This is a genomic window from Pseudomonas sp. SDO52101_S400 (genome assembly GCF_054071635.1).
Window position 1 is genome coordinate 1 of sequence record NZ_JBSVWF010000041.1, and the last position, 57,546, is coordinate 57,546.

Sequence of the window (57,546 nt, forward strand, 5' to 3'; positions counted from 1 at the left end):
CACAGGATTTGTGAATGACACAGATCCAATGTGGGAGCGGGCTTGCCCGCGAAGCTTTCAGGAGGCCCACTTCGGTTTACGCTTTTGCACGAACGCCATCGTGCCTTCGATACCTTCGGCACCGGTCACGGCTTCGCTGAACCACCGCGCCGCTTCATCCAGCAATTCACTCGACGGCTGGCCGGCGCTGGCCAGCAAGAGTTTCTTGGTGGCGGCGTTCGCTTCGGGGGCGCAGCACAGGACATGTTGCAGCACTTCATCCAACCGTTCGGCAAGTGCCTGGGGATCCTGCTCGACAAAATGCACCAGCCCCAGGCGCCGTGCCTGATGGCCGTCGAAACGCGCGGCAGTCAGCGCCAGGCGACGGGCTTCGGTAAGGCCGATGCGTTGCACCACAAACGGTGCGATCTGCGCCGGCAGCAGACCGAGGCTGGTTTCCGGCAGACCGAATTGCGTCTGATGATCGGCCAGCGCGATATCGCTCACGCACGCCAGTCCGAAACCGCCCCCGAGCACCGCGCCTTGCAGAACGGTGATCAGCACTTGTGGCGCGTGCTGCGCTTCTTCCAGCAACGATCCGAAAGTGCGGTTCAACTCGCGATAGGCATCGCTGCCCTGAGCGCGGGCGTTGGCCATGTCCTTGATGTCGCCACCGGCACAGAAATGCCCGCCAGCCCCGCTGAGCACCAGTGCGCGAACGCTGCGGTCATCGCGCACGGCGGCGAACACTGAACGCAGTTCGGCGACCATTTGCAGGCTCATGGCGTTGCGGCTTTCAGGGCGATTGAGGGTGATGTGCAGCACGCCGTTATGCGGCTCCAGCAACAGCGTCTGGCAATCGGGCAGGGTGCTCATTTCTTTTTCCCCGGCAGGATGCCCATCAGTTTGCAGATGATCCCCAGCATGATTTCGTCGGCGCCGCCGCCAATCGATACCAGCCGTACGTCGCGATAGGCGCGGGCCACCGGGTTGTCCCACATGAAGCCCATGCCGCCCCAGTATTGCAGGCAACTGTCGCTGACTTCGCGACCGAGGCGCCCGGCCTTGAGCTTGGCCATGGAAGCCAGTCGGGTCACGTCCTGGCCTTTCACGTATTGCTCGGTGGCCTGATAGACCAGCGCCCGCAGGCATTCGATTTCGGTCTGCAGTTCGGCGAGGCGGAAATGGATCACCTGATTGTCGATCAGCGCATTGCCGAAGGTCTTGCGTTCCTTGCAGTACTCGATGGTGCTGTCGACGCAGTATTCCAGGCCCTTGATCATGTTGGCCGCACCGAACAGGCGTTCCTCCTGGAACTGCAGCATCTGCATCATGAACCCGGCACCTTCATGGCCGATGCGATTGCGTTGGGGCACCCGTACGTTGTCAAAAAACACCTGGGCGGTTTCCGAGCTGCGCATGCCGAGCTTGTCCAGATGCGAACTGAGGCTGATGCCCGGGGTGTTCATCGGCACCATGATCAGCGACTTGTTGACGTGCGGCTTGTCGTCCGAGGTATTGGCCAGCAGGCAGATGAAATCGGCGCTCGGCGAGTTGGTGATCCACATCTTGCTGCCGTTGATCACATAGTCGTCGCCGTCCTTGCGCGCGGTGGTCTTGAGCCCGGCGACGTCGGAGCCGGCACCGACTTCCGACACGCCGATGCAGCCAACCTGCTCGCCGGTGATCGCCGGGCGCAGGAATTCGTCGCGCAGCTCATCGGAACCGAAGCGGGCGAGGGCCGGGGTACACATGTCGGTCTGCACGCCGATCGACATCGGAATGCCGCCGCAATGGATGGTGCCGAACTCTTCGGCCGCGACGATCGAATAGCTGTAGTCCAGGCCCATGCCGCCGAATTTTTCCGGCTTGGAAATCCCCAGCAAGCCGAGGTCGCCGGCCTTGCGGAAAATCTCGTGGATCGGAAAACGCCCGGCCTTTTCCCATTCATCGACGTGCGGGTTGATCTCGTGTTCGACGAATTGGCGGACGGTGCGGCGCAGTGCTTCGTGTTCCGGGGTGAAGATCATTTTTATTGTTCTCCTTGAGTCCGTGGCAATCAGAACCGGCTGACGCCGAAGCTGTTGGGGGCCAGCGTGCGGATGTCGGCTTCGTGGCAGATGTCCAGCAGGTAACCGAGCAGGGTACGGGTGTCGCGCGGATCGATCAGTCCGTCGTCCCACAGGTTGGCGCTGCCGTAGAGGGCGGTGGACTGGCTGTCGAGTTTCTGCGCGGTGACCTGCTCCAGCATGTCGAGCATTTTCGGATCGGGCACCAGGCCGTCCTTCAATTGCTTGGCTTCGGTGACGATGCGCAACACCTTGCCGGCCTGGGCGCCGCCCATCACGGCGGTGCGGCTGTTGGGCCAGGCGAAGATGAAACGCGGATCGAGCCCGCGCCCGCACATCGCGTAGTTGCCCGCGCCATAGGAGCCGCCGACCACGATCGTCAGTTTCGGCACCCGCGCATTGGCCACGGCCTGGATCAATTTGGAGCCGTGCTTGATCACGCCGTGCTGTTCCGATTCGGTGCCGACCATGAACCCGGTGGTGTTGTGGAAAAACAGCAGGGGTGTCTGGCTCTGGTCGCACAGCTGAATGAACTGCGCCGCCTTGCTTGCGCCATTGGGTGTGATCGGGCCGTTGTTGCCGATGAAGCCGCAGGCGCGACCCTGAATTTTCAGGTGGCCGCAGATGGTCTGCTGATCGAACTCGCCCTTGAACTCCATGAAGCGCGATTCATCGGCGATCCGCGCAATGATTTCGCGCACGTCGTAGGGCTTTTTCGGGTCATCCGGGATCAGGCCCAGCAGTTCGTCGATGGGGTACAGCGGTTCCTTGTATTGCGGTTCGGGTAGCCATGGAAGCTGCTCGTTCCAGTTCAGCAGGCTGACGATTTCCCGCACCTGACGTACGCCGTCGGCATCGTTCTCGGCCAGGTATTCGGCGGTGCCGGCCACTTGCGCGTGCATCTCGGCACCGCCCAGTTCTTCGTCGGTGGCGACTTCACCGGTCGCTGCTTTAAGCAATGGGGGACCTGCGAGAAACAGCTTGGCCTTGCCGCGCACCACCACCACGTAATCCGACAGCCCCGGCTGATAGGCGCCACCAGCGGTGGCCGAGCCGTGGACCACGGTGATCTGCGGCAAACCCATGGCCGACATCCGCGCCTGATTGGCAAAGCTGCGTGCGCCTTCGACGAAAATTTCCGCCGCGTAATTGAGGTTGGCGCCGCCGCTTTCGGCAAGGGTGATCACCGGCAGTTTGTTTTCCTGGGCGATCTGTTGCAGGCGCAGGGATTTTTTCAGGCCTGACGGAGAAATCGTCCCGCCCTTGATCGCGCTGTTGTTCGCCACGATCAAGGCACGCACGCCGGACACGTAGCCAATGCCCGCGATCAAACCGCCACCGGCCGAACTGCCGTCCTTGTCGTCGTGCAGTTTGTAGCCGGCCAGGCTGGCCAGTTCGAGAAATGGCGCGCCAGGATCGAGCAGCAGGTTCAGGCGCTCGCGAGGTAGCAATTGCCCGCGTTTGTCGAACTTCGGTTTGGCTTCGGCGGCCTTGTTCAGCAGGTTCTGTTCGAGCTGCTGGACTTGCTCGATGGCAGCGAGCATCGCTGCGCGGTTGCGGGCGAAGGCTTCGCTGTGCGGGTCAAGCTGAGACTGGATCTGCGGCATGGCTTACTCCTTGTCCTTCAAGACATCCGGCATATAGGCCCGGTGAAAACCGTTGAAGGATTCGCTGTGGGTCGCCTTGTGCAACGGCCATGCGCGACTGCCCAGGCTGGCCGCGCCATCGATGCGCAACGTGCTGCCGCTGATGAACGCGGCAGCCGGGCTGAGCAGAAACACGATCGCGGCGCTGACCTCAGATTCGGTGCCGATGCGTTTGAGCGGCACGTGTTCGCGCAAGGTCGGGATAACAGCCTTGAACGCACCTTCATAGGTGTCCATGCCGCTGGAGGCGATCCAGCCCGGCGCCACCGCATTCACCCGGACGCCGGCATAACCCCATTCGAACGCCGCCGTTTTGGTGAAGTTGTCCATGCCCGAACGCGCGGCGCCTGAGTGGCCCATGCCGGGCATGCCGCCCCACATGTCGGCGAGCATGTTGACGATGCTGCCGCCGTGTTTGCTCATCGATTGATTGAACACTTCCCGGGCCATCAAAAAACCGCCGACCAGATTGGTGCGCAGCACGGTTTCGAAGCCTTTCTGATTGATCGAGGCCAAGGGCGACGGGTACTGGCCGCCGGCGTTGTTGACCAGCCCATGGATCGGCCCGTGTTCACGGATCAATTCGCTGACCAGCGCCTTCACCGCTTCTTCGTCACGGATGTCGCAAGCCTTCCAGTGCGCCCGGCCACCGTCCTCGGCGATTTCTGCGGCGACGGCTTGCAGCTTTTCCGGCTTGCGCCCGACCAGCACCACGCTGGCCCCGAGCGCTGCCAGTTCATGGGCGGTGCAACGCCCGATGCCGCTGCCGCCACCGGTGACGATGACGGTCTGACCGCTGAACAGATCAGCCCTGAAAATCGATTCGAACGCCATGGTGCCAATCCTCTAGTCGAACTGCTCGGCGATGCTCTGCGGCACCGGGATCTGGATTTCCAGCAATTGCTGGGCGAAGGCCTTGCCTTGCGGGTCGATGCGCAGGCTCGCCACGCCGCCGCCACCGAGGGCGTTTTCCAGCAGGAAATTCAGGCTGTGGGTACCCGGCAGATACCAGCGTTCGACCCGGCCGTGAATCGGGTCGAGGACATGGCTCATCCAGTCCACGACCACCGCCGGGGTCAGCGCCTCGGCGATCCATGGCAGGTATTCCGGCCGGCGTGGCATGACGCCAATGTTGCTGTGATTGCCCTTGTCGCCGGAGCGCGCCACGGCCAGTTTCACCAGCGCTACGCTGGCGTCGGCGCGGCCATGGGGTTTAGGCGTTTCGTAGGGCAGGGGCAGATCCTGGCTGTCGAGGATGGCCGAGGCGGGCAGGGCAAACGGGTGGCGCTCGCCGGCGATGTCGATCTGCAAGCTGCAGGCGCTTTTGTCGATCAGGAACGAGAACAGCCGGATCAGCGGATACACCGTCGGCCGCCCGCCGACGATGCCGGTCAGCCCTGGCGCCATGCCGGTGGCAGCCTGGGCGATTTCCCGGGAGAACAGGATCAAGGCCTGTTTGTTCGGGTGGCGCACGGCGAGTTTGATCACTACTTCGCGGCTGTCCCGGCGCTGGCCGTGAGGGCCGTAGGTGGCTTCGCTGCCGAGCAGTTCGATGTGGGTTTCGGTGTAAGGGCCCCAGCCGCGTTGCTCGAGCATTTCAGAAGTCTTGTTGATGATCGCCTGGCTGACGCGTCGGGCTTTTTCCACCGCATCGATGCCGGCGATCAGGCAACTGGCGGTGCAGCGGAAACCGTCCGGGTACGTCGCGCTGACCTTGTATTTGTCGCTGGGCGGCAGGCCTTTGGCGCCATGGACGCGGACTGAATTTTTGCCTTGTTGCTGGAGTTTGACCTGGCTGAAATCGCAGACCACATCGGGCAACAGATAGGCCTGCGGATCGCCGATTTCGTAGAGCATCTGCTCGCCGACGGTCAGCGGTGTGACCAGTCCCCCTGAGCCTTCGGGTTTGCTGACAATGAACTGGCCGTCGGCGCTGACTTCGACGATCGGAAAGCCGATGTGCTCGTAATCCGGCACGTCGCGCCAATCGGTGAAGTTGCCGCCAGTGCACTGCGCGCCACATTCGATGATGTGACCGGCCAAGGCTGCTTGAGCGAGTTTGTCGTAGTCATGCCAGGACCAGCCGAATTCATGCACCAGCGCGGCGCTGACCACCGCGCTGTCCACCACACGGCCGGTGATTACGATGTCGGCGCCCAGGCGCAGGGCTTCGACGATGCCCGGGGCGCCGAGGTAGGCGTTGGTCGACACACACATCGGCGGCAGCGGGGCGCCGCTGAACATTTCCGTGATGCCTTGAGAGGTGAGGTGCTTGAATTGCGGTTGCAGGTCATCGCCCAGCAGCACGGCGATTTTCAGCGCCACGCCGGCCTTGTCGCAGGCCGCTTGCAGTGCGGCGGCGCAGGCCCGGGGATTGACCCCGCCGGCATTGCTGATAACGCGGATCTTCTGTTCGGCCAGTTGCGGCAGCAGGGGCGCCAGCACTTCGATGAAATCGCCGGCAAATCCGGCCTGCGGGTCCTTCATACGGGCGCCGGCCATGATCGACATGGTGATCTCGGCCAGGTAGTCGAACACCAGATAATCCAGGTTTGCGCCGGCCACAAGTTGCGCGGCGGCGGTCGAGGTATCTCCCCAGAATGCGCTGGCGCATCCGATGCGGACGGTGGTGGGCATATTTATCTCCGACTCAGCAACCTGTGACAGAAGTGCATCGAGGCTACCAAGCAAGCGCTTGGTTTGTAAACAGGCTAGATTATCTTCTGCCCAAGCGCTTGCTTGGTCGCGGCCGGCGGCTTAAATTGCCCGCGCAACCCTGCGGTTTCAGGGCGGCAGAAGACTGAACGACTGTAGGAGAGAACGGGTGGACGAGCAAAAAGCCCTGAAGGTCATGCGCGAACTGGTCGACGAAGGCCGGTTGACCGACCCGGACAGCGCTCGCGGCAAACTGCTGCAAGTGGCGGCCCACCTGTTTCGCAACAAAGGCTACGAACGCACCACCGTGCGCGACCTGGCCGGCGCCGTGGGGATTCAGTCGGGGAGCATTTTTCATCACTTCAAGAGCAAGGACGAAATCCTGCGCGCGGTGATGGAGGAAACCATCCGCTACAACACGGCGCTGATGCGTGCGGCCCTGGCCGAGGCGGCCAATGTGCGCGAGCGTGTGCTGGCGTTGATCCGCTGTGAATTGCAGTCGATCATGGGCGGCAGCGGCGAAGCGATGGCGGTGCTGGTGTATGAATGGCGCTCGCTGTCCGAAGAGGGGCAGGCGAAAGTGCTGGCGCTGCGTGATATCTACGAAGACATCTGGCTGCAAGTGCTGGGCGAAGCCAAAGAGGCGGGGTTCATCCGTGGCGATGTGTTCATTACCCGACGTTTTCTCACGGGCGCATTATCCTGGACCACCACCTGGTTCCGTGCCGGCGGCAGTCTGAGCCTCGATCAACTGGCCGAAGAAGCGCTGATTCTGGTGCTTGAAGAGCGCTGATCACTTTCTATCGGCCCGGGAAACTGGCTAACTGGGCGAAACCGCCTAGCTTGAATGCATGGAACAGTACTTTTTCGGGGAGTGGGGTGTTTTGAAGTCTTCGTCAAATCGGACGGCCGCCGGGCTGATGTTCGCAGCGCTGGCTGCATCCTGGGTTATACCCGCGCAGGCGGTGCAAGTGGTTCGAGTGGGTGCGGCGCATTTCCCGCCCTACACCATTCGCCCGGAAAACGGAGCCGACACGGGGCTGCTGCCGGAGCTGGTCGCTGCATTGAACAGCGCTCAGAGCGACTACCGCTTCGAGCTTGTCCCCACCTCGATTCCACGACGGTTCGGCGATTTCAAGGAAGGCCGCACGGACATGGCGATCTTCGAGAACCCGGACTGGGGCTGGAAAGACATTCCCCACACCACGGTCGACATGGGGCTGGAGGACGCGGAGATTTTCGTCGCGCAAAAAGAACCCGGCCGCCAGCAGAATTACTTCGCCGATCTCAAGGGCAAACGGCTGGCTCTCTACAGCGGCTATCACTACGAGTTCGCCAACTTCAATGCCGACCCCAAATACCTTGCGGACACCTACAACGCCACGCTGACCTATTCCCACGACAGCAACCTGTTGATGGTGCTGCGCGGGCGGGCCGACATTGCGCTGGTCACGCGCTCCTATCTGTTCGATTACCTGCTGCGCAACGAAAAGGTGCGCGATGAATTGCTGGTCTCCCAGCGCATCGATCAGATCTACCACCATTACGCGATTCTCAGCCCGAAGGCGCCGATCACCGGCGAAGCGTTCGGCAAGCTGCTGAAGGGGCTGCGCGACAATGGGCAGATGCTGAAGATTTTCGATCCGTACAAGATTGCCGTGGTGCCGGTGCCTCACCCATGACGGACGGTTTTTCACGGACGGCCTAAATTTCCCGCCCCGGCTCACGTCCCATCGTTGAACTGTCGACGATTATCGTGAGCCCGACCCATGTCCAATCTGAATGACCTGACTGCCCTGGCCTTGCCTTCGGGCAGTCAACTGATAGCCGATGCCACTGAAAGCCGTCTGAGCCTCAGCCTGGACGGGCAACCGCTGATTCGCCTGCGCCTCGATCGTGAGGGCCAGGGGCCGATCCAGATCGATGAACGCTATGCATTGCCGCCAGGTCAGGCGCTGTGGGCGGCCTGTTATTGGCTGTTTGCCCGGGATCCGGCGCGTCAGCAATTGATCTGGCAACTGGATCAGTCGCCGACCGAAGCCTTGCTCAGCGGCTTGCTGGTGAGCACCGAAGTGGCGGGCGAATATCGCTGCGAACGCACGTTGTTCTGGCAACTGCCGCAACCTTGGCTGGGCACCTCGCTGACCGGCAGTTATCCGCAGCAAATGGTCATCAGCAATGGCAAGCGCCATCCGCTGCGCCCGGTGAAACCGCGCGGTGAGGTTTATCGGCGCTTTGATGCACGCCTAGGCGCTTGGATTTCTTTGCGAACGGTGGAGATCGAGCAGGATCTCGCACGTTTCAACCGTTGGCAGAACAGTCCGCGAGTCGCCAGTTTCTGGCAGGAGGAGGGCAGCCTCGAACAGCATCGCGAGTACCTGAGCAAGCTCGACGCTGACCCGCACACCTTGACGTTGATTGGCTGTTTCGACGACCAGCCGTTTGCTTATTTCGAAGCCTACTGGGCCAAGGAAGATCGCATCGCGCCGTTCTACGATGCCGATAACTACGATCGCGGGATTCATATGCTGGTCGGGGAAGAGGATCATCGCGGCCCGCACAAGGTGGCGAGCTGGCTGTCGGCGCTGGTGCACTACCTGTTTCTGGATGATCCGCGCACTCAGCGCGTCGTTGCGGAGCCGCGTGCCGACAACGCGAAGATGATCGGCCACATGCACAACCAGTGCTTCCACTGCGAAAAGGAATTCGACTTCCCGCACAAGCGCGCGGCGTTGATGATTCTGGGGCGCGAGCGGTTTTTTGATCGCTGCAAACTGGTGTGATGCCTCGTTGAAACAAAAAAAGATCGCAGCCCTTCAACGAAGGCGGCGAGCTTTTTTTGGGCGGCGTGCTGTCAGCGACGGTTTGCGGTCATGACATCTGCCCGGCTGCCCGACACTTTGCGGCAATGCACCAGCGCATCACGAATCATGAAGTTGACCAGGGTCGGCGAAACGCCGAGTTCCTTGGCGATGTCCTTTTGCGGCACGCCATGCAGACGGTACATCTCGAAGGCATAGCGTGTGCGGACCGGCAGCTCGGTCAGTGCATCGGCGATGTGTTCCAGGGTCGAGAAGTTGATGTGTGAGGTTTCCGGCGAGGCGCCCTGAATGACCACGTTCAACCCTTCCTCCTCGGGGCCGGCGTACTTCTGCTCCAGCGCCTGTTTGCGGTAGTGATCGATGGCCAGATTGCGCACGATCTGGAACAGATAACTCAGCTGGGCCTTGATCGACGACGTGATCGGCGGCGCCGATTGCAGTCGGAAGAACGCATCCTGCACCACATCTTCGGCGCGTGAACGGCAGCCGGTAATGCGGGCTGCAATCTTGACCAGAATCAGTCGATTGTCGACGAATGCCTGAAGTAGCGGTGAATCGCACCTGCTTGTGGATACTTGTTCCGTCATGGAAATCACCTTGCTGCCAATAGGTTAGTGGGACGCCTGGGGGACGGGGCCGTCCTACACATCGAGCGACAAATTATGTTGAATGATAATGATTGTCAATTGAGAAAGAGAACTAATGATCCATAACGGTGCGATCTGAGAACTGCGACACGCCGCCGCACTCATCCAAGCGCCCAGCCCCATTGGCGATCCAGCCTGCCGACTAATTATTTCAAGACGTCATCCGTTCTCATTGGTGAATGGTTCCGGGTACGCAGCCCCGGACCTACCGCATTCCAATGCCTTGCACGGTCGGCGAAGACCGTGTCCCGCATGCCTTGCACAGGCATGCCGCAGCCAACCCGATTCCACCAGCAAGCCGAATTCAGGCAGGAAACCTCATGACCGACGCGTTCGAACTCCCCAGCACCCTGGTCCAAGCCCTCCAGCGCCGCGCGGCCCTGACGCCGGATCGGCTGGCCTTGCGCTTTCTCGCTGAAACCGAGGAGCAGGCTGTGGTGCTCAGTTACCGCGAACTCGATCAGCGTGCACGCACCATCGCCGCGGTGTTGCAGACCGAGGCCGGATTCGGTGATCGCGCGGTGCTGCTGTTTCCGAGCGGCCCGGATTACGTCGCGGCGTTTTTCGGTTGCCTGTACGCAGGCGTGATCGCGGTGCCGGCTTATCCGCCGGAATCGACCAAGCGTCACCATCAGGAACGCCTGCTGTCGATCATTGCCGACGCCGAGCCACGGCTGCTGCTGACCAGCGCCGACCTGCGCGACGCCCTGCAGCAAATCGAAGGCGCGCCGCCGCTGTTGTGCGTCGATACCCTCGACAGTGCGCTGGCCGACCGTTGGCTCGAACCGACCCTGCCGCAAGACCACATCGCCTTCCTGCAATACACCTCTGGCTCCACCGCGCTGCCCAAAGGCGTGCAGGTCAGCCACGGTAATCTGGTGGCCAACGAACTGTTGATCCGCCACGGCTTCGGCATCGACGTGAACCCCGACGACGTGATCGTCAGCTGGCTGCCGCTGTACCACGACATGGGCCTGATCGGTGGTCTGCTGCAACCGATCTTCAGCGGCGTGCCGTGCATCCTGATGTCACCGGCGTACTTCCTTGGCCGGCCGTTGCGCTGGCTCGAAGCGATCAGCCAATACGGCGGCACCATCAGCGGCGGGCCGGACTTTGCCTATCGACTGTGCAGCGAGCGGGTCAGCGAATCGGCGCTCGAGCGTCTCGATCTGAGCCGCTGGCGTGTGGCCTATTCCGGCTCCGAGCCGATCCGTCTCGATACCCTCGAGCGCTTCGCCGAGAAGTTCACCGCGTGCGGTTTCAGCGAAAGCAGTTTCATGGCGTCCTACGGTCTGGCGGAAGCGACCCTGTTCGTAGCAGGCACGCCGCGCGGTAAAGGGATTCCTGCATTGCGTGTGGACGATCAAGCCCTGGCGCAAAATCGCGCCGAACCGGGCGAGGGCAGCCCGATCATGAGTTGCGGTATCAGCCAGCCCGATCATGCGGTGTTGATCGTTGAGCCGAGCACGCTTGAAGAACTGGCCGACAACGCCGTCGGTGAAGTCTGGGCGACTGGTCCGAGCATCGCCCACGGCTATTGGCGCAACCCCGAGGCCAGTGCCAAGACCTTCGTTCAGCACGCCGGCCAGACCTGGTTGCGCACCGGAGACCTGGGCTTCGTTCGCGACGGCGAGTTGTTCATTACTGGTCGCCTGAAAGACATGCTGATCGTGCGCGGCCACAACCTCTATCCGCAGGACATCGAAAAGACGGTCGAGAACGAAGTGGAGGTGGTGCGCAAGGGCCGTGTCGCGGCGTTCGCGGTCAATCAGAATGGCGAGGAGGGCATCGGTATCGCAGCGGAAATCAGCCGCAGCGTGCAGAAAATCCTCCCACCCGAAGCACTGATCAAAGCCATCCGTCAGGCCGTGGCCGAGGCGTATCAGGAAGCGCCGAGCGTGGTGGTGTTGCTCAATCCGGGTGCGCTGCCGAAGACCTCCAGCGGCAAGTTGCAGCGTTCGGCCTGCCGCAATCGTCTGGCCGACGGCAGCCTCGACAGCTACGCGGTGTTCCCGTCGGCCACTGCTCAAACCGCTCAGGATTCGACCGCGTCCGCGTCTGAGCTGGAAGGTCTGATCGGCCAAATCTGGGCCGAGCAACTCAACGTCAAACAGGTCAACGCCGACGACCATTTCTTCCTGCTCGGCGGCAACTCGATCGCCGCCGCCCAAGTGATTGCCAAGGTTCGCGAAGAGCTAAGCCTGGAGCTGAACCTGCGCCTGCTGTTCGAAGCGCCGACCCTGTCCGCATTCGCCGCCGCCGTGGCGCAACAGCAACAGGACGGCGGCAGCGCCCAAGGCGAAATCACCGCGTTGCCGCGTCATGAAGCATTGCCGCAATCCCTGGCGCAAAACCGTTTGTGGATCACCTGGCAACTCGACCCCCAGAGCAGCGCCTACAACATTCCCGGCGCCCTGCGCCTGCGTGGCGAACTGGACGAAGACGCATTGCGCGCCAGTTTCCAGCAACTGATCGAGCGCCACGAATCCCTGCGTACTCGATTCTTCGAACGCGACGGCGTGGCGTTGCAACAGGTCGAAACGGCGGGCGAGTTCAACCTGCAACTGGTCGACATCAGCGATCTGCCGGCCGCCGAGCGTGAGGCTCGTGCGCAACAGATTCGCGAGGACGAAGCCCGTACCCAGTTCGATCTGGAGAAAGGCCCGCTGCTGTGGGTGACGCTGGTTCGCCTCGACGATGAAGATCACCAATTGCTGGTGACGATGCACCACATCATCGCCGACGGCTGGTCGCTGAACGTGCTGATCGACGAGTTCTCGCGCCTGTACGCCGCCGCTTCCCAAGGCCAGCGCGCCGAACTTGCGCCGCTGCCCACCCAATACGCCGACTACGGCAGTTGGCAGCGCCAATGGCTGGCGCAGGGCGAGGGCGAGCGGCAACTGGCGTACTGGAAAGCGCAGTTGGGTGATGAGCATCCGACCCTGGAACTGGCGACCGACCATCCACGTTCCGCCAAACAAATTCACAGCGCCGCACGCCACAGCGTTCGTCTGGGAATCAGCCTCAGCGACGCCATCCGCCAGACTGCCCAAGCCTATCAATCCACGCCATTCATGCTGCTGCTCTCGGCCTTCCAAAGCCTGTTGCATCGTTACAGCGGTCAACGCGACATTCGCATCGGTGTGCCGAACGCCAACCGTCCGCGCCTGGAAACCCAGGGCCTGATCGGCTTCTTCATCAACACCCAGGTGCTGCGTGCCGACGTCGATTCGCGCCTGCCGTTCACCGAACTGCTGGCGCAAACCCGTCAGGCTGCACTCGGTGCTCAGGCGAACCAGGACCTGCCATTCGAACAACTGCTCGAAGCCTTCCCGCAGGCCCGCGAACAGGGCCTGTTCCAGGTCATGTTCAACCACCAGCAACGCGACCTGAGTGCGCTCAAACGTCTGCCGGGCCTGCTCGCCGAAGAGCTGCCGTGGCACAGCCGCGAGGCCAAGTTCGATCTGCAACTGCACAGCGAAGAAGACCGTAATGGTCGTCTGACGCTGTCCTTCGACTATGCCGATGAACTGTTCGACGCGACAACCATCGAGCGACTGGCCGAGCATTTCAGCAACCTGCTGCGCGCTGTTTGCGAACGTCCGGAACAAGCCATCGGCGATCTGCAACTGCTGACCGCCGACGAAAATACTCAGCAAAACGCATGGAGCGTTGCCCCGTGCTCGCCAGCGCAACAATGGCTGCCGGAACTGCTGAATGAGCAGGCCCGGCAAACCCCGGATCGCACCGCACTGGTGTGGGACGGCGGCAGCCTCGACTTTGCCGAACTGCACGCCCAGGCCAACCGTCTCGCCCATTACCTGCGCGACAAGGGCGTCGGCCCGGACGTCTGCGTGGCCATCGCTGCCGAGCGTTCGCCGCAACTGTTGATCGGCCTGCTGGCAATCATCAAGGCCGGTGGCGCCTATGTGCCGCTGGACCCGGACTACCCGGCCGAGCGCCTGGCCTACATGCTCGGCGACAGCGGCGTCGAACTGCTGCTGACCCAGACTGCATTGCTCGACCGCTTGCCGGCCAGCGAAGGCGTCAGCGTGATCGCCATGGACACCCTGCACCTGGAGAACTGGCCGAGCCAGGCACCGGGCCTGCACCTGCACGGCGACAACCTCGCCTACGTGATTTACACCTCCGGCTCCACTGGCCAGCCCAAAGGCGTGGGCAACACCCACGCGGCATTGGCCGAACGTCTGCAATGGATGCAGGACACCTATCGCCTGAACGACACCGACGTGCTGATGCAAAAGGCGCCGATCAGTTTCGACGTGTCGGTTTGGGAATGCTTCTGGCCGCTGATCACTGGCGCGCGTCTGTTGATCGCCGGCCCCGGTGAACACCGCGATCCGCATCGCATCGCGCAGCTGGTTCAACAGTACGGCGTGACCACGTTGCACTTCGTGCCGCCGCTGCTTTCGCTGTTCATCGACGAACCGTTGAGCGCCGAATGCACCAGCCTGCGCCGCGTGTTCTCCGGCGGTGAAGCGCTGCCGGCGGAACTGCGCAACCGCGTGCTGGCGCAACTGCCGGCGGTGCAACTGCACAACCGTTACGGCCCGACTGAAACCGCGATCAACGTCACCCACTGGCATTGCACCGTGGCCGATGGCGAGCGTTCGCCGATTGGCCGTCCGCTGGGCAACGTGGTCTGTCGCGTGCTCGACAGCGATCTGAATCCAGTGCCGGCCGGTGTGCCGGGTGAACTGTGCATCAGCGGTATCGGCCTGGCCCGGGGTTATCTCGGCCGCCCGGCGTTGACCGCCGAACGTTTCGTGGTTGATCCGCTGGGCGAGCAGGGTGCGCGTCTGTACCGCACCGGTGACCGCGCGCGCTGGGCCCACGATGGCGTGATCGAATACCTCGGCCGCCTCGATCAGCAGGTCAAACTGCGCGGCTTCCGCGTCGAGCCGGAAGAGATCGAAGCGCGTCTGCTGGCTCAGGACGGCGTCGCTCAAGCCGCCGTGCTGGTGCGTGAAACCGTCGCCGGCCCGCAACTGATCGGCTACTTCACCGCCACTGATGCCAGTCAAGATCAGGACGCGCAAATCGCTCGCCTGAAAACCGCACTGGCTGCCGAGCTGCCGGAATACATGGTCCCGGCGCAACTGATGCGCCTCGACGCAATGCCCCTGAGCCCGAGCGGCAAACTCGACCGCCGCGCCTTGCCCGAGCCGCAATGGCAGGTGCGCGAACACATCGAACCAGTCAGCGAACTGGAGCAACAGATCGCCGGGATCTGGCGTGAAGTGCTGGGCCTGAAGCAGGTCGGCCTGCGCGATGACTTCTTCGCCCTCGGCGGTCACTCGCTGCTGGCCACCCAAATCATCTCCCGCACCCGTCAGGCCTGCGACGTCGAATTGCCGTTGCGTGCACTGTTCGAACACAGCGAGTTGGGTGCTTTTGCCGAGCAGATCCGCCAGATTCAGGCCAGCGGCCGCACCAACCAACAGCCGCCGATCGACAAGGTTGATCGCAGCCAACCGGTGCCGCTGTCCTATTCCCAGCAGCGCATGTGGTTCCTCTGGCAGATGGAACCCGACAGCCCGGCATACAACGTCGGCGGCATGGCGCGCCTGCGTGGCGTGCTGGATGTCGGGCGTTTCGAAGCCGCGTTGCAAGCGCTGATCCTGCGTCATGAAACCCTGCGCACCACGTTCCCGAGCGTCGACGGCGTGGCCCGTCAGCAGGTGCATGCCGAGACGGGCGTGGTCATGGACTGGAAGGATTTCTCGCAATTTGCCGCCGATGTGCGCGAGCAGAAAGTCCAGCAACTGGCTGACGACGAAGCACACCTGCCGTTCGATCTGGAGACCGGCCCGCTGTTGCGCGCCTGCCTGGTCAAGACCGCCGAGCACGAGCACTACTTCGTCCTGACCCTGCACCACATCGTCACCGAAGGCTGGGCGATGGACATCTTCGCCCGGGAACTCAGCGCTCTGTACGAAGCGTTCGTCGATGACCGCGATTCGCCGCTGGAACCGCTGCCGGTGCAGTACCTCGACTACAGCGTGTGGCAGCGCAACTGGCTGGAATCCGGCGAGCGTCAGCGTCAGCTCGATTACTGGACCGCACAACTGGGCCGCGAACATCCACTGCTGGAATTGCCGGGCGACCGTCCGCGTCCGCCAGTGCAAAGCCACCAGGGCGAGTTGTTCCGTTTCGACCTCAGCGATGACCTTGCTGCTCGCGTCCGGGCGTTCAATGCGCAGAACGGTCTGACCCTGTTCATGACCATGACCGCCGCACTTGCAACGTTGCTCTATCGCTACAGCGGCCAGACCGATCTGCGCATCGGCGCACCAGTGGCCAACCGTATCCGTCCGGAAAGCGAAGGGCTGATCGGTGCGTTTCTCAATACTCAAGTGTTGCGTTGCCAGCTCGACGGCCAGATGTCGGTCGGCGAATTGTTTGAGCAGGTGCGTCACACCGTGATCGAAGGCCAGTCCCATCAGGACCTGCCGTTCGATCATCTGGTTGAAGCCCTGCAACCACCGCGAAGCGCCGCGTATAACCCGCTGTTCCAGGTGATGTGCAACGTGCAGCGCTGGGAATTCCAGCAGAGCCGCATGCTCGCCGGGATGACCGTCGAGTACCTGGCCAACGATGCACGGGCGACCAAGTTCGACCTCAACCTGGAAGTCACCGACCTCGACCATCGCCTCGGTTGCTGCCTGACGTACAGCACCGACTTGTTCGATGAACCGACCATCGCGCGCATGGCTCGGCATTGGCGCAACCTGCTGGAAGCGTTGATCGCCAATCCGCAACAACGCCTCAGCGAATTGCCGCTGCTCGACGCCCCTGAGCAACAGCAATTACTCGACAGCCTTGGCGTCGAGCCGGGCGAGCGTCGTCTCGACCAGTGCATTCATCACCTGTTCGCCGAACAGGCGCTGGCGCGCAAAGATGCGCCGGCCCTGACCTTCGCCGGGCAGACCCTGAGCTACGCTGAACTCGACGCCCGCGCCAATCGTCTGGCCTGGGCACTGCGTGAACGCGGCGTCGGCCCGCAAGTGCGGGTCGGTCTGGCGCTGGAGCGTTCGCTGGAAATGGTCGTCGGCCTGCTGGCGATCCTCAAGGCCGGCGGTGCCTATGTGCCGCTGGACCCGGAATACCCGCTCGACCGCCTGCATTACATGATCGAAGACAGCGGCGTCGGCCTGCTGCTCAGTGACCGGGCGATGTTCAAGGCCCTTGGTGAATTGCCGCCGAACGTGGCGCGCTGGTGCCTGGACGACGACAGCGCCGCGCTGGCCGATTACCCGGCTACCGAACTGCCATTTATCAGCCTGCCGCAACATCAGGCGTACTTGATTTACACCTCGGGTTCCACCGGCAAGCCGAAAGGCGTGGTGGTGTCCCACGGTGAAATCGCCATGCACTGCCAGGCGGTGATCGAGCGTTTCGGCATGCGTCCGGACGATTGTGAACTGCACTTCTATTCGATCAACTTCGACGCTGCCACCGAGCGTTTGCTGGTGCCGCTGCTCAGCGGTGCTCAGGTGGTGCTGCGTGCGCAAGGGCAGTGGGACGTGGAAGAAATCTGCGGGCTGATCCGCGAACATCGGATCAATATTCTCGGTTTCACCCCGAGCTACGGCAGCCAGTTGGCGCAGTTCCTCGCGACGCAAAACGACATCCTGCCGGTACGCATGATCATCACCGGCGGCGAAGCGTTGACCGGCGAACATCTGCAACGGATCCGTGCAGCGTTCAAGCCGAGCCTGTTCTTCAACGCCTACGGCCCGACCGAAACCGTGGTCATGCCGCTGGCCAGTCTGGCGCCGGAAGTATTGGAGGAGGGCGCCGGCAGTGTGCCGATCGGCAGCGTGATCGGTGATCGTGTGGCGTACATTCTCGACGCCGATCTGGCACTGGTGCCGCAAGGCGCGACCGGTGAATTGTTCGTCGGCGGCGCCGGTCTGGCGGTGGGGTATCACGAGCGTGCGGGCATCACCGCCGAACGTTTCGTCGCTGACCCGTTTGCCGCCGATGGCGGGCGCATGTACCGCACCGGTGACCTGGTGCGCCAGCGCGCCGACGGTCTGGTGGAATACCTGGGTCGGATCGACCATCAGGTGAAGATCCGTGGTTTCCGCATCGAACTGGGCGAGATCGAAAGCCGCCTGCTTGATCACGATTCGATTCGCGAAGCGGTGGTGCTGGCACTGGATGCGCCGAGCGGCAAGCAACTGGTCGGCTATCTCGTAACCGAGGTCGCTTCGCGAAGCGAAGCCGAGCAGGCCGAGCTGCGCGACGCGCTGAAAGCGCACCTGAAGACGCAACTGCCGGACTACATGGTGCCGACGCATTTGATTCTCCTGGAGAGCATGCCGCTGACCGCCAACGGCAAGCTCGACCGCCGCGCCTTGCCGGCGCCGGATCCGGAGCTCAATCGTCAGGATTACGTAGCGCCGAGCAACGAGCTGGAGCAGATCCTGGCGCAGATCTGGTGCGAGGTGCTCAACATCGAGCAGGTTGGTCTGAACGACAACTTCTTCGAACTGGGCGGCGACTCGATCCTGTCGATTCAAGTGGTCAGCCGGGCGCGTCAGCAGGGCATCCACTTCAGCCCGCGCGATCTGTTCCAGCATCAGACCGTGCAGACGCTGGCCGCTGTCGCCAGTCGTACTGAAACCGTCACCGCCGAGCAAGGTCTGGTGTCCGGTGAATCGCGTCTGACGCCGATCCAGCACTGGTTCTTCGACACCGACATTCCCGAGCGTCAGCACTGGAACCAGGCGTTGTTGCTGGAGCCGACGGCGACGCTTGAACCGCATCGTCTGGAACAGGCGTTGCTGGCGGTGATCGAGCAACATGACGCTTTGCGTTTGCGCTTCACCGAGGCCAACGGCGTATGGCAAGCGACCCATCAATCGGTGTCCGATGCCGCCGTGCTGTGGCAGGTTCGCGTGCCGTCGATGGACCAGTGCGCCGCACTGTTCGCCGACGCCCAGCGCAGCCTCGAGCTGGAGCAGGGCCCGCTGGTGCGTGCCTTGTTGATTGACGGACCGGACGGCCAGCAACGGCTGTTCATCGCTATCCATCACCTGGTGGTCGACGGTGTGTCGTGGCGGGTGCTGCTCGACGATCTGCAAACCGTGTATCGCCAGCTCGACGCCGATCAGTCGGTGAAACTGCCGGCGAAAACCAGCGCCTTCAAGGACTGGGCGGCACGCTTGCAGGCCTACGCCGGCAGCGAATCCCTGCGTGAAGAGTTGAGTTGGTGGCAGGCGCAACTGGCCGGCCCGAACGCCGATTTGCCGTGCGAACGTCCTGAGGGCGGTCGCGAGAATCGCCACGCTCAAACCGTCAGCGTGCGTCTGGATGCCGAGCGTACGAAGCAGTTGCTGCAACAGGCACCGAGCGCCTATAGCACGCAGGTCAACGACCTGTTACTGACCGCGCTGGCCCGCGTGCTCTGCCGTTGGAGTGGTCAAGCGTCAGCGCTGATTCAACTGGAAGGCCACGGCCGCGAAACCCTGTTCGACGAGATCGACCTGACCCGCACCGTCGGCTGGTTCACCAGCGCTTATCCGCTGCGTCTGACTCCGCACAACATCGAAGAGGCCGCCGGGCAGGGCGCGTCGATCAAGGCGATCAAGGAGCAACTGCGCGCCGTGCCGCACAAAGGTCTGGGTTATGGCGTGCTGCGTTATCTCGCCGATGATGCCAGCCGTCAGAGCATGGCAGCGTTGCCGAATGCGCCGATCACCTTCAACTACCTTGGCCAGTTCGATCAGAGCTTCGGCAGCGATGCGCTGTTCCGTCCGCTGGATGAATCGGTCGGCGCAGCCCACGATCCGCACGCACCGTTGCCGAACGAGTTGAGCGTCGACAGTCAGGTGTACGGCGGTGAGCTGCTGCTGCGCTGGACTTTCAGCGCCGTACGTTACGACGCGCAGACCATCAATGAATTGGCCGATGCCTATGTCGGCGAGTTGCAGAGCCTGATCGAACACTGCCTGCAAGACGACGCTGGCGGCCTGACACCGTCGGACTTCCCGCTGGCGAAACTGACCCAGGCGCAACTTGACGCACTGCCGGTGCCGGCGGCGCACATCGAAGACGTGTACCCGCTGACCCCGATGCAGGAAGGCATGCTGCTGCACACCTTGCTCGAACCGGGCACCGGTCTGTACTACATGCAGGATCGCTACCGCATCAGCAGCGAACTCGACCCCGAGCGTTTCGCCCAGGCGTGGCAGGCTGTGGTCGCCCGTCATGAAGCGCTGCGTGCGTCGTTCTGCTGGAACGTCGGCGAAGACATGCTGCAAGTGATTCATACGCCGGGTCGCACGCCGATCGAGTATCTGGACTGGAGCGCCATTGCTGACGCTGAGCAAGAGCCGAAACTGCAAGCGCTGCTCAAGGCTGAGCGCGAGGCCGGGTTCGATCTGCTCAATCAGGCGCCGTTCCACTTGCGCCTGATCAAGGTCGGCGCGGCGCGTTACTGGTTCATGATGAGCAACCACCACATCCTGATCGATGCCTGGTGCCGCTCGCTGCTGATGAACGATTTCTTCGAGATCTACACCGCCCTCGGCGAAGGGCGCGAAGCTCAATTGGCGGTGCCGCCGCGTTACCGCGATTACATCGGCTGGCTGCAACGCCAGAGCCTGGCCGAGGCGCGTCAGTGGTGGCAGCAGAACCTGCAAGGGTTCGAGCGCACCACGCCGATCCCGAGCGACCGTCCGTTCCTGCGTGAACACGCCGGCGAAAGTGGCGGCATGATCGTTGGCGACCGCTACACCCGACTGAATGTCGAGGATGGTGCCCGTCTGCGCGAACTGGCACAGGCCCATCAACTGACCATCAACACCTTCGCCCAGGCGGCGTGGGCACTGGTGCTGCGACGCTTGAGCGGTGATCACGACGTGCTGTTCGGCGTGACCGTGGCCGGGCGTCCGGTGGAAATGCCGGAGATGCAACGCACCGTCGGCCTGTTCATCAACAGTATCGCGCTGCGGGTGCAGATCCCGGCGGACGACCAGCGAGCCAGCGTGCGTCAGTGGCTGAGCGGTCTGCTCGACAGCAACATGCAACTGCGCGAGTACGAATACCTGCCGCTGGTGAACATCCAGGAACAGAGCGAACTGCCGAAAGGCCAGCCGCTGTTCGACAGCCTGTTCGTGTTCGAAAACGCCCCGGTGGAAGTCTCGGTACTGGACCGTGCGCAGAGCCTCAACGCGACCTCGGACTCGGGCCGTACCCACACCAACTTCCCGCTGACTGCTGTTTGCTATCCGGGCGATGACCTCGGTCTGCACCTGTCTTACGACCAGCGTTACTTCGACGAGTCGACCATCGAGCGCATGCTCGGCGAGTTCAAGCGTCTGTTGCTGGCGCTGGTCGACGGCTTCCACGGCGACATGGCTGACCTGCCGCTGTTGGGCCATGAGGAACAAGACTTCCTGCTCCACGGCTGCAACCAGAGTGAGCACGACTATCCGCTGGAGCAGAGCTACGTTGAGCTGTTCGAAGCGCAGGTGGCGCAACATCCGCAACGCGTCGCCGCCAGTTGCCTCAATCAACAGCTGAGCTATGCCGAGCTGAACCAGAACACGAACCGTCTCGGCCATGCACTGGTCGCGGCCGGGGTGCAGATGGATCAACCGGTGGCGTTGCTGGGTGAACGTAATCTGGATCTGCTGGGCATGATCATCGGCAGCTTCAAGGCCGGTGCCGGTTACCTGCCGCTGGATCCGGGCCTGCCGAGCCAGCGCCTGCAACGGATCATTGAGCTCAGCCGCACGCCGGTGCTGGTGTGCACCGAGGCTTGCCGTGAACAGGCGACGACCTTGCTGGATGAGTTCAGCTGCGCCAACCGTCCACGCTTGCTGGTGTGGGAAGAGGTTCAGACCGGCGCGGTTTCGTCGGCGAATCCGGGCATCTTCAGTGGGCCGGACAATCTGGCCTATGTGATCTACACCTCGGGTTCCACCGGGTTGCCGAAAGGCGTGATGGTCGAGCAGCGCGGCATGCTCAACAATCAGTTGAGCAAGGTGCCGTACCTGAACCTGAGCGACGCCGATGTGATTGCCCAGACCGCTTCGCAAAGCTTCGACATTTCGGTCTGGCAGTTCCTCGCCGCACCGTTGTTCGGGGCGCGAGTGGACATCGTGCCGAACACCATCGCCCACGATCCGCAAGGTTTGCTGGTGCATGTGCAACAGCAGGGCATCACTGTGCTGGAAAGCGTGCCGTCGCTGATTCAGGGCATGCTTGCCTCGGATCGCTTGAGCCTGGATGGCCTGCGCTGGATGTTGCCGACCGGTGAAGCGATGCCGCCGGAACTGGCGCACCAATGGCTGCTGCGTTATCCGGACATCGGTCTGGTCAACGCCTATGGCCCGGCGGAATGTTCGGACGACGTGGCGTTCTTCCGCGTCGACATGGCCTCGACTCGCGGCAGTTACCTGCCGATCGGTACGCCGACCGACAACAACTTGCTGTACCTGCTCGATGGCGCGCTGGATCTGGTGCCGCTGGGTGCGGTGGGCGAATTGTGCGTGGCCGGCACGGGGGTCGGTCGCGGTTATGTCAGCGATCCACTGCGCACCGCGCCGGTGTTCGTGCCGAATCCGTTTGGTGCGCCGGGTGAGCGTCTGTATCGCACCGGTGACCTGGCGCGCCGTCGCAGTGACGGTGTGCTGGAGTACGTCGGCCGGGTCGATCATCAGGTGAAGATTCGCGGTTACCGGATCGAGCTGGGTGAAATCGAGGCGCGACTGCACGAACAACCGGAAGTCCGCGATGGCGCGGTTGGTGTGCAGGAAGGCGTCAACGGCAAGCATCTGGTCGGCTACCTTGTGGCCGCAGATTCCGCTCTGAATCAGAGCGAGCGCCTGGAGCGGATCAAGCAGCGCCTGCGCGCCGAACTGCCGGAATACATGGTGCCGCTGCACTGGTTGTGGCTCGACCGGTTGCCGCTCAACGCCAACGGCAAACTTGACCGCAAGGCCCTGCCGGTGCTGGAGATCGGCCAGTTGCAGAGCCAGGATTACCTGGCGCCGCGCAGCGATCTGGAGCAGACCCTGGCCGACATCTGGGCCGAGGTGCTGAAGGTCGAGAAGGTCGGGGTACGCGACAACTTCTTCGAACTCGGCGGCCATTCGCTGCTTGCCACGCAGATCGCCTCGCGGGTGCAGAAAACCCTGCAACGGGATGTGCCTCTGCGGGCGATGTTCGAGTGCAGCACGGTGGAGGAACTGGCCGAATACATCGAAGGGCTGGCGGCCAGTGACATTACCGAGGAGAAGGTGGATCGGTTGAATGATCTGATGGCGGCGCTGGAAGGTTTGTAGTCTTCAGCGCTGTGCGTTCAACACAATTCAACCCGTACATTCACGTACATTTCCAGGGTTGACGATCGAGAACCGGCAGCTCAGTCTGCCGGTTCTCTTTTTTTGTCGCGGGGGTGGTCGATGCCTTTCTTCACGGTGGACGGACAAGCGCTTCATTACATTGATCAAGGCACAGGCCCGGCGGTGTTGCTGGCCGGTAGTTACTTGTGGGATCAGGCCATGTGGGCACCGCAGATCGCAGCGCTGTCGCCGCACTATCGAGTGATTGCACTGGATTTGTGGGGCCATGGCGAATCCGGACGTTTGCCTGAAGGCACCACTTCGCTTGACGACATCGCCCGTCAGGCGCTGGCCTTGCTCGATCATCTGGAGATTGACCGGGTAACGCTGGTCGGGCTGTCGGTCGGCGGCATGTGGGGCGTACGCCTCGCCCTGTCGGCACCGCAGCGGCTCAACGGTCTGGTGCTGATGGACACCTACGTCGGCGTCGAGCCGGAACCGACTCGCCAGTATTACTTCTCGCTGTTCAAACAAATCGAAGAAAGCGGCGGGATCTCCGAGCAGTTGCTCGACATCGTGGTGCCGATCTTCTTCCGTCCGGGCATCGACCGGGAGTCGGCGCTCTATCAGGATTTCCGCGCAAAACTCGCGGGTTATTCCGCTGATCGCCTGCGTCAAAGCATCGTGCCGATGGGGCGCATCACCTTTGGTCGCGACGATCTGCTGCCACGTCTGGGCGAACTGAATGCAGCAACGACATTGGTGGTTTGCGGCGATCAGGACAAACCCCGTCCACCGTCGGAAGCCCGGGAAATGACCGAACTGATCGGCTGCCCGTGTGTGCTGGTGCCGGAGGCGGGGCATATCTCCAATCTGGAGAATCCGGAGTTTGTGACGGAGGTGTTGTTCAGTTTTTTGAGTGAGCGCAATCGAAATACGCTGTAATTGCGCACGGAATTTCATTTAAGGGACTGGCGTGAAGCAATTCTTCTGGCGCGATCTTGAAGATCTGCAAGGACAATGGGGTGGGCTGAGCATCGAGATCAGTGGCCCCCCTCAGGGCAAACCACAACTGCATCTGCGGACGGGCAACAATGCTCGCCTGAAACTGATGTTCAACGAGACCCCTTTGCTTTGGGGGACGATGGCGACTTCTTATTACGGTGCCTGGCTGGTGCGCAATCCGTTGCCGATGCAATGGGCGTCGCCACTCGTTCCGGCCATTGACTCGGCGCAGGTCGAACACCACCGCCATTTGCCCGCCGGGGAGCGAATGAAAGCCTGGAGCCGATACTTCATCAACCAATTGATGGAGCATCAGGCGGACTTTCTTTATCCCGGGCACTGGGTGGCACGGCCCATGATGCCTGTGGCCGTGCGAAGTCAACGCGGCGAAGGTGTGAGCAACTGGTATTTCTCGACAGAGCAAGAGATGACCAGTCATTTACCGAGATGGTCAGCTTTTGGTGACGGCATTCTTGACAATCTTCAGCCACGACCGGTGGAGTGGCTCGACTGGGATCTGGGCAATCTGATCGGTCTGCACACGGTCGATCCGTATGCCGGGCGTATGAAGTGGTGGCGCAAGAAGGCGAGAGAGGACAGCCTGCCCCCTGTCTTGCTGTGGTATGTCGGTGCGTTGTGTTCTTACGTGATTATCGACGGTCACTATCGATTGCAGGCCGCGCTGGCTGAAAACGTCAAACCGACGTTTATCGTTTTGAGTTCAACCAAAACCTACCCCCTCACACCAAATCCCGACACTCAACAGCGGGTGTTCAATTCCCTGATGCTGCAAAGCGAAAGGAATCCGGGATTTGATGTACGAACCTTGAACCAGGCGTTGATCAACAACTTCGATGATCGGCCCTGCCATTCGGCAAAAACCCATGCCTGGGCCGGCATCGTATCGGACACGGAGTGGTCGCAAGAGGTGAAGCAGTTTTTGCTCGAGCGCGAAGCTACAGAGGAACTGGATGACATCCTTGAGCGGTGTCAGCCGAGTGAGTGGTGACGGCTCCGGCAGTGTTTGCCGGAGCCGCCAATCGTTATTTCGGCCCGAGAATCTTCGCCAGTTTGTCCGGCGTCGGCGCGCCTTGCTGTTGTTGCAGTTCGCCTTTGTCGTCCATGTAGAAGATCGCCGGGGTGGCCTGTAATTCCAGGTCTTCCATCAACTGCATGTTCGCCGCGAGTTTGGTCTGTACGGCGGCCGGAATGTCCTTCAAGGCCTTGAGTGTGCTGGCCTTGCCGGCCTTCTCGTGTTCTTCAAGGGCCTTGGCCGGGTCTTTGGCGGCCAGCAGCGCGGCGGATTTGGCCGGGCTGTCTTCGCGGATGATGCCGACCATGATGTGGCGCAACTGCACCTTGCCGGCCTTGACCCAAGGGCGGGCCTGTTCCCAGAACATGTTGCAGTACGGGCAGTTCGGATCGCTGAACAGGTACACCGTGCGTGGCGCATCCTTGTTGCCGTCCTGAATCCAGTTGCTCGCTTCGAACTTGGCCCAGATTTCCTTGGCCATTGGCGCGTAGACCAGTTTCTGCAACGGCGCGCTGCTCAGGTCGTTGCCGTCGGCGTCGTACAGGTTGCCCAGCAGCACATGCTTGCCGTCCGGCGTCAGGTACAGCGCCATGCCACGGTTCTGGTATTGCGCGGCGTAACCGCGCAGGCCGTCGGGGGCGTCGAACTGGCCGACGATTTTTGCGCCCTTGGCTTCGATCTTCTTGATCGCGTCAGGCAATTCTTCAGCGGCCTGCGCCGACGGCAAGTGCAGCAGGGCAGCGCCCAGAGACAGCGTCAGCAGGTGGCGGAGGCGGGGCATGGCAGTTTCCTTGCAGAGGTGGCCGGTGCGGCGTTTGTAGTCGGATTCGGTACGTCGAAGTTTTCCAGGGCCCGGGCCAGACTGGCGTTCGACAACTCGCCCAGATGACTGGCCAGCAATTGACCTTCAGGGCTGTAGAACAGCGTAGTCGGCAATGCCATGGAACCCACGGCCTGGCCCAGATGACCGCTACGGTCGAACAGCACGTTGTTCAGGCTCAGGCCCTGGGTTTCGAGGAAGGTCGCGACGCTTTGCATGCTTTCGGCCTGATTGACGAACAGGAACGTCAGGTCCGGGCGTTGCTGCTGTGCGTTTTCCAGCACCGGCATCTCACGGCGGCATGGCGGGCACCAGGTGGCCCACAGGTTGATCACCAGCGGGCCGCCCTGATAGTCGGCGAGTTTCACGGTTTCCCCGGCGGCGTTGCGCAGGGTGATGTCCGGCAGGCGCGTGCCTTGCTCATAGATGTTCAGCGACAGGGTGGCCAGCACCCAGAACGCCACGCCACTGACCACGCCGAAACCCAGCGGTCGGCGCAAACCCGGACGGCGCCAGCCACGATACAGCGCCGCCAGCAACAGTACGATCACCCCCGGCCAGGCCAGAAAGCCGCCGTCGCGCAGGTCGATGATCTGCCACGGATCGTTGCGGTAATGGCCCCAATACACCGCGACAAAAGCCATTCGCGCCGCGAGCATCCCGAGCAGGAACAGACTGAACAGCGCCGACTCGGGGTTATCGCCACCGCGCTTGGCCACCCGCCAGCCGACGAAGGTCGCCAGCGCCAAAGCGCTGATCAGCAGCAGATGGTTGAGCGCAATGGCAAAGGTGCCGAGGGTGAAAGTCAGCATTAACGAGCGTCTCGGGTAGTGGTCCAGTGTTGCAGGAAGGTGTCGGCATCGACCTCGCCGGTGATGCGCTGGCTGCGACGCTCTTCACCGTCGGCGCCGATCCACACAAAACTCGGTGGCCCCGGCACTTTGTAGCGGCCGAGCAGTTCGCGGCTGGCGGCATTGTCATCAGTGACGTCGAGGCGCAACAAGCGCACTTCGCTCAGGGATTGCATCACCCGCGCCTGGCCAAACACCTTTTTCTCCATGACTTTGCACGACGTGCACCAGTCGGCGTAGTAATCGAGCAGTACCCACTGTCCTTGGGCCTTGGCGGTATCGAGTTCGCGTTGCAGGGCCGCTGGATCCTTGATCGTGGTGAAAGCCTCATGACCATTCGGTGCAGCCGTACCGGTGCGCCCGGCGCTGTAGACCTGCAACGGTTGAAACGGATCATCGCTGCCACCCGCTGCCCCCACCACCAGCAAACTGCCCCATAGCCCCAGCAACAGCGAGCTGGCACCGAACAACTGGGCGACCCGGCCGAAGCCTTCGGACTGTTTCCAGGCGCTGTAGGCCGCGATCAGCAGTAGCGCGCCGCACAGCGCGAGCCACAGCGACGAGTCCAGTACCGGACGCAGCATCAACACCGCTGTGCCGAGGAACAGGAAACCGAACACGCCTTTGAGCAGGTTCATCCACGCGCCGGGTTTCGGCAGGAATCGATTGCCGACTGTCACCAGCACCAACAACGGGATGCCGATGCCGATACCGAGGGCAAACAGGATCAAACCACCGTGCAGCGCATTGCCGCTTTGCGCGATGTAGAGCAGGGCACCGGCCAGCGGTGCGGTCATGCACGGGCCGACGAGCAGACCGGACAGCGCGCCGAGTACACCCGCGCCGACCAGGCTGCCGCCACTGCGACTGCGCGAGGCGTGCTCCAGTCGATCACGCAGGGCGACCGGCAATTGCAGTTCAAAGAAGCCGAACATCGGCAGCGCCAGAATCACGAACACCGCCGCGAACGTCCCGAGCAGCCATGGGTTTTGCAGCCACGCCTGAAGGTTTGCCCCCAGCAGGGCCGCGATGACACCCATTGCCGCATACACCAGTGCCATGCAAATCACATAACTGCTGGCCAGCGCGAAACCACGCCGTGCCGTGGCACCGCTGCCAACCACCATGCCGGCCAGAATCGGCAACATCGGCAACGAGCACGGCGCAAAGGCCAGGAGCAGGCCGAGACCGAAGAACACCAGCAGGCTCCAGCCCAGCGAGTGCTGTTGCAGGCCGCTGGCCAGCGCTTGATCCTGTGCCTCATCCGTCGCTGCAGCGGCTGCTTTGCCACCGAGGTCGATCACGCGAGTCTGCGGCGGATAGCACAGGCCGGCATCGGCGCAGCCCTGATAACTGACCTTGATCTGGCCTTTGGCTGCCGCCGGGATTTTCAGTTCGAGGCCTTGGCGATAGACCGTTTGCTCGCCGAAGTACTCGTCGCTATGGGATTCGCCTTCGGGCAGCGCTGGGGCATTTTCCGCCGCCAGCCCATCGAATTTCAGGCGTTTCTGATACAGGTAGTAACCGTCGGTGATCTGCCAGAACAGTTGGGTTTCGCCGGAATCCAGACGTTCGGTCGTCAGCACGAAGGCCTTGTCGACCGGGAGAAACTCCGGTTTTGTCGCAAACGGATCGTTCCCTGCCTGGGCCAGACCCGAAATCAACAGTACAAACAGTAGAAAAATATGACGCATGGTGGAGCCTTGTCCCTGTGCAAGTGATGAACACGATGGGCGGCAGCGATTAACCGATGATTAACCGGGCATCTCCATGCGTAGAACCAGCGCGACGCTACAGCATTGCAGTCGGTTTGGGGAGTCAGAGGCCCCGGGTCAACCCGGCGAATCTGCCACTGACATTGTGCAGGCCTCCCTCGACTCGGCCTTTTTGCATGTTGTAGGTCACGAACTGGTCATTGGTCAGGAAGATGTACCAAAGGTTGTCGCTGAAAGTAGGATCAATTTGAGCCGCAGTAATCAGGCGATGCTTATAAGGTTCAAGTCCGGGCAATACCGCTGTGGAGTTGTGATTTATTTGTTGCGTTACAGTATGGAATGTCAGATGAGTTCCGTCATTCAACAGGAAACGAAACAGATACTTGTGCCCGATTGCTTCCAGCCAGGTGCCGGCGATGATTCTGTCAAAGTAGGGCAGGATCGGCGTCCAGAGAGAGTTGGAAAGTTTGTAAAAGGCGTCAACCTTGTCCTGGTCTTGGTCGTAGGCACAAACCCATGGGTGATCGCCATTGTCAAAGAACAACCAGACAATGTCCTTGTCGCCCGCCAGTGTTTGGGTGAACCCGAATCGCAGGTGCATGGCATGGGCATCAAACCCATCCCAGCGGCCCTTGATCGGTTTCGGATAATCGTCGGATATTTTTTCGTCGCCATTGTTGTAGCGGGAATAGGTGTCGTTATCTTTGAGAAAGAAATAAATACGGTCGGCGCCGGAGCGCCAGTCGATGGCGACAAAGTTTTTTAGTTTGGACACTGGGTGTTCCTTTTTAATAAGGGATGATTGTTGGTGTGGTGGGTTATCTTTGTTTGTGTTGCGTTGAAAGGTTATCGCGGTAAATAACGTCTGTGCATTGTCTTGATGGTTGCTGTTTGTGTCGGGTGTAACTGATTAACTTGATAAGTTTATAAGTTGGTTTTTTAGTTGTCGGCGCAGTAGCTCGTGTTGGAAAAGAAGTTTTCCGTAGCCGCATGATTCGGGATCGTGCTTTTCCTTGGCACAAACAGTGCCCATAATTGCCGCTTAATCCTCTCCTGCTTGACTCGTGTTTTTTCTCATGGAGCTCCCATGCACGTACTGGTTTGCGAAGACGATGAGTTGATCGCCAGCGGCATCGTCGCGGGGCTGACTGCCCAGGGCTTGACGGTCGAACACGTCAACACCGCCTCCAAGGCCCGGGCGATCTTGAAGGTTGCCGAATTCGACGTGATGGTGCTCGACCTCGGCTTGCCGGACGAAGATGGCCTAAAACTGTTGCAGCAACTGCGTCAGCAGGGCCTGGAGATTCCGGTGTTGATCCTCACTGCGCGGGATTCGGTCACCGACCGGGTCGACGGTTTGCAATCCGGCGCCGACGATTACCTGCTCAAGCCGTTCGACCTGCGTGAATTGTTTGCCCGTCTGCAAACCCTGCTGCGCCGGGTGGCCGGGCGCAGCGTCAACCTGATCGAGCACGGCGCGCTGACCTACGACCCGAGCAGCCGCGAAACCACCCTCGCGGGCCGTTCGGTGGATCTGTCTCGTCGCGAACAATCCCTGCTGCAAGCCTTGCTGCATAACCGTGGCCGGGTGCTGTCCACCGAGCAATTGAAGGACAGCGTCTACGGTTTCAACGATGAACTGGAGAGCAACGCGCTCAACGTGCACATCCATCACCTGCGCAGCAAACTCGGCAAGGGCATCGTCGAAACCGTGCGAGGCCTCGGTTATCGCCTGGGCCCGGCCGATGGCGGAGAACCTGACAAGTGATGAGTCTGCGCCTGCGCCTGAGCCTGACCCTCGGCGCCGCGTTCGCGCTGATCTGGGCACTGGCGGCCGCCTGGATGCTCAGCGACCTGCGCAACCAGATGATGTTTTCCCTCGACCAGCGGCTGGTGGCGTCGGCGCGGATGGTCGCCGGGTTGCTGGAGCAATTGCCGGCGATACCGAGCAAAGGTGAAGGCACTCACTTCAGCGCCGAACAACTGAACATTCCCGGCGGCATGGCCTGTCAGGTCAGTTCGTTGCGTGGCGAAATCCTCGCCCGTAGCCACAACAACCCGGAACAGGCACTGGAGGCGCAGAAAATGGGCTTCCATGACCAGATGATCGACGGTGCACCGTGGCGCACCTTCACTCTGGCCCGGGGCGATGTGCGCATCACCACCGCCGACCGGGTGATCGAACGCGAAGCCTTGAACATGTCGATTCTGCTGGCAGCCTCGGTGCCGGTGGGCGTGGCGTTGCTCGGCTGCCTGTGCCTGCTGTGGCTGGGGATCGGTCAGGGGCTGGCGCCGCTCAACCGCTTGCGCGAAGCCTTGATGCGCCGCAACGCCGACTCGCTCGAACCGTTGCAGTTGCAGTCATTCCCCAGTGAACTGAAACCGTTGCTCGAGACCCAGAACCAGCTGTTCCAGCGCATCGGCAAGACCATCGAGCGCGAACGTCGCCTCACCGGTGACGCCGCCCATGAACTGCGCAGCCCGCTGACGGCGATCAAGACCCACCTGCAAGTGGCGCGCATGACCGACGGCAGCGCCCGCGACCAGTCCCTGGCCCGGGCCGAGGAGGGCGCCGACCGTCTGCACCGGACCCTTGAGCAATTGCTGTTGCTGGCCCGGGTCGAGGGCAGTCTGTCGTTCGACGACGGCGTGCAGTGCAACGCCGAGCAAGTGGCGAAACTGGCGATTCAGGATTCTGCCAGCGACGAGCGTCAGCGGATCAGGTTGCATCTGCCCGAAAAACTGTCCAGCGCACCGCTGCAAATGCCGGCGGTTTTGTCGATCGCGGCATTGCGCAACCTGCTCGATAACGCCCTGCGCCATACCCCGACGGAAGGCGCCGTGGAACTAAGCCTGGAAACCAGCGGCAACCGCGTGCGCTTCGTCGTTCGCGATCATGGACCGGGGATTGCACCGGACGATCTGCAACACCTGACCCAACGCTTCTGGCGCAACGGTCAGAGCACCGGCTGCGGGCTTGGGCTGGCGATTGTCCAGGCGATCGTCCAACGCTGTGCCTGCACCCTGCATTTCGACAGCCGCCCGGATGGCTTGCGGGTCGAACTGACCATGCCGCTGCAACCGGCCTGAGCACGGCACATCAAATGTAACCTCTCTCCATTGGTCATCCGCCGGCCACGACGCTATTGTCGCCCAAGCCTTTGACTCAATGGATTGAGGGAAACAGCGCCATGGATGCACCCATCTACATTGGCCCGGCCACCCCGGCCGACGCCGGTATCATCAGCCGCATCATCGAGCGTTCGATTCGCGTCGGTTGCGCGCTCGACCATCGTAATGATCCCCACCTTGTCGATGTCTGGATCCGCCAGCAATCGCCGGAACACATCAGCGCCTGGCTAGCCGATCCACAGCGTTATCTGAACATCGCCTTGATGAAGGGCCGACCGGTGGGCGTCGGCATGGCGCTGGCCGATGGCGATGTCACCCTTTGTCATGTGCAGCCGGAATGGTTTCGCCGGGGCGTCGGCCGGGCGCTGATGACTGACCTTGAAGGCTGGCTGCTGACTCGAGGCAGCGCCCGTTCCGTGCTCACCAGTACCCGCACTGGCGAGGCCTTTTATCGGCGTCTGGGGTATCGCGAATCGGCGCCGCCGCTCATTCGCCACGGCATGCGCAGCCTGCCAATGCACAAGCCGTTGCCGCTGTCGGCATGAGAACTCGATCAAGGGTGTAAATCCTCGACGTGCTGGTGCGTTTCCAGAACAGGAAAACCTGCATGTGCGCCCCGCGACCGGAACGCGCACCTGTGCGGTGTGCAGTTTTGGTCACTATCCATAGCGAATTGAGGGGTCGAGAGATGTCAGTCGCCACCAGCCTTATCGAAGAGTCGTCGGCCCGGATCGCCTCCGCGCCGACGGAAACGCTGTACCAGTTCAATGAATCGCCGCTGCTGGTCCGCCAGACTCAGCAGGAATCCAATGCCCGCAGCTACCCTCGGCGCATTCCCCTGGCGCTCAAACGTGCCAAGGGCCTGTATGTCGAAGACGTTGAAGGTCGTACCTTCATCGATTGCCTGGCCGGTGCCGGCACCCTGGCGCTGGGGCACAACCACCCGGTGGTGATCGAGGCGATCCAGCAGGTGCTGGCCGATGAGCTGCCGTTGCACACCCTCGACCTGACTACGCCGGTGAAGGACCAATTCGTTCAGGATCTGTTCGGTCTGCTGCCGCCAGCATTGGCCAAGGAAGCGAAAATCCAGTTCTGCGGCCCGACCGGTACCGACGCGGTAGAAGCCGCGCTGAAACTGGTGCGCACCGCCACCGGACGCAGCACTGTGCTGTCGTTCTCCGGCGGTTATCACGGCATGAGCCAGGGTGCGTTGAGCCTGATGGGCAGCCTCGGGCCGAAAAAGCCGCTGGGTGCGCTGCTCAGCAACGGCGTGCAGTTCATGCCGTTCCCGTACGACTATCGCTGCCCGTTCGGCCTCGGTGGCGCGGCGGGCGTGAAGGCCAACCTGAGTTACCTGGAAAACCTGCTCAACGACCCGGAGGCCGGCGTGCAATTGCCGGCCGCAGTCATCGTCGAGGCGGTGCAGGGCGAGGGCGGTGTGATCCCTGCGGACATCGAGTGGCTGCGCGGTCTGCGCCGCATCACCGAAAAGGCCGGCGTCGCGCTGATCATCGACGAAATCCAGAGCGGTTTCGCCCGCACCGGCAAGATGTTTGCCTTCGAGCACGCCGGCATCGCCCCGGACGTGGTCGTGCTGTCCAAAGCCATCGGCGGCAGCCTGCCGCTGGCGGTGGTGGTTTACCGCGACTGGCTCGATACCTGGCAGCCGGGTGCTCACGCCGGCACCTTCCGTGGCAACCAAATGGCGATGGCCGCCGGTTCTGCGGTGATGCGTTACCTGGTCAAGCACAAGGTCTGCGAACACGCCGCGGCCATGGGCGAACGCCTGAGCGAGCACCTGCACATCCTGCAGCGTGACTTCCCGCAACTGGGCGACATTCGCGGTCGTGGCCTGATGCTCGGTGTCGAGCTGGTCGACCCGAACGGTGCACCGGATGCATTGGGTCATCCACCGGCCTTCGCACGTCTGGCGCCGCTGGTGCAGCGCGAGTGCCTCAAGCGTGGCCTGATTCTGGAATTGGGCGGACGCCATGGCGCAGTGGTGCGCTTCCTGCCGCCGCTGGTGATCACCGCCGCTGAAATCGACCGCGTCGCCGAGATCTTCGGCCGTGCATTGAGCGCCGCGACCGCTGCCCTGTAAATTTTTCGCCGCGCCGAACGTTCCTTCTACATACCCGGCTGCACCCGCCGTGCAGCCCACCCTTACAACGATGGAGACACAGCATGACGTCAGTATTCGACCGCGAGGACATCCTCTTTCAGGTCGTGGTCAACCACGAAGAGCAGTACTCGATCTGGCCGGATTACAAGGCCATCCCGGAAGGCTGGCGCACCGTGGGCAAGAGCGGCCTGAAAAAGGAATGCCTGGCCTACATCGAAGAAACCTGGACCGACATGCGTCCGCTGAGCCTGCGCCAGAAGATGGAAGCGCAAGCGGCTGCACAGTAAGTCTTCAGCCAAAAAGAAACCCGCTGGACTGGAAACAGTCAGCGGGTTTTTTCATGTCCGGAGGAACGGTGTTACGCGCCGCTCAAACCCTTGAGCAGCGCATCCACATTGCCTTCCAGCTCTGCCACCGGATCCGCCGCATCGGTGCTCAGCACCAGCAGATGACTACCCGATTCGGCAATCGCTGCTTTCACCGCGTCCGACGGCTGCCGATGGTGCAGCACCACCGCCACGTCATTGTCCTTGAGCGTTGCGGTCAACTTCTTCAGGTCTTCCGGCGTCCATTCGGCATCCGGTCGCGGATCCTGTCCGATCAGCTCCAGATTCAGGCTGCCGATCAGATAGCCGAAGTGATCGCTCAGGCTCATCACGCTCAGATTGTCGGCACTGGCCAGACGCGCCTCGCTGTCGGCACTGAGTTTCAGCAGGCGCTGCTTCAGCGCCGCCAGATTGGCTTCGATCTTCGGTTTGTCCTTCGGTGCCAGGCGCACGAGGTCCGCTGCCATCACGTCGGCCATACGGCCCATGTTGTTGCTGGCCAGCCACGGCTGGCTGTTCAGGCCATCGACTTTCAGCCCCGGCTGCACGGCGATGCCGGGCAGGGCGCCGTCCACCGGGCGGGCGGCGTCGACTTCGACGATGCGGATGTTGCTGCGTCGGGCAATCGGGTACAGCGGATCATCGGCCCACAGAGAGCGCACGCCGATCACCGCATCGGCGCCGGTGGCCAGTTTGCTCAGTTCCGGTGCGCCGCGACCGGTGAAGTACGCGGTCTGGCGGCTGCCCGGCAGATTTGCCGGCGCTGCGCGTTCGAGGCTGATGTCGGTGCCCTTGAGCAGCACTTCGCCCAGACCGTAGGTGATGGGCAACGAGGCCAGCACCCGCAGCGGTTTGGTGCTGTCGGCGGCGAATACCGTTGTCGTGGTGACGCTGCACAGAGCGATGGCCAGGGTCAGTTGTCGCAGTGAAAAAGACATTTATCCAAGGTTCCCTTTCAGACTGGGGACGACGCCCCGGGCAATGGCGGCGAAGGCGAAGCCGATACCGGCGACGAGGATGATCGCGGCGCCGGACGGAATCGGCAGGTCGAACACAATGGGCGCGAGAATCCCGCACAGCGTGCTGACTGTGGCAATCAGCACCGAACACCAGAAAAAGCCCTTGAGCGACTGGCTGAGCAAACGTGCCGCCGCTGCCGGAATCACCAGCAGGGCACCGACCAGAATCGCGCCGATGACTTTTACCGCCGCGACGGTGATCAGCGTCACCAGAATCACGAACAGATAATCCAGGGTTTTCACGGCGACGCCGCGCACCGCTGCCAGTTGCGGGTTGAAACTGGCGAGCATGATGCGGTTGTACAGCGGCAATGCCAGGGCCATCACCAGCGAACCGACGATGGCCAGCACCGCCAGGTCATTGCCGTTGACCGTCAGCACCGAGCCGAACAGTACGTTTTCCAGAATGTGCACGTTGATCTTGCCCGCCAGGATCAGCAGCAGGCTGGCACCCAGCGCCAGCGATACCGACAGGAACACGCCGATCAGCGTGTCCGGGGCCAGGCCGGTACGGTTGCGCAAGTAGTTGAGCAGAATGCCGAACAGCAGGCAGTAGCCGAACAGGCTGCCGTACGGCCCGGTGTAGGGCTCGCCGAGCAGAATGCCGATGGCCACGCCGGTCAACGCCGCGTGGCCTACCGCCTCGGAGAAAAACGCGAAGCGCTTGACCACCACCAGCGTGCCGAGGCCGCCGAGCACCGGGCCGATCAACAGACCGGCAAGCAGGGCGTTGACCACAAACCCATAGGCGAGAGCTTCCGGCAGGTAGCCGGAAGAGGCCCAGCCTTGCACCATCAAACGAAAGGCTTCGTAACTCATCAGACAGCGCTCCGTGGATGGGTCGAGAACAGGGTCAGCAGGCGTTCCGGGGTCAGGGCCTGTTGCGGTGTGGCGTCGAACAGCACCCGGCGGTTGAGGCCAGTGACGCGATTGGCCAGGCGCCCGACCGCTTCCAGATCGTGCTCGATCCACAGCACAGTGATGCCCGCCGCACGCCAGTCACCCAGCAAACGCTCGAAAACCTGGATCCCGGCTTCGTCGAGGGCCGACATCGGTTCATCCAGCACCAGCAGTTGCGGAGCGGGGATCAGGCCTTGGGCGAGCAGCACCCGCTGGCGTTCACCGCCGGACAGCGCGCCCATCCGGCGCTTGCGTTTGTCCTGCATGCCAACCCGTTCCAGCGCGTCACCAATGGCGCCGGCGTAGCGTTTGCTCAAACCGAGAAACGCCGGGCGGCGCTGGCACATGGCAGCCATGAAATCATCGACGGTCATTGGCAGGCCCCGATCGAACTCCAGCGCCTGCGGCACGTAACCGATGGTGCCGGGCTCGCCGGGCCATTGCAGGCTGAGCCGGCCCTGGTGCGGCATCTGCCCGAGCAGGGTCTTGATCAGCGAACTCTTGCCGCCGCCGTTGGGGCCGACCAGTGCGTGCACGCTGCCGGGCTGCACCTGGAAAGTCACCTTGTCCAGAATCGTCGTGCGACCGAGGGTCAGGCTGACCTCCGAAAAATCCAGAGTCGGTCCGCTGCTGATGATTGATAGGTTTTCCTGAGCCGTCATGCGCCGGACTCCTGAATCGCCCGAACCACAGTGTTGAGGTTGCCGGTCATTTCCTTTTCGTACTTGTCGGCGGTGTATTCGCCGTAGGAAATGTGCGACAGCGGGTATAGCTTCACACCGGATTCGCGCTGAATGGTTTCGACGTAAGTGGAGGGGAAATCCATCTCGGAGAAGATCACCTTCACATCCAGTTCGCGCAGTTGATCGATGGTTTTCTTCAACTGGCTCGGGCTTGGCTCGATGCCGTGGGCCGGCTCGACCACCGCCGTCACTTCCAGACCGAACTCACGCAGCAGGTAGTCATAAGCGGCGTGCACCGTGGCGACCCGCAGTTCGGCGTTCGGTGCCTGGGTCAGTTTGGCCAGGGCGTCGGCGCGCATCTGCCGCAGGCGTTTGCCGTAGGCGCGGGCGTTCTGGGTGTAGGTCTTAGCATTGTCCGGGTCGAGCTTGCCCAGTTCCCGGGCGATGTTGTTGACCTGAGCAATCGAGGCGCTGATCGACAGGAAGGTGTGCGGGTTCACCACTTTGCCGGCACCGCGCGCGGCGACTCCGGTGGCGGCCAGCAGCGGCACGTTCTCGTTGGCTTCGATGGTCTTGATGTCCGGCGTTTCGCTGGCGGCGATCATGCGGTCGGCGAAGTCGTCATGGCCGACGCCGTTGAGCACGATCACGTCCAGCCCGCTGATGCGTTTGATGTCTTCGGCGCGGGGTTCGTAGGCGTGCGGGTTGAAACCGGCGGGAATCAGCGGCACGACATCGGCCTTGTCGCCGACGATGTTCGCCACATAGCTGTAATAAGGGTGCAGGGTGATGCCGATGCGCAGGCGTTTGGCCGGATCGGCGCTGGCCAGCGGGCTCAGCAGGCAGGCGCACAGGCCGATCAGCAGCAGGCGCAGGAAGGGGCGGCGTTGAGATGAACTAGGCATGGGCAAGCGGTCTTCTCTCGAATGAAGGCGAGGGTTCAATGACGATGTTCGCGGGTCACCCCGGCATCGAATTGCGCGACGATCTGTTTCCATCCGGCGGCGGACAGCGCTGCGTCGGACAGATCTGTCGGCGCTTGCAGATCGGCGGCACGGTTGAGCCAGATGTCCGGTGCGGCGTCGTTCAGGCGCATCAGAAACGAACCGGCCACGGCCGGTGCCTGGCTGTGGCCGAAGTAGGCGGCATTGGCCAGCAATTGCCAGACATGGCCGCCACGGCTCACAGAGCTGGCGTCCTGGGCGAACGGTGCGAAACCTTCATCCGCCAGGTTCTGCGGGGTCGGCAGCGCTTGTTGTTCTTCACGCAACAAATGGATTTCGTCGAGGGTCACTCGAAGGTCGGCATAGATGCCTTGCTCGCTGGCGCCGAGGTCGCGACGGGCATCGAGCTGATGGCTGGAAACCGGCTCGGGTTCGTGGGACACGCCGCGCCAGGCCACCACGGAACCGGCGACCGCGAGGATCAGCAGGCACATCAGCAGCACATTGAGGGTTTCATGGCCGGCACCGGCGGGGCGAACAACTTGAGTGGTCGGTGTGGTCATGGGGCTTCGATATCCGCTTGGTCGATTTCGACGACATGGCCGGGGCCGGCGTCGAACAGCACGTAGAACTCGGCGCCGGGTTTCTTGAAGGTCAGGGTCGAATCGGCGCCGAGCTTGCCCGGCACCAGGATGGTTTCGTCGTAGCCGATCACGTCAAGGGTCACCCCCGGCGCGCCGCTGCCGTCGGAGAAACCGCCGGTGCATTTGATTTGCTCGGCATCAATGGCCTTGCACTCGCACATCGGGTTGTGGGCCAGGGCACTGGCGCTGAAACCGGCGCACAGCGCCAGCAATGCAGCGCTCATGTTCAGGCGGGAGGGGCGGCTCATGGTTTGGCTCCTTGTTTGTTCAGCCAGGCAACGGTGGCGGGTGAGGCCTGGCTCAGCGGAATCGAGGCCTGGTGCATGCTGCCGTCCCAGCCTTCCATGGTGATCCACAGTTCGGCGTCGGCTCTGGTTTTGTCCGGGACGGGCATCTGCGTGCCCATGCTGTAAGGCGTGCCGAAGAAGATCGAACCCGCAGCTCGAAGGCTTCGCGGCTTGCCGATGCGCAGGTAGGTGGCCTTGACCTGTTCGACACAGGCATCGCACAGCGCGGCGCTAAAACCCTTCAGATAGCCGGCTGCGCCGTCGGGAAGCGGCGCTTCGTTGCGAAACTCGGCCAGACGCAGGCTCCACGGGCCAACCTGGACTTCGCCGATCTCGCGTTCACCCAGTCCGCTGTCGCCGCGAAACAACGCCTGGTCGGCGAAATACCTGGGCATGAAACCCAGCGGAATCAACAACAGCAGCACGTTGATGTGGAAGCGCCATTTATGCCAGATCACGCTCAGTCGTGAAGGCTGAGCCATGGGGGTGGACTTGCTCACAGGCTGGCCTCCGACGGTTCACGGTGCAGGGCCGGTTGTGCCTGAACGCGCTGTTTCTTGTTCTCGCGCTTGAGCGCGTTGGCGGTGGCCAGTGCGGTGCGCTTGGTCCAGATCAACAGCCCGCTCAGGACCATCATGCTCAGCACCAGCCCGAAGAAGAACCAGATCAGCTTGATCCACAGCCCACCGAAGTCGCCGGTGTGCAGCGGACGCATGGATTCGGTGACGAACTCCAGGGAGGTCCGGTCGGAAAGCAGGCGCGAGGCGGCCACTTCACCGCTGTAGGGGTTGAGCGTGGCTGACTGGAACATCAGCGGATACCAGCCACGTCCCCGGATATCGAGGTGGCTGTAGGCGTTGCCGGGCAAGTTGATGGTGCTGGCTTCGAACCCGGGAATCCGTTGCCGGGTGATTTCGATGGCGTGGTCCAGGCTGACCCGTGGCGGAGGCGAACCATCGGCGGACAACGGCACGCCTTCACGGGACATGGCCGCGATGACCGGTTCACTGGAGATGGAAATATGGTTGTCGGAAAGAATGGCTTCGATCAGGAACCACACGGCGGTGACCGAGATCACCGCGATGAACCAGATCGACCAGATGCCGCTGAGGCGGTGGAAGTCGCCCCAGAAGATCCGCGCACCGTGACGCAGGCGCAGGGTCGGGCTGAAGAAACCTTTCCAGAAACGCTTGTAGACCACCAGCCCGGTTACCAGTGAAGCCAGCATCGGCAGCGCCAGGAGGGACACCAGATACCAGCCCCAGCTGTAACCGTTGGTGAACGGCACCAGCCACCAGCCGTGCAAGGCACGGGTGAAGGCTCGGAAATTGAAGTCTGGTGCGGTGCCCTGAATCACACCGGTATAAGGGTTGACGTAGACCGTCACCGAGCGCCCGTCAGGCTGACTGACGTTCACCTCCAGCGCGAAGTGCGATTCGTCGGGGCGACTGATGCGTTCGACCAGTAACTGCGGTTCGGCAGTCTTGATCGCGGCGATGACCTGGTCGTAGCCCAGCAGCGGGGCATCGTCAGAGGGTTGGGTGGCGCGCATTTGCGGGTTCACCAGCCAGACGATTTCCTGGCTGACCACCGCCAGGGTGCCGGTGACGCAGACAATCAGGACAAAAAACCAGATCGGCAACGCCAGCCAGCTGTGTACCAGGAACCACAGTTTCGAGCGGGATTTCTTCGACATGATGACGGGTCTTGATTCGGTGAGAGGACTTGGCCACTACGGGCTTCGCAGCGCGGGAGTCCCTGAAGGGCCGGTCGTGGCTTTTGCCTACGCGACTGGCCCGCATCTCTATAAGACGGATGACCGAGGCAAATCCCGATGAAGGATGTGAAAGTAAATGTTTCGCGACCGCAATCTCACCACGACACCGGTCGGCGTCGTGGTGAGTCGCTTGGGGAGGGAAGCTCAGCGCAGGAACGACAGTGCTTCGGCGAGCAACAGCTCGGGGACTTCTTCGGCGAGGTAATGGCCGGCGGGCAGGGGCTTGCCGCGTACGTCGGTGGCCACTTTTTGCCATTCCCTGAGTGGATCGAAACAACGACCGACCGTGCCTTCGGCGCCCCACAGCACCAGCAGCGGCAAGCTCAGATGATGGCCGGCATCGAGGTCGGCACGGTCATGTTCCAGGTCGATATCGGCACTGGCCCGGTAGTCTTCGCAGATCCCACGGGCACTGCCGGGCAGGCTCAGGCATCGCAGGTATTCAGCAAACGCTGCGTCAGTGAACGGCTTGAGACCGGCGCTGCGGCTGCCCATGACACTGCGCAGGTAACCTTCGGGATTGGCTTCGATCAGGGTTTCCGGCAGCGGCGCCGGGCGGATCAGGAAAAACCAGTGCCAGTAGGCCCGGGCGAAGGCTTCGTTGGTCTGGCTGTACATCGCCAGGGTCGGCGCAATGTCCAAGAGCACCATGCGTTGTACGACTGCGGGATGATCGAGGGCCAGACGATGGGCGACCCGCGCTCCACGATCGTGGGCGAGGATCGAGAATTGCGTGAAGCCCAGCGCTTGCATCAGTTCCACGCCGTCGCGGGCCATTTCACGTTTGGAATAGTTGGCGTGTCGCTCATCGGCCGGCGGTCGGCTGCTGTCGCCATAACCGCGCAGGTCAGCGGCAACCACGGTGAAGTGCTCGGCCAGTTGCTCGGCGATCTTGTGCCAGATGACGTGGGTCTGCGGGTGCCCGTGCAACAGCAACAGGCCCGCCCCGCTGCCTTTGATGCGGTAGGTGATGTCCACGCCGTTGACGCGGCGCTGGTCTTTGACGAATCCGGCAAACATCGGGTGTGATCCTTTTTCAGGCGGTTGGCCTGCATCCTGAAATCGCCGGGCGTTCATGACAAGCGTGAAGCGTGGTTTGACGGTTCATGAATCGTGTTCGCCCATCCCCGCGCGTTGCGCGGGAATGGACTCTTGTCGTTGCTAACCCTGCTGAAACAGCTCCTTTGCCCGCTGCTCGATCTGCTCCTGGGTCAGATCTTCCTTGCGCGTGGCCAGAAACCACAGATGCCCGTAGGGATCTTTCAACGTGCCGCTGCGATCCCCGTAGAACTGATCCTTGACCTCGGACACGGCTGTCGCCCCGGCATCCAGTGCGCGCTGGAACGACTTGTCGACATCGGTCACATAAAGATGCAGACCGACGGACACGGCTTTGTCCGGATTGCTCAACGGCCCTTGATCGCACGGCGAGCCGAGCATGATTGCACTGTCTCCGATGCGCAGCTCAGCGTGGCCAATACCGCCGTCAGGCATGCTCAGTCGCATGACCTCGGTGGCACCGAATGCTTTTTTGTAGAAGTCGATGGCTTCGGCAGCTTTGTGAATGCCGAGATACGGGGTAATGCTGTGATACCCCTCGGGAATAGGTTGAACGCTCATGGCGTACTCCTTGTTTTTGTCGCCCTGTTTTTTGGGGGGTTGAAGGTGTGCCTTCGCCGGGGTTGCCGGTCGCTCAACTATAGGCGTGTGTCGCCGGCCCGACCGAGTACCCGACGAGCAGTGTTCAGCCATCGACAGTGAAGCAACAGAATCGAGTTTCTGGTCGCACGTCCCGACAACATCAACGCCCCGGGTTTTCAGCAACTGGCCAAGGTGTTGAATTCTGACGAAGTGCGCCAGTTCATTCTGACTCGTTATAAAGGGCAGATTGCGCCGGGGTTCTGATTCGTCCATCTGAAGGTTTCCACGCAGCGGGAACCTTCAGTCAGGAACATCCAGGAAGTGCGCCCCCGGCCCTTGCTCTCCCATTACGTCCCCCTGATTGCGCAGAGGACACGCTTCCATCGACAGGCATCCGCAACCGATGCAACCGGTCAGACGATCACGAAGCAGCATCAACTGATTGATCCGTTCATCCAGCTCCCGTCGCCATTGTTCCGACAATACTTTCCAGTCCGCTGCCGTCGGTGCACGGTTGTCCGGTAACTGTTTCAGCGCCTCGCCGATTTCCGCCAGCGGAATACCCAGCCGCTGCGCCACCTTGATCAAGGCGACGCGGCGCAGCACTTCCCGTGGATAACGGCGCTGGTTACCGGCATTGCGCTGGCTTTTGATCAGGCCTTTGGATTCATAGAAATGCAGGGCGGTGACGGCGACACCGCTGCGGGCCGCGACTTCGCCGACGGTGAGTTGCTTGTGCAGATTTTCCGCTGTGACCATTTGAAAATTGCCCCTTGACCTCTAGTTAACTCGAGGTTTTACCCTGCAGGCCTTCGAACCACAAGATTCACCTGACAGAGTGGGGATGTCATGCAAGCACCAGCGAAAAACCGCAGCTTCACCCAATTGATCGAATTCGAAATCGAGCCCGGCCAACAACCAGCGCTGGTGTCGGCCCTGACCGTACAAACCGAGCGTCTGGCCCAGCGTTATGCCGGTTTCGTCAGCGCCAGTGTCCAGGCCAGTGACGATGGCCGGCGAGTGCTGGGTTTTCTGCAATGGCAATCCCGCGAGGCGGGGGAAGCAGCGTTCCAGAGTTTCGAAACCGGCGAGCAGGACTTCTGGCAGTTGATCCGGGCGCATCAAGCGCGGACCGTGACCTTTGGTTCATTCCAGGTGCTGAGCAGCATCGCCCGCAGTCACGACGATGGTTTGCACTGCCAACTGGTGGGCTAGATCGACAGCTGGATCAATCGCTCGCCTTGCAGGTTTTCCGTGGGCCGCCGTTTGTTCACCGCCAGCTCGCCGATCTTGATCAGCCGCGTGCGCGTCACGTTGCGGCTCAGGCCGAGCAGCGCGGCGGTGTGCACCTGGTTGTAATGGCAGAAGCGATAGGCCGAGCGCAGCAATGCGTCCTCTACTTTTTCGTGCAGCGCGCCGGCCTGTAGTTCGAAGAGTTTCTGGAAGGCGCGCTCCAACAGCGCTTCCGGTGAGTCGTCGACGCTGCCGTGCTGGTCGTCCGCACGGTCGATGCGCAGGTTCGACAGCCGCAGGTCGTCGCGTTCGATCACGCCGTTGCGGCAGATCAGCAGCGTGTGATGGATGACGTTTTCCAGTTCGCGGATGTTGCCCGGCCAACTGTAGCCACGCAGCTTGTGTTCGGCGCCGGGGCTGATGGTGATGCGCCCGTAACCCAGGCGCTGACTGTAGGCCTCGATGAAGTGCCGGGTCAGCGGCAGGATGTCGCCGGGCCGCTCGCGCAACGGGCTGAGTTCCAGATTGACCACGTTCAGCCGGTAATACAGATCCTCGCGGAAATGCCCGGCGTTGATGGCTTTCTCCAGTTGCACGTTGGTCGCTGCCAACACCCGCACATCGATGGGAATGCTCTTGCGCGAACCCAGTCGCACCACTTCGCGTTCCTGCAACACCCGCAGCAATTTGACCTGGATCGCCATCGGCAGATCGCCGATCTCATCGAGGAACAAAGTGCCGCCATCCGCCTCTTCGAACCATCCGGCCTTGGCGCTGAGGGCGCCGGTGAAGGCGCCTTTTTCGTGGCCGAACAGTTCGGCTTCCACCAGCGATTCGGAAAACGCCCCGCAGTTCACCGCAATGAACGGCCGGTTGCGCCGGTTGCTCAGGTTATGGATGTGCCGCGCTACCAGCTCCTTGCCGGTGCCGGTTTCGCCGATGATCAGCACGCTGGCTTCGCTCGGTGCGACCTGTTGCAGATGCGCGAGCAACGCCTGGGATTTCGGGTCTTCGAAGACCTGGGCGGTGGCGCGGATCGACGTCGCCAGGGCGGGTGAGGGCGGCAGGGTCAGCAGTTGCATGGGTCTCGCTCCACGAAAGGAAATCAGGAATAGAACGTCGGCACCGGCAGGGCCTGGTTCAGCGCCCAGTCGCCCAGCTCGTGGAGTTTGTAATCCAGCGGGTCGTGCAGGGTTTGCGTGCGCAGGTTGCGCCAGTGCCGGTCGAGGCGCAGCGATGCGTGGGTCGAACGGGCGCCGGTGACTTCGAACAATCGGCTGCAAATCTCCAGGCCCTGACGGCTGGCGGCGACCTTGGCCGTGGCGATGGCCGTGGCCAGGTGACCGCGCTCTTCGGCGCTGAGGTTCGGGCCTTTGGCCCAGGCTTCGTCGAGCAGTGCTGCGGCGCGTTCCACCAATAGACGGATACTTTCGAGGGCGACCCAGAATTCACCGTAATGGGCCAGCACATAAGGATCTTCGCGCACCTCACGCACCGAGGATTTGTGCCAGACACGGGTTTCGCCAAGGGTGTATTGCCGCGCCTCTTCAAAGGCACCTTCGGCGATGCCGAGGAACATGTGGGTGAACGTCAGTTGCGCGATCAGCGGGCGCAGGCAGGCGAACGGGGTACTCAGCGGGCCCGGATCCAGCAGCAGTTCCGATTCCTCGACCCGCACCCGTTCAAACGTGGCGCTGCCGCTGTCGGTCTGGCGCTGGCCGATGTTGTTCCAGTCGTTGTGCAAGGTGATGCCGCTGCGGCCGCTGGGGATCGCTGCGATCAGCAGTTTGCCGCCGTTGCTTTCGTCCACCGCCGAGGCGATCAGCATCTGCGAATCGCTGGCGCCGGAGCAGAAACTTTTCTTGCCGGAAAACTCGCGCCAGCCACCCAGATCCTTGACCACGGTGCGGGTGTCCAGCGGATTGAGCGCGTTACCCCAGAACCAGTTCTGCCGAGCGGTCTGTTCGAACCACGGTTGCCATTGTTCGGGACGGGAAAACAGGCGCACGGTGGCGAGCATCAAATGATGAAAGCCGAAGACGTGGGCGATCGAGCTGTCGACCTTGGCGAACTCGCGCACGACTTGCAGGGTTTCGCTCCAGCGCGCGCCGAGGCCGCCGTAACGGGTGGGAATGCTCAGGGCCAGCAGACCGCTGTCGCGCAGGGCGTCGCGTTCGGCTTTCGGCGTGCCGCCGCGTTCGTCGCGTTCGACGGCAGTCAGGGCAAATTCGGCGGCCAGTTGTCGGGCGGTCTGCAAGGGGGAGAGCAGGGTGCTTTGCGGTTTGGCGGTCACTCGGTCTTCCTCAGGCGTTGGCTTTGGCGGGCAGTACATCGTTGGCGATCATTTCGCCAAACGGCCCGGTGAGGTTGGTGACACCGCGTCCGGCCAGGCTTGCATACGGCTCGGGCAGCAGCGGGAAGACCAGCTCGGCAAAGCGGTAGGCCTCTTCGAGATGCGGATAGCCGGAGAAGATGAAACTCTCGATGCCCAGGTCCGTGTACTCCTTGATTCGCGCTGCCACTTGCTGCGGATCGCCGACCAGTGCGGTACCGGCACCGCCGCGCACCAGGCCGACGCCGGCCCACAGGTTGGGGGCGATTTCCAGGTTGTCACGGCGCCCGTCGTGCAGGGCGGCCATGCGCCGCTGGCCTTCGGAGTCAAAGCGCGAAAAGGATTTCTGCGCGGCCTCGATGGTTTCGTCGCTGATGTGTTCGATCAGTTTGTCGGCGGCTTTCCAGGCTTCTTCGGCGGTCTCGCGCACGATCACGTGCAGGCGGATGCCGAACTTCACCTTGCGTCCGTGACGGGCGGCGCGTTCGCGTACATCGGCGAGTTTCTCGGCGACGGCGGCCGGTGGTTCACCCCAGGTCAGGTACACGTCGACCTGCTCGGCGGCCAGATCGTGAGCCGCGTCGGAGGAACCGCCGAAGTACAGCGGCGGATAGGGTTTCTGCACCGGCGGATAGAGCGCCTTGGCATTCTGTACTTTCAGGTGTTTGCCTTCGAAATCCACCGCCTCGCCTTGCAACACCCGGCGCCAGATCTTGAGGAATTCGTCGGTGACTTCGTAGCGTTCGCTGTGGCTGAGGAAGCTGCCGTCGCCACGGTTCTCGTCCGGGTCGCCGCCGGTCACGACGTTGATCAGCAAGCGGCCATTGGACAGTCGATCAAGGGTTGCGGCCATGCGCGCCGAGACGGTCGGCGAGATGATCCCCGGACGGATCGCCACCAGATAACGCAAGCGCTCGGTCAGCGGCACCAGCGCCGAGGCGATCACCCACGAATCTTCGCAGGAACGCCCTGTGGGAATCAGCACGCCGTGATAGCCAAGGCTGTCGGCGGCCTGCGCAACTTGTTTCAGGTAACTGAGGGTGACCGGGCGCGCGCCTTGGGTGGTGCCCAGATAGTGACCGTCGCCGTGGGTCGGCAGGAACCAGAAAACATCCATGAACAGCTCCTCAGGCGATTTTCAGCAAGGGTTTGAGGTGAGCACCGAACAGCGGGGCGGCACGTTCGGCGGCCAGACGGATGCGCGCCTTGAGCGGTTCGCTGGTGATCTGGTAGTCGGCGAAATCGGCTTCGGTGGCGTACACGCCAATCGGCAGGGTCACGGCCTGGAAGAAACTGAACAGCGGGCGCAACTGGTGATCGAGGACCAGCGCATGGCGTTCGCTGCCACCGGTGGCAGCGAGCAGCACAGGCGTGTCGATCAGCGCATTCAGGTCGATCAGGTCGAACAAATGCTTGAGCAAGCCCGGATAGGAGCCGCGATACACCGGCGCGGCGACGATCAGCAGGTCAGCCTGTTCGATGGCTTGCAGTTCGGCTTCGATCTCGGCGGGCAGTTCCTGACGGGACAGTGCGGCGCCGAGTGGGCGGGCGATGTCGCCGAGTTCGATCAAATGGCTCTCGATCGGCAAGTGACCGGACAATTCGGTCAGCAGAGCCTGAGTCAGCACCAGCGTGCGCGATGGACGCCAGGTTCCGCCGGACAAGGCGACGACTTTCAATGGACGCGACATGATCAGTTCCTTTTTCAACAGTTGCTCGGCGAGCAGTGAGTAGTCACTGGAGCAGAGCAAGCGCTGTACCAATTCCTGTAAGGCCCGTATCCCGGGGCTTTGAGCGTTGTCGGTAGCTGCACTCATGTGACTTTCAGGCCGGTTTGTTGAACCGCTGTTGCCTGGGAAACAGTTGCTGGAGCAACAGTGCCGATCGCGATGAAGGATTTATAAGGGCTGATTGTTATTCCGTAAAAGACTGTTAATTGATATTGATAGATTGTTTTTGAATATTCGAAGCCGATCTGTCGGAAACCTGATAGCCACTATTGAGAGCGTTGATTTCTGCCACGACGAGCCCGGGCGTAGCCTTTCTCCATCGACCCACATTGCTCGCCAGGACGCTCCCATGAATCGTTTACTGACTGTTTCCCTGATGCTCGCTGTCTCCGTTCTCGCCGGTTGCGCGAGCCATGTTTCCCCGGAACTTCGCCCCTACACGGCGGAAGAAACTCGCGAACTGGCCCTCGAAAGCCTGAACCGTCGCGGCTTGTCGTTCGAGGAATATCAGGTGAAAAAAGCCGAATTGCTCGGCCAGCCACAGAAGACTTTCGGGTTTGATAACAAGGGTGAAATGAGCGCGGAGCGGGCCGTACAGCTGCACGGTCGTCCTAGCTGATCCGTAACTGTACTGCTCGAAGTTTTACCTAACTGTCCGTGGGTTTGCGCGACGCCGTGGGATAGGGTCAACACCTGAATGACCCTGACGGACTGCCTGCCATGACTCTCTCGCTCGACCTGTTGCTGGGCTTTGCCCTGTTTGCCCTTGTCACCTCGATCACACCGGGTCCGAACAACACCATGTTGCTGGCATCGGGCGTGAATTTCGGCTTTAACCGCACCATTCCCCATATGCTCGGCATTACTTGCGGCTTTTTTGTGCTGGTGGTGGCAGTGGGTTTCGGGCTGGGGGCGGTGTTCCAGACTTATCCACTTCTTTATACGGTTCTGCGTTACGTCGGCGCGGCGTACTTGCTGTACCTGGCATGGAAAATCGCTCACTCCGGCCCGGTCGGCGAAAGTGAGTCAGGCGAGGCGAAACCCATCAGTTATCTCGGCGCGGCTGCCTTCCAGTGGGTCAATCCCAAGGCGTGGATCATGGCGATTGGCGCCATCAGCACCTACACGCCGATGCAGGGTTATTTCACCAACGTGATCGTGATTGCCGCGGTGTTCGCCATCATCAACCTGCCGAGCGTCGGCGTCTGGGCGGCGTGCGGGACCCTGCTGCGCAACGTGCTCAAGGATCGCCGCTGGTTGCGGGTGTTCAACTGGGGCATGGCGGCGCTGCTGGTGATTTCGCTGTATCCGTTGCTCCTTGAAAGCTTTAGCTGACGCAGTGCTACAACCGCCGGCCCGATGCCTGTTAAAGTCGCGTTCAGGAGCGTTCCTACGCACTTTTAAATGAAGTTGTTCTTCTTTAACGGCATCCGATCAGGTATTGATGACGCTCTCGAACCCGGACGCAGCTCACAAGGCTGCGTCGCGCCGTTTGTAGACACGAGCTTCCTGATCCCGGAACACGCTCTGCGAGTCTTTTTATGAACACACGTCCGCTGTATTTCGATTACGCCGCCACCACTCCGGTGGACGAGCGGGTCATCCAGGTGATGATCGAGTGTCTGGGTTTTAACGGTAACTTCGGCAACCCGGCCTCCAGTTCTCACGCCTTCGGCCAGCAGGCCCGGCAAACGGTCGAGAACGCCCGCCGACAGGTGGCCGAACTGGTCGGCGCCCAGGCGCAACAGATTGTCTGGACTTCCGGTGCGACCGAATCCAACAACCTTGCTCTCAAAGGCGTGGCCCAGGCACGTGGCGTGTCCGGCGGCCACATCATCACCAGTCAGATCGAACATAAGGCCATCCTCGACACTGCCCGGCAATTGCAGGACGCCGGTGTCGCCGTGACCTATCTGGTGCCGGACGCCGACGGCCTGATCACCCCGCAAGCGGTCAGCGAAGCGATGTGCGACGACACCTTTCTGGTGTCGCTGATGCTGGTCAACAATGAACTTGGCACCGTCAACGACATCCCGGCCATCGGCGAAGTGGTGCGGGGACGCGGTGCGTTGTTCCATGTCGATGCGGCGCAAGGCGCCGGCAAGGTCGCGATCGATCTGGTGCAATGGCCGGTGGATCTTATGTCGTTTTCGGCGCACAAACTCTATGGCCCCAAAGGCATCGGTGCGCTGTACGTCGGCCCGCGTGCGCAGCAGCGTTTGCAGGCGCAGATTCACGGTGGCGGCCATGAGGGCGGCTTGCGTTCCGGTACGCTGGCGACTCACCAGATTGCCGCCATGGGCTCGGCCTTTGCCCTGGCCGCTGAAGCGTTCGATGACGAGAAAAAGACCATCGTCGCGTTGCGCGAGCGCCTGCTCGAACAACTGTTGAGCCTGCCCGGCGTGCGCCTTAACGGCAGCGCCGCCCAGCGCATCCCGCATACCTTGAGCCTGACGTTCAGCGAAGGTGAGTTCAACCCGGCGGCGCTGAGCCATTCGATCGCGTTTTCTGCGACTTCGGCCTGCAACTCCGCCAGCAACACACCGTCCCACGTTTTGCTGGCACTGGGTCACGACGCCCACCTGGCTGGGCGTACGATTCGCCTGAGCCTCGGCCGTTTCACCACTGCCGAGGACATCGACAAGGCTGTAGATCTGATCAAGACCGCCTGCGCCAGTGCTCCGGCATTCTGGGCGACAGGGCTTTAACGAGCCGGCTTCGAACGGCACCGAACAATAACGATGAAGTGATTGGCAGGAGACACGATGAGTACCCAGACTTTGACCGAAGGAACGGTTCCCCAGCGCCTGGCGCACACCCGCGAACTGATGCGTCGCGAAGGCATCCACGCACTGCTGGTGCCGTCCGCCGACCCACACCTGTCGGAATACCTGCCGGGTTACTGGCAGGGGCGGCAATGGTTGTCGGGTTTCCATGGCTCGGTGGGGACATTGATTGTCACCCCCGATTTCGCCGGGGTCTGGGCTGACAGTCGTTACTGGGAACAAGCGACCAAGGAACTCAAGGGCAGCGGCATCGAGCTGGTCAAGTTGCAACCGGGCCAGCCGAGCCCGCTGGACTGGCTCGCCGAGCAAACGCCGGAAGGTGGTGTGGTCGCGGTCGATGGCGCGGTAATGGCCGTGGCGTCCGCGCGGACCCTGGGCAGCAAGCTCGAAGCACGTGGCGCCAGCCTGCGTACCGACCTCGACCTGTTGAGCGAAGTCTGGAGCGACCGTCCGAGCCTGCCAAATGCGCCGATCTATCAACATTTGCCGCCGCAGGCGACCGTCAGCCGTGGCGAGAAGCTCGCCCAGCTGCGTGAAACCCTGCAGGAACGCGGCGCCGATTGGCACTTCATCGCCACCCTCGACGACATCGCCTGGCTGTTCAACCTGCGTGGCGGCGATGTGTCGTTCAACCCGGTATTCGTTTCTTTTGCCTTGATCGGTCAGCAACAGGCCACGCTGTTTGTGGCGTTGAGCAAGGTCGACGCGCAGCTGCGCGCGGTGCTGGAAAAGGACGGCGTAACCCTGCGTGACTACAGCGAGGTTGCTGATGCCCTGGCTGCGATCCCGAACGGCGCGAGCCTGTTGGTGGACCCGGCGCGGGTAACCAGCGGTCTGCTGGGCAACCTCGACAGTGGCGTGAAACTGGTCGAAGGTTTGAATCCGACTACGTTGGCCAAATCACAAAAAAGCCCGGCGGATGCCGAGCACATCCGCCAGGCGATGGAGCAGGACGGCGCCGCGCTGTGCGAGTTTTTCACCTGGCTGGAGTCGGCCTGGGGTCGTGAGCGCATTACCGAGCTGACCATTGACGAGAAGCTCACGGCGGCCCGTGAGCGTCGCCCGGATTATGTGTCGCTGAGTTTCAACACCATTGCCGCCTACAACGCCAACGGCGCGATGCCGCACTACCACGCCACTCCGGAAGAACACGCGGTGATCGAGGGGGACGGCTTGCTGCTGATCGACTCCGGTGGCCAATACCTGGGCGGTACCACCGATATCACGCGCATGGTGGCCGTCGGTACGCCGAGCGAAGAGCAGAAACGTGACTGCACCCGAGTGTTGAAAGGCGTGATTGCGTTGTCCCGCGCGCATTTCCCGAAAGGCATTCTGTCGCCGCTGCTGGATGCGATTGCCCGTGCGCCGATCTGGGCCGAAAACGTGGATTACGGCCATGGCACCGGTCACGGCGTGGGGTATTTCCTCAATGTGCACGAAGGTCCGCAGGTGATCGCCTATCAGGCTGCGCCAGCACCACAAACCGCCATGCAGCCGGGGATGATCACTTCCATCGAGCCGGGCACTTATCGTCCGGGCCGCTGGGGTGTGCGCATCGAGAACCTGGCGATGAACGTCCTGGCGGGAAGCAGCGAGTTCGGCGAGTTCCTCAAGTTCGAAACCCTGACCCTGTGCCCGATCGACACTCGCTGCCTGGAACCGTCCTTGCTCACGCAGGAAGAGAAGCAGTGGTTCAATGCCTATCACGCCGAGGTGCGCGAGCGTTTGAGCCCGTTGCTTGATGGCGCGGCACTGGAATGGCTGAAAACGCGTACTGCCGCTATTTAAAAGGCTGAAGCTCGGGCGCTGCTGCCAGCGCCTGAGTCATGTACTCGACAAACGCGTTGACCCTGGCGGACTGGCGACGGTTCGCCGGGGACACGGCGTGTATCGGCAGTGATCGGGTCTGATAGTCCTGCAACAGGGCGACCACCCTGCCGGACTTCAAATCCTCGCTGAACAGCCAGATCGGCGACAGCGAAATCCCCAACCCTCCCAAGACCATTTCGCGGATCGCCTCGGAGTTGTTGCTCTGGGCATTGCCTTTGATACGCACCTCGTGACGTTGGCCATCCTTTTCGTAAGTCCACAGGTTCTGCGATTCGAGCAGGTTGAATTGCAGGCAGTTGTGCTGCGCCAAATCCTGTGGCGATTGCGGATGTTCATGGCATTGCAGATAGGCAGGTGCTGCAACGGTGACGCGGTGGGTGGTGCCGATTCGGCGGGCGATCATGCCGCTGTCGTTCAACTCGCCTATGCGCAGGCTGACATCCAGACCTTCGCTGACCAGATCCAGGTTCTGGTCGTTCAGATGCAGGTCAATCTGCACTTGCGGGTAGCGCTCAAGAAAACCGGGCAGGCGCGAGGCAATCTGTAGCCGGCCGAAGCTCACTGATGAGCCGATCCGCAGGGGGCCGGCGACCGTTTCCCTGCCGGACTGGAAACTGTGTTCGGCAGCGTCCACGGCCGCGAGGATATTTCGGCATTCGTTGTAGTACCGCTGGCCTTCATCGGTCAGCGACAACTTGCGCGTGCTGCGGGCAATCAGCCTGCCGCCCAGTTGGGTTTCAAGGGCGCGCAGAACTTTGCTGATGGTGGGTTGGGTGGTCTGCAGCTCCCGGGCCACGGCGGAAAAACTGCCGCGCTCGACCACCCGGACGAAGATTGCCATTGCGTTGAGCTTGTCCACGGAGCGCCTCATCCATGCCGGTTTGGCATGATCACTATAATCATTCGGCTTCTTATCGGCATGAGTCCGTTGAGAGAACATGGTTTCACTTTCTCCCACAGGAACGACCGAAATGACTGACTCAATGCACATGCGCGCGCTGATGGTGGAGACCGCTAACGGTCCGCTACGCTTGGTTTCCCTTGAACGCCCCGTGGCGGGCGCCGGACAGGTATTGGTGCGGATCAAGGCCAGCGGCGTGAATCCGCTGGATCTTAAAATCCGTGCAGGGCAGGCCGCCCATGCCCGACAGCCTTTGCCGGCGGTGTTGGGGCTGGATCTGGCGGGGGTCATCGAAGCGGTAGGTGAGGGCGTGCAGGGCTGGGCGCCGGGTGATGAAATTTATGCGTTGGCAACCGGCATTGGAGGCGCGCAGGGTTCGCTGGCCGAATTTGCGGTGGTTGATGCGCGTCTTTTGGCACATAAGCCGGCCAACCTGAGCATGCGCGAGGCCGCAGGTTTGCCGCTGGTGTTGATTACGGCGTGGGAAGGGTTGGTTGATCGGGCACGGATGAGTGCCGGGCAAAAGGTATTGATTCACGGTGGAGCGGGTGGCGTCGGGCATGTGGCGGTGCAAATTGCCCGCGCGGTTGGTGCCGAAGTTTTTGCGACGGGCTCTGCGGGGCAACGCGGAATAATTGAGGGTTATGGTGCGACGTTCATTGATTACCGTGAAATGTCGGTCGAAGACTATGTCCGCGAGTACACGGCGGGGGAGGGGTTCGACATCGTTTATGACACGGTAGGCGGTGAAACGCTGGATGCGTCGTTCAAGGCTGCGCGGATCTACCACGGCCATGTCTTGAGTTGCCTGGGCTGGGGGCAGCATAGTCTGGCGCCGCTGTCCTTCCGGGGTGCGACCTACTCCGGCGTATTTACCTTGTTGCCGCTGCTGACTGGAAAGGGTGGCGAGCACCATGGCGAGATCCTGCGCCAGGCTGCCTTGTTGATCGAGGCCGGGGAGGTGAAGCCGTTGCTCGATGCACGTCGGTTCACGCTTGAGTCAGCCGGTGAGGCCCATGAACTGCTTTCATCGAAAGCAGCTCAGGGACGTCTGGTGGTCGAGATCTAGCGCAGGGCCTCTTCAACGAAGTCGAGCCGATCCTGACCGAAGAACAACTGGTTGCCGATGAACATGCTCGGCGCACCGAAGACGCCACGCTTCACGGCTGTCTCGGTGTTGTCCTTGAGGGCGGCCTTGACCGTTTCATCATTGGTCAATGCCAGTACGTGCTCAGGATTGAAGCCATGCTCTGTCAGTACCGTGGCAACCGTTGCTGGTTCATCGAGGCTGCGACCTTCCACCCACAGCGCTTTGAACAGGCAGTCGATGAAGGCAAGGAAGCGCTCCGGGTGTCGCAATTGAATGCCGGTCACCGCCCGCATCAACATCAGGGTGTTGATCGGGAAATGCGGATTGAATTTAAGGGGCACGCCGTAGCGTTTGGCGTAGCGGTCGAGATCCTGAAACATGTAGCGGCCCTTGGCCGGGATCATCGCCGGTGAAGCATTGCCGGTGGCTTTGAACACACCGCCCAGCAACATCGGGATATAGATCAGCTGGCTGCCGGTCTTGGCGCAGATTCCTGGCAGTTGGGTATACGCCAGATAGGTGGCGGGGCTGCCAAGGTCGAAGTAGAACTCCACGGTTTTGTTCATGGTCGCTGCACTCATTGTTGTTATTGGAAGGGATTACCAGCGTTCGTTCCAGGGGCGCAGATCCAGCTCGAAGGTCCAGGCATCCCTTGGCTGGGCGTGCAGGTACCAATAGTTCTCGGCGATGTGTTCGGGATTGAGAATACCGTCCTGATCCTTGGTTGCGTACTTGTCGGGGAAGTTGCTGCGGATGAAGTCGGTGTCGATGGCGCCGTCGACCACGATGTGCGCGACGTGAATGTTCATCGGGCCGAGCTCCCGGGCCATGCTTTGCGCCAGTGCACGGATGCCATGCTTGGCTCCGGCGAATGCGGCAAATCCGGAGGCCCCGCGCAGTCCGGCGGTAGCACCGGTGAACAGAATGGTGCCGCGCTGGCGGGTGACCATGCGCTTGGCCACTTCACGGGCATTGAGGAACCCTGAGAAGCAAGCCATTTCCCAGATCTTGAAATACTTGCGTGCGGTTTCTTCAAGAATGCTGCAAGGCACGTTGGCACCAATGTTGAAAACGAAAGCTTCAATCGGCCCGAGACGGGTTTCGATATCTTCGATCAAGGCGATCACGTCTTCTTCCTTGCGCGCATCGCAGGCAAAACCGTGGGCTTCGCCGCCGTCTTCCTGAATGGCTTCCACCAATGGCTGCAATTTGTCGGCGCTGCGTCGCGTGACGCAAGCGATGAAACCTTCCTTGGCGAACCGCCTGGCGATGGCGCCGCCGGTGGCATCCCCTGCACCGACAACCAATACGACCTTCTTGTTATTCATGGTGGCTCCATTTAGTAAACGATCGTTAAGTGAACGAACGTTATGCTAGGATCCGCTCAGCGTCAAGGCAGTCAATTGCGAGGACAAATGCATGCGTTACTCCGCTGGTCACAAGATGGAAACCAAAGAAAAGCTGCTACAGAGCAGTTCGTTGTCTGCGAAAAAAACCGGGTTTTCAACGATGGGCGTCGACGGTTTGATGAAGGCTATCGGCCTGAGTGGCGCGGCGTTCTACAGCCACTTTTCGTCCAAGGATGCTTTGTTTGCGGCTATCGTCGAGCGCGAGTTGTGCCAGAGTCTGGAGCGGTTGGGTGGGCGAGGAGCTCAAGATCGTGAACGGTTGGAGCGATGCCTGACGCTGTATCTGAGCATGGCTCATGTCGAACAACCTGAGTTGGGCTGCGCATTGCCTGCGTTGGGCGCTGAGATTGCACGGTCGGATGTTGCCGTGCGGGAACAGGCCGAGCTGTGGATTTGTCGGCTTCAGGAAAGTTGGGCGCAGATTCTGGAGAGCGACAGCCTGGCCTGGGCCATTTTGTCGCAATGTGTCGGCGCGTTGGTGGTGGCGCGGATGTTGGCGTCCCCGCAGATTCAGCAGCGGGTGTTGGAATCCAGTCACGAAGAGATCGGCCGCCAGCTCGCCGTTCAGCGAGCACAATAGCGGCGGCGTTTTATTTGCAGATGACGATCATGCTTCGGCTGGTGTAGCCGGCGGGGTTGAGACCAAAGGGATAGTCACCCGGCTCTTCCACTGCATCCCCGGATTTGGCGATGACTTTGTAACCCTTCGGCGCACAGGAGTTGGCGGCGCTGGCGTAGCACTTGTCCCAGGAAGAAGAGAGCCCTGAACAGTTGATGTGCAGTCCTTTTTTGCCATGCTTTACCTGAGCCTTGGAGGTCGCCGCGCATCCCGAGATGGCGAGTACGGCGATCAGTATCAAAATTCGTTTCATTACCGTCCTTATGGCGGCCTCGAGTCTGGCGCTCGGGTCTGCCTGCATTCGCTCTCGCTTGACGCGTTCCGATATCCCTATCCGAAAAAGTCCATATCTGGCACTGAGTTGCGAAGCTAAACATGGCCTAAATGAGAGGCAAATGCCAGACCTTCGTTACAACCGCTTTCAATCCGCCGCAATCACGGGCTTGGCATGGTTGCCCATGGTCATCGTTGCACCGACGGACGCCAGAATAATGCACAGGATGGCCATCCATTGTGACAAGGAGAGGTATTCCTGGAGGAACAGAAGGCCTGATAGCGCACCGAATGCAGGTTCGATACTCATCAGCGTACCGAAGGTGCGAGCAGGCATGCGGGTCAGGGCAACCATTTCCAGGGTATAGGGCAGGGCCGTGGATAGAATCGCGACACCAATAGCTATCGGGATCAATGACGGCGTCAGCAATGCGGCACCGGCGTGGACGATCCCGATGGGCGCGACGAACAGGGCTGCGATCATCACTCCCAGTGCAGCGGTGGTTACACCGTTGTCGGCGCCGGCCTTCTGGCCGAAGAGAATGTAAAGCGCCCAGCAAACGCCAGCGCCAAGCGCATAGGCCACACCGGTAAGGTCGAGACCCGCTGTTGTTGCACCTGTTGGTATCAATAGCAGCAATCCGACGGCGGCGAGGGCAATCCAGAGGAAATCGATTGCACGACGGGAGGCGTATATGGCGACTGCCAGCGGTCCAGTGAATTCCAGAGCAACCGCAATGCCGAGCGGCACGGTGCGCAAGGACATATAAAAGAGGAAGTTCATGCCGCCCAACGCCATCCCGTACACGATTACGGTGCGCAGCGATCTGGCGGTCAGCTTTGCCCTCCAGGGTCTCAGCAATAGCAACATGATTACGCTGGCGAATATCAGGCGTAGCGTCGTTGTGCCTTGGGCGCCGATGATGGGGAACATGCTTTTGGCCAGGGAGGCGCCCGACTGAATCGATGCCATGGCGATCAATATCAGGCCAACCGGAAACAGGATGGATACAAGACTGCGGGGTTGGTCGTTCATTGCGCGGCATCGTCCGATAGTAAAGGCTGTAGAGGGCACTAACTGAGTGATGGGCAATATACTGCGCATTCGCTGGTGTTGCGTCTATATATAAGCGGGCTTTTTGAGTCGACTGATAGAAAAATCAAATTAGGGCTTGACGGCAGATTCTGGAGGCCTATAATTCGCCCCACTTCCGGCGCAGTCGAAACGGAAAACTCCTTGAGATTCAACGAGTTACGCAGTTTTCGGCAGTGGCTCGCTTCAGGTCATCGAAGCCTGGAAGGCG

Annotated in this window: 48 protein-coding genes and 1 pseudogene; 19 read left to right on the forward strand and 30 right to left on the reverse strand. The window is 61.6% G+C overall.

Annotated elements, in window-relative coordinates; translation table 11 throughout:
* Positions 1-57: 57 nt before the first annotated feature.
* Genes ACW9HX_RS19865 through ACW9HX_RS19885 form a run of 5 tightly spaced genes read right to left on the reverse strand, consistent with a single transcriptional unit; the run spans position 58 to position 6,331 of the window.
* Positions 58-855, reverse strand: a complete 798-nt coding sequence (locus ACW9HX_RS19865) for an enoyl-CoA hydratase/isomerase family protein (RefSeq protein WP_457381913.1) — start codon at positions 853-855, stop codon at positions 58-60.
* On the reverse strand, positions 852-2,009 hold the full coding sequence (gene atuD / locus ACW9HX_RS19870; RefSeq protein ID WP_085710720.1) for a citronellyl-CoA dehydrogenase: 1,158 nt from the start codon (positions 2,007-2,009) through the stop codon (positions 852-854). The genes ACW9HX_RS19865 and atuD overlap by 4 nt, the downstream gene beginning before the upstream one ends.
* A gap of 29 nt (positions 2,010-2,038) precedes the next feature.
* A complete protein-coding gene (atuC, locus tag ACW9HX_RS19875) occupies positions 2,039-3,655 on the reverse strand; it encodes a geranyl-CoA carboxylase subunit beta (protein ID WP_457381914.1) in 1,617 nt (538 codons plus the stop codon).
* 3 nt (positions 3,656-3,658) lie between these two features.
* Complete coding sequence (locus ACW9HX_RS19880) at positions 3,659-4,528, reverse strand: SDR family oxidoreductase (RefSeq protein ID WP_457381915.1); 870 nt, start codon at positions 4,526-4,528, stop codon at positions 3,659-3,661.
* Between the two features lie 12 nt (positions 4,529-4,540).
* Positions 4,541-6,331: an acyclic terpene utilization AtuA family protein gene (locus tag ACW9HX_RS19885; protein ID WP_457381916.1), complete on the reverse strand. Its 1,791-nt coding sequence runs from the start codon at positions 6,329-6,331 to the stop codon at positions 4,541-4,543.
* A gap of 187 nt (positions 6,332-6,518) precedes the next feature.
* Here ACW9HX_RS19885 and ACW9HX_RS19890 point away from each other — a divergent pair, with 187 nt between their 5' ends.
* The 3 genes from ACW9HX_RS19890 to ACW9HX_RS19900 all read left to right on the forward strand — a co-directional run bounded on the left by ACW9HX_RS19890 (position 6,519) and on the right by ACW9HX_RS19900 (position 9,132).
* Entirely contained in the window at positions 6,519-7,142 is a 624-nt protein-coding gene (locus tag ACW9HX_RS19890; protein ID WP_457381917.1) for a TetR/AcrR family transcriptional regulator, read from the forward strand.
* A gap of 91 nt (positions 7,143-7,233) precedes the next feature.
* Positions 7,234-8,031 carry a substrate-binding periplasmic protein gene (locus ACW9HX_RS19895; RefSeq protein ID WP_457381918.1) on the forward strand — a complete coding sequence of 266 codons (798 nt, stop codon included), beginning with the start codon at positions 7,234-7,236 and terminating at the stop codon, positions 8,029-8,031.
* A gap of 87 nt (positions 8,032-8,118) precedes the next feature.
* Entirely contained in the window at positions 8,119-9,132 is a 1,014-nt protein-coding gene (locus ACW9HX_RS19900; RefSeq protein ID WP_457381919.1) for a GNAT family N-acetyltransferase, read from the forward strand.
* Positions 9,133-9,203: 71 nt separating this feature from the next.
* On the opposite strand, the gene ACW9HX_RS19905 is transcribed toward ACW9HX_RS19900, so the two are convergent.
* Complete coding sequence (locus tag ACW9HX_RS19905) at positions 9,204-9,758, reverse strand: RNA polymerase factor sigma-70 (protein ID WP_169431282.1); 555 nt, start codon at positions 9,756-9,758, stop codon at positions 9,204-9,206.
* Between the two features lie 380 nt (positions 9,759-10,138).
* Between ACW9HX_RS19905 and ACW9HX_RS19910 the strand changes: the two genes are divergently transcribed.
* The 3 genes from ACW9HX_RS19910 (at position 10,139) to ACW9HX_RS19920 (ending at position 25,154) form a co-directional block, all read left to right on the forward strand.
* Positions 10,139-23,140: a non-ribosomal peptide synthetase gene (locus tag ACW9HX_RS19910; protein ID WP_457381920.1), complete on the forward strand. Its 13,002-nt coding sequence runs from the start codon at positions 10,139-10,141 to the stop codon at positions 23,138-23,140.
* A gap of 120 nt (positions 23,141-23,260) precedes the next feature.
* Complete coding sequence (locus tag ACW9HX_RS19915) at positions 23,261-24,085, forward strand: alpha/beta fold hydrolase (RefSeq protein WP_457381921.1); 825 nt, start codon at positions 23,261-23,263, stop codon at positions 24,083-24,085.
* A gap of 31 nt (positions 24,086-24,116) precedes the next feature.
* Positions 24,117-25,154 (forward strand): hypothetical protein, encoded by a 1,038-nt coding sequence (locus tag ACW9HX_RS19920; protein ID WP_457381922.1) that lies wholly within the window; start codon positions 24,117-24,119, stop codon positions 25,152-25,154.
* Between the two features lie 34 nt (positions 25,155-25,188).
* Here the strand turns inward: ACW9HX_RS19920 and dsbG are convergent, their stop codons facing one another.
* The 4 genes from dsbG to ACW9HX_RS19940 all read right to left on the reverse strand — a co-directional run bounded on the left by dsbG (position 25,189) and on the right by ACW9HX_RS19940 (position 29,339).
* The gene (dsbG, locus tag ACW9HX_RS19925) at positions 25,189-25,959 is read right to left on the reverse strand and encodes a thiol:disulfide interchange protein DsbG (RefSeq protein ID WP_457381923.1); all 771 of its coding nucleotides are present in this window, start codon (positions 25,957-25,959) and stop codon (positions 25,189-25,191) included.
* A complete protein-coding gene (locus ACW9HX_RS19930; RefSeq protein ID WP_457381924.1) occupies positions 25,935-26,810 on the reverse strand; it encodes a prolipoprotein diacylglyceryl transferase family protein in 876 nt (291 codons plus the stop codon). The genes dsbG and ACW9HX_RS19930 overlap by 25 nt, the downstream gene beginning before the upstream one ends.
* Positions 26,810-28,543, reverse strand: coding sequence for a protein-disulfide reductase DsbD (gene dsbD / locus ACW9HX_RS19935; RefSeq protein ID WP_457381925.1), 1,734 nt, complete (start codon positions 28,541-28,543; stop codon positions 26,810-26,812). Before dsbD ends, ACW9HX_RS19930 begins: the two co-directional genes overlap by 1 nt.
* A gap of 124 nt (positions 28,544-28,667) precedes the next feature.
* Positions 28,668-29,339, reverse strand: a complete 672-nt coding sequence (locus ACW9HX_RS19940; protein WP_457381926.1) for a hypothetical protein — start codon at positions 29,337-29,339, stop codon at positions 28,668-28,670.
* A 312-nt stretch (positions 29,340-29,651) separates the two neighbouring features.
* Between ACW9HX_RS19940 and ACW9HX_RS19945 the strand changes: the two genes are divergently transcribed.
* The 5 genes from ACW9HX_RS19945 (at position 29,652) to ACW9HX_RS19965 (ending at position 34,105) form a co-directional block, all read left to right on the forward strand.
* Positions 29,652-30,332, forward strand: coding sequence for a response regulator (locus tag ACW9HX_RS19945; RefSeq protein WP_085607085.1), 681 nt, complete (start codon positions 29,652-29,654; stop codon positions 30,330-30,332).
* The gene (locus ACW9HX_RS19950; protein ID WP_457381927.1) at positions 30,332-31,654 is read left to right on the forward strand and encodes an ATP-binding protein; all 1,323 of its coding nucleotides are present in this window, start codon (positions 30,332-30,334) and stop codon (positions 31,652-31,654) included. The genes ACW9HX_RS19945 and ACW9HX_RS19950 overlap by 1 nt, the downstream gene beginning before the upstream one ends.
* 101 nt (positions 31,655-31,755) lie before the next feature.
* Positions 31,756-32,241: a GNAT family N-acetyltransferase gene (locus ACW9HX_RS19955; protein WP_457381928.1), complete on the forward strand. Its 486-nt coding sequence runs from the start codon at positions 31,756-31,758 to the stop codon at positions 32,239-32,241.
* A 143-nt stretch (positions 32,242-32,384) separates the two neighbouring features.
* Entirely contained in the window at positions 32,385-33,797 is a 1,413-nt protein-coding gene (locus tag ACW9HX_RS19960; RefSeq protein ID WP_457381929.1) for a diaminobutyrate--2-oxoglutarate transaminase, read from the forward strand.
* Between the two features lie 83 nt (positions 33,798-33,880).
* Positions 33,881-34,105: an MbtH family protein gene (locus tag ACW9HX_RS19965; protein ID WP_085730638.1), complete on the forward strand. Its 225-nt coding sequence runs from the start codon at positions 33,881-33,883 to the stop codon at positions 34,103-34,105.
* Positions 34,106-34,176: 71 nt separating this feature from the next.
* On the opposite strand, the gene ACW9HX_RS19970 is transcribed toward ACW9HX_RS19965, so the two are convergent.
* The 10 genes from ACW9HX_RS19970 to ACW9HX_RS20015 form a co-directional block, all read right to left on the reverse strand.
* Positions 34,177-35,082, reverse strand: coding sequence for a metal ABC transporter substrate-binding protein (locus ACW9HX_RS19970; RefSeq protein WP_457381930.1), 906 nt, complete (start codon positions 35,080-35,082; stop codon positions 34,177-34,179).
* Positions 35,083-35,982 carry a metal ABC transporter permease gene (locus ACW9HX_RS19975; protein WP_457381931.1) on the reverse strand — a complete coding sequence of 300 codons (900 nt, stop codon included), beginning with the start codon at positions 35,980-35,982 and terminating at the stop codon, positions 35,083-35,085. It abuts the gene before it with no gap.
* Positions 35,982-36,725, reverse strand: a complete 744-nt coding sequence (locus ACW9HX_RS19980) for a metal ABC transporter ATP-binding protein (protein WP_457381932.1) — start codon at positions 36,723-36,725, stop codon at positions 35,982-35,984. The genes ACW9HX_RS19975 and ACW9HX_RS19980 overlap by 1 nt, the downstream gene beginning before the upstream one ends.
* Positions 36,722-37,651, reverse strand: a complete 930-nt coding sequence (locus ACW9HX_RS19985) for a metal ABC transporter substrate-binding protein (RefSeq protein ID WP_457381933.1) — start codon at positions 37,649-37,651, stop codon at positions 36,722-36,724. The genes ACW9HX_RS19980 and ACW9HX_RS19985 overlap by 4 nt, the downstream gene beginning before the upstream one ends.
* A 35-nt stretch (positions 37,652-37,686) precedes the next feature.
* Positions 37,687-38,253 carry a DUF6162 family protein gene (locus ACW9HX_RS19990; protein WP_457381934.1) on the reverse strand — a complete coding sequence of 189 codons (567 nt, stop codon included), beginning with the start codon at positions 38,251-38,253 and terminating at the stop codon, positions 37,687-37,689.
* Entirely contained in the window at positions 38,250-38,582 is a 333-nt protein-coding gene (locus tag ACW9HX_RS19995) for a hypothetical protein (protein ID WP_457381935.1), read from the reverse strand. Before ACW9HX_RS19995 ends, ACW9HX_RS19990 begins: the two co-directional genes overlap by 4 nt.
* Complete coding sequence (locus ACW9HX_RS20000; protein WP_457381954.1) at positions 38,579-39,103, reverse strand: thiamine pyrophosphate-binding protein; 525 nt, start codon at positions 39,101-39,103, stop codon at positions 38,579-38,581. Before ACW9HX_RS20000 ends, ACW9HX_RS19995 begins: the two co-directional genes overlap by 4 nt.
* A gap of 14 nt (positions 39,104-39,117) precedes the next feature.
* Positions 39,118-40,317 (reverse strand): PepSY-associated TM helix domain-containing protein, encoded by a 1,200-nt coding sequence (locus ACW9HX_RS20005; RefSeq protein ID WP_457381936.1) that lies wholly within the window; start codon positions 40,315-40,317, stop codon positions 39,118-39,120.
* 225 nt (positions 40,318-40,542) lie between these two features.
* Positions 40,543-41,418, reverse strand: coding sequence for an alpha/beta fold hydrolase (locus tag ACW9HX_RS20010; RefSeq protein WP_457381937.1), 876 nt, complete (start codon positions 41,416-41,418; stop codon positions 40,543-40,545).
* Positions 41,419-41,559: 141 nt separating this feature from the next.
* Complete coding sequence (locus tag ACW9HX_RS20015) at positions 41,560-42,018, reverse strand: VOC family protein (protein ID WP_457381938.1); 459 nt, start codon at positions 42,016-42,018, stop codon at positions 41,560-41,562.
* A gap of 150 nt (positions 42,019-42,168) precedes the next feature.
* On the opposite strand from ACW9HX_RS20015, the pseudogene ACW9HX_RS20020 reads away from it, so the two are divergent.
* A pseudogene (locus ACW9HX_RS20020) lies at positions 42,169-42,303 on the forward strand (MetQ/NlpA family ABC transporter substrate-binding protein); the annotation flags it as partial.
* Positions 42,304-42,339: 36 nt separating this feature from the next.
* Here ACW9HX_RS20020 and soxR read toward each other — a convergent pair.
* The gene (gene soxR, locus ACW9HX_RS20025) at positions 42,340-42,798 is read right to left on the reverse strand and encodes a redox-sensitive transcriptional activator SoxR (protein WP_457381939.1); all 459 of its coding nucleotides are present in this window, start codon (positions 42,796-42,798) and stop codon (positions 42,340-42,342) included.
* Between the two features lie 90 nt (positions 42,799-42,888).
* Between soxR and ACW9HX_RS20030 the strand changes: the two genes are divergently transcribed.
* Positions 42,889-43,254, forward strand: a complete 366-nt coding sequence (locus ACW9HX_RS20030) for an antibiotic biosynthesis monooxygenase (protein WP_457381940.1) — start codon at positions 42,889-42,891, stop codon at positions 43,252-43,254.
* On the opposite strand, the gene ACW9HX_RS20035 is transcribed toward ACW9HX_RS20030, so the two are convergent.
* Genes ACW9HX_RS20035 through msuE form a run of 4 tightly spaced genes read right to left on the reverse strand, consistent with a single transcriptional unit; the run spans position 43,251 to position 47,295 of the window.
* Positions 43,251-44,354: a sigma-54 interaction domain-containing protein gene (locus ACW9HX_RS20035; protein ID WP_457381941.1), complete on the reverse strand. Its 1,104-nt coding sequence runs from the start codon at positions 44,352-44,354 to the stop codon at positions 43,251-43,253. The two genes, ACW9HX_RS20030 and ACW9HX_RS20035, sit on opposite strands and share 4 nt — an antisense overlap.
* 23 nt (positions 44,355-44,377) lie before the next feature.
* Positions 44,378-45,565, reverse strand: coding sequence for an acyl-CoA dehydrogenase family protein (locus ACW9HX_RS20040; protein ID WP_457381942.1), 1,188 nt, complete (start codon positions 45,563-45,565; stop codon positions 44,378-44,380).
* A gap of 10 nt (positions 45,566-45,575) precedes the next feature.
* Positions 45,576-46,721 (reverse strand): FMNH2-dependent alkanesulfonate monooxygenase, encoded by a 1,146-nt coding sequence (ssuD, locus tag ACW9HX_RS20045; protein ID WP_457381943.1) that lies wholly within the window; start codon positions 46,719-46,721, stop codon positions 45,576-45,578.
* Positions 46,722-46,731: 10 nt separating this feature from the next.
* Positions 46,732-47,295: an FMN reductase gene (gene msuE, locus ACW9HX_RS20050; protein WP_457381955.1), complete on the reverse strand. Its 564-nt coding sequence runs from the start codon at positions 47,293-47,295 to the stop codon at positions 46,732-46,734.
* 388 nt (positions 47,296-47,683) lie between these two features.
* Between msuE and ACW9HX_RS20055 the strand changes: the two genes are divergently transcribed.
* The 4 genes from ACW9HX_RS20055 to ACW9HX_RS20070 all read left to right on the forward strand — a co-directional run bounded on the left by ACW9HX_RS20055 (position 47,684) and on the right by ACW9HX_RS20070 (position 51,908).
* Positions 47,684-47,953, forward strand: a complete 270-nt coding sequence (locus tag ACW9HX_RS20055) for a hypothetical protein (protein WP_457381944.1) — start codon at positions 47,684-47,686, stop codon at positions 47,951-47,953.
* A 101-nt stretch (positions 47,954-48,054) separates the two neighbouring features.
* Positions 48,055-48,669, forward strand: coding sequence for a LysE family translocator (locus tag ACW9HX_RS20060; protein WP_085710685.1), 615 nt, complete (start codon positions 48,055-48,057; stop codon positions 48,667-48,669).
* A gap of 206 nt (positions 48,670-48,875) precedes the next feature.
* The gene (locus tag ACW9HX_RS20065) at positions 48,876-50,042 is read left to right on the forward strand and encodes an aminotransferase class V-fold PLP-dependent enzyme (protein ID WP_457381945.1); all 1,167 of its coding nucleotides are present in this window, start codon (positions 48,876-48,878) and stop codon (positions 50,040-50,042) included.
* A gap of 57 nt (positions 50,043-50,099) precedes the next feature.
* The gene (locus ACW9HX_RS20070; RefSeq protein ID WP_457381946.1) at positions 50,100-51,908 is read left to right on the forward strand and encodes an aminopeptidase P family protein; all 1,809 of its coding nucleotides are present in this window, start codon (positions 50,100-50,102) and stop codon (positions 51,906-51,908) included.
* On the opposite strand, the gene ACW9HX_RS20075 is transcribed toward ACW9HX_RS20070, so the two are convergent.
* On the reverse strand, positions 51,901-52,809 hold the full coding sequence (locus ACW9HX_RS20075) for a LysR family transcriptional regulator (protein ID WP_457381947.1): 909 nt from the start codon (positions 52,807-52,809) through the stop codon (positions 51,901-51,903). The genes ACW9HX_RS20070 and ACW9HX_RS20075 overlap by 8 nt on opposite strands.
* A 112-nt stretch (positions 52,810-52,921) precedes the next feature.
* Here ACW9HX_RS20075 and ACW9HX_RS20080 point away from each other — a divergent pair, with 112 nt between their 5' ends.
* Positions 52,922-53,920 carry a zinc-dependent alcohol dehydrogenase family protein gene (locus ACW9HX_RS20080; protein WP_457381948.1) on the forward strand — a complete coding sequence of 333 codons (999 nt, stop codon included), beginning with the start codon at positions 52,922-52,924 and terminating at the stop codon, positions 53,918-53,920.
* Here the strand turns inward: ACW9HX_RS20080 and ACW9HX_RS20085 are convergent.
* Positions 53,917-54,507 (reverse strand): 2-hydroxychromene-2-carboxylate isomerase, encoded by a 591-nt coding sequence (locus ACW9HX_RS20085; RefSeq protein WP_457381949.1) that lies wholly within the window; start codon positions 54,505-54,507, stop codon positions 53,917-53,919. The two genes, ACW9HX_RS20080 and ACW9HX_RS20085, sit on opposite strands and share 4 nt — an antisense overlap.
* Before the next feature lie 33 nt (positions 54,508-54,540).
* Positions 54,541-55,269, reverse strand: coding sequence for an SDR family oxidoreductase (locus tag ACW9HX_RS20090; RefSeq protein WP_457381950.1), 729 nt, complete (start codon positions 55,267-55,269; stop codon positions 54,541-54,543).
* 91 nt (positions 55,270-55,360) lie between these two features.
* On the opposite strand from ACW9HX_RS20090, the gene ACW9HX_RS20095 reads away from it, so the two are divergent.
* Positions 55,361-55,930: a TetR/AcrR family transcriptional regulator gene (locus ACW9HX_RS20095; protein ID WP_457381951.1), complete on the forward strand. Its 570-nt coding sequence runs from the start codon at positions 55,361-55,363 to the stop codon at positions 55,928-55,930.
* 10 nt (positions 55,931-55,940) lie between these two features.
* Here ACW9HX_RS20095 and ACW9HX_RS20100 read toward each other — a convergent pair whose 3' ends face one another.
* Positions 55,941-56,222: a hypothetical protein gene (locus tag ACW9HX_RS20100; protein ID WP_457381952.1), complete on the reverse strand. Its 282-nt coding sequence runs from the start codon at positions 56,220-56,222 to the stop codon at positions 55,941-55,943.
* 168 nt (positions 56,223-56,390) lie between these two features.
* On the reverse strand, positions 56,391-57,278 hold the full coding sequence (gene rhtA, locus ACW9HX_RS20105; RefSeq protein ID WP_457381953.1) for a threonine/homoserine exporter RhtA: 888 nt from the start codon (positions 57,276-57,278) through the stop codon (positions 56,391-56,393).
* Positions 57,279-57,546: the final 268 nt, after the last annotated feature.

Coding starts and splice junctions, on each gene's coding strand:
- ACW9HX_RS19900 (WP_457381919.1), top strand. CDS start 8,119: ATGTCCAATCTGAATGACCTGACTGCCCTGGCCTTGCCTTCGGGCAGT.
- ACW9HX_RS20010 (WP_457381937.1), bottom strand. CDS start 41,418: ATGTTTGCCGGATTCGTCAAAGACCAGCGCCGCGTCAACGGCGTGGAC.
- dsbD (WP_457381925.1), bottom strand. CDS start 28,543: ATGCGTCATATTTTTCTACTGTTTGTACTGTTGATTTCGGGTCTGGCC.
- ACW9HX_RS20080 (WP_457381948.1), top strand. CDS start 52,922: ATGACTGACTCAATGCACATGCGCGCGCTGATGGTGGAGACCGCTAAC.
- ACW9HX_RS20095 (WP_457381951.1), top strand. CDS start 55,361: ATGCGTTACTCCGCTGGTCACAAGATGGAAACCAAAGAAAAGCTGCTA.
- ACW9HX_RS20100 (WP_457381952.1), bottom strand. CDS start 56,222: ATGAAACGAATTTTGATACTGATCGCCGTACTCGCCATCTCGGGATGC.
- ACW9HX_RS20055 (WP_457381944.1), top strand. CDS start 47,684: ATGAATCGTTTACTGACTGTTTCCCTGATGCTCGCTGTCTCCGTTCTC.
- ACW9HX_RS20005 (WP_457381936.1), bottom strand. CDS start 40,317: ATGTCGAAGAAATCCCGCTCGAAACTGTGGTTCCTGGTACACAGCTGG.
- ACW9HX_RS20070 (WP_457381946.1), top strand. CDS start 50,100: ATGAGTACCCAGACTTTGACCGAAGGAACGGTTCCCCAGCGCCTGGCG.
- ACW9HX_RS19885 (WP_457381916.1), bottom strand. CDS start 6,331: ATGCCCACCACCGTCCGCATCGGATGCGCCAGCGCATTCTGGGGAGAT.
- atuD (WP_085710720.1), bottom strand. CDS start 2,009: ATGATCTTCACCCCGGAACACGAAGCACTGCGCCGCACCGTCCGCCAA.
- ACW9HX_RS19880 (WP_457381915.1), bottom strand. CDS start 4,528: ATGGCGTTCGAATCGATTTTCAGGGCTGATCTGTTCAGCGGTCAGACC.
- atuC (WP_457381914.1), bottom strand. CDS start 3,655: ATGCCGCAGATCCAGTCTCAGCTTGACCCGCACAGCGAAGCCTTCGCC.
- ACW9HX_RS19915 (WP_457381921.1), top strand. CDS start 23,261: ATGCCTTTCTTCACGGTGGACGGACAAGCGCTTCATTACATTGATCAA.
- dsbG (WP_457381923.1), bottom strand. CDS start 25,959: ATGCCCCGCCTCCGCCACCTGCTGACGCTGTCTCTGGGCGCTGCCCTG.
- ACW9HX_RS19930 (WP_457381924.1), bottom strand. CDS start 26,810: ATGCTGACTTTCACCCTCGGCACCTTTGCCATTGCGCTCAACCATCTG.
- ACW9HX_RS20065 (WP_457381945.1), top strand. CDS start 48,876: ATGAACACACGTCCGCTGTATTTCGATTACGCCGCCACCACTCCGGTG.
- soxR (WP_457381939.1), bottom strand. CDS start 42,798: ATGGTCACAGCGGAAAATCTGCACAAGCAACTCACCGTCGGCGAAGTC.
- ACW9HX_RS20090 (WP_457381950.1), bottom strand. CDS start 55,269: ATGAATAACAAGAAGGTCGTATTGGTTGTCGGTGCAGGGGATGCCACC.
- ACW9HX_RS19995 (WP_457381935.1), bottom strand. CDS start 38,582: ATGAGCCGCCCCTCCCGCCTGAACATGAGCGCTGCATTGCTGGCGCTG.
- ACW9HX_RS19975 (WP_457381931.1), bottom strand. CDS start 35,982: ATGAGTTACGAAGCCTTTCGTTTGATGGTGCAAGGCTGGGCCTCTTCC.
- ACW9HX_RS20030 (WP_457381940.1), top strand. CDS start 42,889: ATGCAAGCACCAGCGAAAAACCGCAGCTTCACCCAATTGATCGAATTC.
- ACW9HX_RS19905 (WP_169431282.1), bottom strand. CDS start 9,758: ATGACGGAACAAGTATCCACAAGCAGGTGCGATTCACCGCTACTTCAG.
- ACW9HX_RS20000 (WP_457381954.1), bottom strand. CDS start 39,103: ATGGCTCAGCCTTCACGACTGAGCGTGATCTGGCATAAATGGCGCTTC.
- ACW9HX_RS20035 (WP_457381941.1), bottom strand. CDS start 44,354: ATGCAACTGCTGACCCTGCCGCCCTCACCCGCCCTGGCGACGTCGATC.
- ACW9HX_RS19965 (WP_085730638.1), top strand. CDS start 33,881: ATGACGTCAGTATTCGACCGCGAGGACATCCTCTTTCAGGTCGTGGTC.
- msuE (WP_457381955.1), bottom strand. CDS start 47,295: ATGTCGCGTCCATTGAAAGTCGTCGCCTTGTCCGGCGGAACCTGGCGT.
- ACW9HX_RS19980 (WP_457381932.1), bottom strand. CDS start 36,725: ATGACGGCTCAGGAAAACCTATCAATCATCAGCAGCGGACCGACTCTG.
- ACW9HX_RS19970 (WP_457381930.1), bottom strand. CDS start 35,082: ATGTCTTTTTCACTGCGACAACTGACCCTGGCCATCGCTCTGTGCAGC.
- ssuD (WP_457381943.1), bottom strand. CDS start 46,721: ATGGATGTTTTCTGGTTCCTGCCGACCCACGGCGACGGTCACTATCTG.
- ACW9HX_RS19950 (WP_457381927.1), top strand. CDS start 30,332: ATGAGTCTGCGCCTGCGCCTGAGCCTGACCCTCGGCGCCGCGTTCGCG.
- ACW9HX_RS19990 (WP_457381934.1), bottom strand. CDS start 38,253: ATGACCACACCGACCACTCAAGTTGTTCGCCCCGCCGGTGCCGGCCAT.
- ACW9HX_RS19945 (WP_085607085.1), top strand. CDS start 29,652: ATGCACGTACTGGTTTGCGAAGACGATGAGTTGATCGCCAGCGGCATC.
- ACW9HX_RS20085 (WP_457381949.1), bottom strand. CDS start 54,507: ATGAACAAAACCGTGGAGTTCTACTTCGACCTTGGCAGCCCCGCCACC.
- ACW9HX_RS19985 (WP_457381933.1), bottom strand. CDS start 37,651: ATGCCTAGTTCATCTCAACGCCGCCCCTTCCTGCGCCTGCTGCTGATC.
- rhtA (WP_457381953.1), bottom strand. CDS start 57,278: ATGAACGACCAACCCCGCAGTCTTGTATCCATCCTGTTTCCGGTTGGC.
- ACW9HX_RS19910 (WP_457381920.1), top strand. CDS start 10,139: ATGACCGACGCGTTCGAACTCCCCAGCACCCTGGTCCAAGCCCTCCAG.
- ACW9HX_RS19865 (WP_457381913.1), bottom strand. CDS start 855: ATGAGCACCCTGCCCGATTGCCAGACGCTGTTGCTGGAGCCGCATAAC.
- ACW9HX_RS20060 (WP_085710685.1), top strand. CDS start 48,055: ATGACTCTCTCGCTCGACCTGTTGCTGGGCTTTGCCCTGTTTGCCCTT.
- ACW9HX_RS19960 (WP_457381929.1), top strand. CDS start 32,385: ATGTCAGTCGCCACCAGCCTTATCGAAGAGTCGTCGGCCCGGATCGCC.
- ACW9HX_RS19955 (WP_457381928.1), top strand. CDS start 31,756: ATGGATGCACCCATCTACATTGGCCCGGCCACCCCGGCCGACGCCGGT.
- ACW9HX_RS20015 (WP_457381938.1), bottom strand. CDS start 42,018: ATGAGCGTTCAACCTATTCCCGAGGGGTATCACAGCATTACCCCGTAT.